The sequence below is a fragment of the Candidatus Moraniibacteriota bacterium genome (genome assembly GCA_026396275.1).
Taxonomy (GTDB): Bacteria; Patescibacteriota; Minisyncoccia; order Moranbacterales; family JAPLXC01; genus JAPLXC01.
The window spans coordinates 1-57,671 of record JAPLXC010000004.1; the positions used below are offsets into that span (position 1 = coordinate 1).

54 protein-coding genes, 2 tRNA genes and 1 pseudogene are annotated in these 57,671 nt (G+C 40.5%); 45 read left to right on the plus strand and 12 right to left on the minus strand.

The genetic code is table 11. The features are described 5' to 3' along the window. Window positions 1-234: DUF5915 domain-containing protein (locus NT136_01005; protein MCX6765524.1), on the plus strand; the 234-nt coding region annotated here is incomplete at its 5' end. 192 nt (window positions 235-426) lie between these two features. Here the strand turns inward: NT136_01005 and NT136_01010 are convergent. Continuing rightward, complete coding sequence (locus tag NT136_01010; GenBank protein MCX6765525.1) at window positions 427-657, minus strand: hypothetical protein; 231 nt, start codon at window positions 655-657, stop codon at window positions 427-429. A gap of 19 nt (window positions 658-676) precedes the next feature. On the opposite strand from NT136_01010, the gene recO reads away from it, so the two are divergent. From recO to glmS, 9 genes are all read left to right on the plus strand, one after another. Then, complete coding sequence (gene recO / locus NT136_01015) at window positions 677-1,417, plus strand: DNA repair protein RecO (protein ID MCX6765526.1); 741 nt, start codon at window positions 677-679, stop codon at window positions 1,415-1,417. A gap of 61 nt (window positions 1,418-1,478) precedes the next feature. Further along, window positions 1,479-3,401 (plus strand): hypothetical protein, encoded by a 1,923-nt coding sequence (locus NT136_01020; protein MCX6765527.1) that lies wholly within the window; start codon window positions 1,479-1,481, stop codon window positions 3,399-3,401. Window positions 3,402-3,419: 18 nt separating this feature from the next. Next, window positions 3,420-4,547, plus strand: coding sequence for a tRNA guanosine(34) transglycosylase Tgt (gene tgt / locus NT136_01025; GenBank protein MCX6765528.1), 1,128 nt, complete (start codon window positions 3,420-3,422; stop codon window positions 4,545-4,547). Window positions 4,548-4,625: 78 nt separating this feature from the next. Beyond that, the gene (locus NT136_01030) at window positions 4,626-5,936 is read left to right on the plus strand and encodes an ABC transporter ATP-binding protein (protein ID MCX6765529.1); all 1,311 of its coding nucleotides are present in this window, start codon (window positions 4,626-4,628) and stop codon (window positions 5,934-5,936) included. 3 nt (window positions 5,937-5,939) lie between these two features. After that, entirely contained in the window at window positions 5,940-7,154 is a 1,215-nt protein-coding gene (locus tag NT136_01035) for an ABC transporter permease (protein MCX6765530.1), read from the plus strand. Between the two features lie 4 nt (window positions 7,155-7,158). Beyond that, entirely contained in the window at window positions 7,159-7,998 is an 840-nt protein-coding gene (locus NT136_01040; GenBank protein MCX6765531.1) for a bifunctional 5,10-methylenetetrahydrofolate dehydrogenase/5,10-methenyltetrahydrofolate cyclohydrolase, read from the plus strand. A gap of 131 nt (window positions 7,999-8,129) precedes the next feature. Then, the gene (locus NT136_01045) at window positions 8,130-11,081 is read left to right on the plus strand and encodes a class I tRNA ligase family protein (GenBank protein ID MCX6765532.1); all 2,952 of its coding nucleotides are present in this window, start codon (window positions 8,130-8,132) and stop codon (window positions 11,079-11,081) included. 1 nt (window position 11,082) lies between these two features. Next, the gene (locus tag NT136_01050) at window positions 11,083-11,739 is read left to right on the plus strand and encodes an L-threonylcarbamoyladenylate synthase (protein ID MCX6765533.1); all 657 of its coding nucleotides are present in this window, start codon (window positions 11,083-11,085) and stop codon (window positions 11,737-11,739) included. Between the two features lie 30 nt (window positions 11,740-11,769). After that, window positions 11,770-13,599, plus strand: coding sequence for a glutamine--fructose-6-phosphate transaminase (isomerizing) (gene glmS, locus NT136_01055; protein ID MCX6765534.1), 1,830 nt, complete (start codon window positions 11,770-11,772; stop codon window positions 13,597-13,599). A 160-nt stretch (window positions 13,600-13,759) separates the two neighbouring features. Here the strand turns inward: glmS and NT136_01060 are convergent, their stop codons facing one another. Beyond that, entirely contained in the window at window positions 13,760-14,203 is a 444-nt protein-coding gene (locus NT136_01060; protein ID MCX6765535.1) for a secondary thiamine-phosphate synthase enzyme YjbQ, read from the minus strand. 117 nt (window positions 14,204-14,320) lie between these two features. On the opposite strand from NT136_01060, the gene NT136_01065 reads away from it, so the two are divergent. Next, window positions 14,321-15,157, plus strand: a complete 837-nt coding sequence (locus NT136_01065; GenBank protein MCX6765536.1) for an undecaprenyl-diphosphate phosphatase — start codon at window positions 14,321-14,323, stop codon at window positions 15,155-15,157. A gap of 91 nt (window positions 15,158-15,248) precedes the next feature. Here the strand turns inward: NT136_01065 and NT136_01070 are convergent. Both NT136_01070 and NT136_01075 read right to left on the minus strand, forming a co-directional pair. Beyond that, a tRNA-Ile gene (locus NT136_01070) sits at window positions 15,249-15,322 on the minus strand. Between the two features lie 86 nt (window positions 15,323-15,408). Then, window positions 15,409-15,481 (minus strand) — tRNA-Ala (locus NT136_01075). Window positions 15,482-15,710: 229 nt separating this feature from the next. Between NT136_01075 and secE the strand changes: the two genes are divergently transcribed. The 16 genes and pseudogenes from secE (at window position 15,711) to NT136_01155 (ending at window position 26,034) form a co-directional block, all read left to right on the plus strand. Further along, the gene (gene secE, locus NT136_01080) at window positions 15,711-15,896 is read left to right on the plus strand and encodes a preprotein translocase subunit SecE (GenBank protein ID MCX6765537.1); all 186 of its coding nucleotides are present in this window, start codon (window positions 15,711-15,713) and stop codon (window positions 15,894-15,896) included. Window positions 15,897-15,991: 95 nt separating this feature from the next. After that, window positions 15,992-16,537, plus strand: coding sequence for a transcription termination/antitermination protein NusG (gene nusG, locus NT136_01085; protein ID MCX6765538.1), 546 nt, complete (start codon window positions 15,992-15,994; stop codon window positions 16,535-16,537). A gap of 162 nt (window positions 16,538-16,699) precedes the next feature. After that, window positions 16,700-17,122: a 50S ribosomal protein L11 gene (gene rplK / locus NT136_01090; protein ID MCX6765539.1), complete on the plus strand. Its 423-nt coding sequence runs from the start codon at window positions 16,700-16,702 to the stop codon at window positions 17,120-17,122. Between the two features lie 90 nt (window positions 17,123-17,212). Continuing rightward, the gene (rplA, locus tag NT136_01095) at window positions 17,213-17,887 is read left to right on the plus strand and encodes a 50S ribosomal protein L1 (protein MCX6765540.1); all 675 of its coding nucleotides are present in this window, start codon (window positions 17,213-17,215) and stop codon (window positions 17,885-17,887) included. Window positions 17,888-18,006: 119 nt separating this feature from the next. After that, a pseudogene (dut, locus tag NT136_01100) lies at window positions 18,007-18,471 on the plus strand (dUTP diphosphatase). 63 nt (window positions 18,472-18,534) lie between these two features. Beyond that, window positions 18,535-19,023, plus strand: coding sequence for a deaminase (locus NT136_01105; GenBank protein ID MCX6765541.1), 489 nt, complete (start codon window positions 18,535-18,537; stop codon window positions 19,021-19,023). Window positions 19,024-19,136: 113 nt separating this feature from the next. Next, the gene (locus tag NT136_01110; protein MCX6765542.1) at window positions 19,137-19,661 is read left to right on the plus strand and encodes a cytidine/deoxycytidylate deaminase family protein; all 525 of its coding nucleotides are present in this window, start codon (window positions 19,137-19,139) and stop codon (window positions 19,659-19,661) included. Window positions 19,662-19,723: 62 nt separating this feature from the next. Beyond that, complete coding sequence (locus NT136_01115; GenBank protein MCX6765543.1) at window positions 19,724-20,275, plus strand: AAA family ATPase; 552 nt, start codon at window positions 19,724-19,726, stop codon at window positions 20,273-20,275. Beyond that, entirely contained in the window at window positions 20,272-21,066 is a 795-nt protein-coding gene (locus NT136_01120; GenBank protein MCX6765544.1) for a thymidylate synthase, read from the plus strand. The genes NT136_01115 and NT136_01120 overlap by 4 nt, the downstream gene beginning before the upstream one ends. Before the next feature lie 73 nt (window positions 21,067-21,139). Then, on the plus strand, window positions 21,140-21,628 hold the full coding sequence (locus tag NT136_01125; protein ID MCX6765545.1) for a dihydrofolate reductase: 489 nt from the start codon (window positions 21,140-21,142) through the stop codon (window positions 21,626-21,628). A 4-nt stretch (window positions 21,629-21,632) separates the two neighbouring features. After that, window positions 21,633-22,247: a dTMP kinase gene (gene tmk, locus NT136_01130; protein MCX6765546.1), complete on the plus strand. Its 615-nt coding sequence runs from the start codon at window positions 21,633-21,635 to the stop codon at window positions 22,245-22,247. Between the two features lie 74 nt (window positions 22,248-22,321). Further along, window positions 22,322-23,044: a thymidylate synthase gene (locus NT136_01135; protein MCX6765547.1), complete on the plus strand. Its 723-nt coding sequence runs from the start codon at window positions 22,322-22,324 to the stop codon at window positions 23,042-23,044. 82 nt (window positions 23,045-23,126) lie between these two features. Then, window positions 23,127-23,666 carry a CYTH domain-containing protein gene (locus NT136_01140; GenBank protein ID MCX6765548.1) on the plus strand — a complete coding sequence of 180 codons (540 nt, stop codon included), beginning with the start codon at window positions 23,127-23,129 and terminating at the stop codon, window positions 23,664-23,666. Further along, window positions 23,663-24,088 carry a dUTP diphosphatase gene (gene dut / locus NT136_01145; protein ID MCX6765549.1) on the plus strand — a complete coding sequence of 142 codons (426 nt, stop codon included), beginning with the start codon at window positions 23,663-23,665 and terminating at the stop codon, window positions 24,086-24,088. Before NT136_01140 ends, dut (NT136_01145) begins: the two co-directional genes overlap by 4 nt. An 88-nt stretch (window positions 24,089-24,176) precedes the next feature. Beyond that, window positions 24,177-25,682, plus strand: a complete 1,506-nt coding sequence (gene gatB, locus NT136_01150; protein MCX6765550.1) for an Asp-tRNA(Asn)/Glu-tRNA(Gln) amidotransferase subunit GatB — start codon at window positions 24,177-24,179, stop codon at window positions 25,680-25,682. A 4-nt stretch (window positions 25,683-25,686) separates the two neighbouring features. Then, window positions 25,687-26,034, plus strand: coding sequence for a hypothetical protein (locus tag NT136_01155; protein ID MCX6765551.1), 348 nt, complete (start codon window positions 25,687-25,689; stop codon window positions 26,032-26,034). Between the two features lie 233 nt (window positions 26,035-26,267). On the opposite strand, the gene miaA is transcribed toward NT136_01155, so the two are convergent. Continuing rightward, window positions 26,268-27,194 (minus strand): tRNA (adenosine(37)-N6)-dimethylallyltransferase MiaA, encoded by a 927-nt coding sequence (gene miaA / locus NT136_01160; protein ID MCX6765552.1) that lies wholly within the window; start codon window positions 27,192-27,194, stop codon window positions 26,268-26,270. Between the two features lie 64 nt (window positions 27,195-27,258). Further along, window positions 27,259-28,632 (minus strand): tRNA (N6-isopentenyl adenosine(37)-C2)-methylthiotransferase MiaB, encoded by a 1,374-nt coding sequence (gene miaB, locus NT136_01165; GenBank protein ID MCX6765553.1) that lies wholly within the window; start codon window positions 28,630-28,632, stop codon window positions 27,259-27,261. A gap of 190 nt (window positions 28,633-28,822) precedes the next feature. Between miaB and NT136_01170 the strand changes: the two genes are divergently transcribed. Together NT136_01170 and NT136_01175 are read left to right on the plus strand one after the other, a co-directional pair. Continuing rightward, a complete protein-coding gene (locus NT136_01170; GenBank protein MCX6765554.1) occupies window positions 28,823-29,089 on the plus strand; it encodes a hypothetical protein in 267 nt (88 codons plus the stop codon). Window positions 29,090-29,120: 31 nt separating this feature from the next. Continuing rightward, the gene (locus tag NT136_01175; GenBank protein MCX6765555.1) at window positions 29,121-29,402 is read left to right on the plus strand and encodes a hypothetical protein; all 282 of its coding nucleotides are present in this window, start codon (window positions 29,121-29,123) and stop codon (window positions 29,400-29,402) included. A 167-nt stretch (window positions 29,403-29,569) separates the two neighbouring features. Here the strand turns inward: NT136_01175 and thrS are convergent, their stop codons facing one another. Further along, the gene (gene thrS, locus NT136_01180) at window positions 29,570-31,351 is read right to left on the minus strand and encodes a threonine--tRNA ligase (GenBank protein ID MCX6765556.1); all 1,782 of its coding nucleotides are present in this window, start codon (window positions 31,349-31,351) and stop codon (window positions 29,570-29,572) included. Window positions 31,352-31,567: 216 nt separating this feature from the next. Here thrS and NT136_01185 point away from each other — a divergent pair, with 216 nt between their 5' ends. The 3 genes from NT136_01185 (at window position 31,568) to NT136_01195 (ending at window position 34,555) form a co-directional block, all read left to right on the plus strand. Continuing rightward, complete coding sequence (locus NT136_01185; GenBank protein MCX6765557.1) at window positions 31,568-32,353, plus strand: ATP-binding cassette domain-containing protein; 786 nt, start codon at window positions 31,568-31,570, stop codon at window positions 32,351-32,353. 146 nt (window positions 32,354-32,499) lie between these two features. Further along, the gene (locus tag NT136_01190) at window positions 32,500-33,249 is read left to right on the plus strand and encodes an ABC transporter permease (protein MCX6765558.1); all 750 of its coding nucleotides are present in this window, start codon (window positions 32,500-32,502) and stop codon (window positions 33,247-33,249) included. Between the two features lie 109 nt (window positions 33,250-33,358). Next, window positions 33,359-34,555, plus strand: a complete 1,197-nt coding sequence (locus NT136_01195; protein MCX6765559.1) for a hypothetical protein — start codon at window positions 33,359-33,361, stop codon at window positions 34,553-34,555. Here NT136_01195 and NT136_01200 read toward each other — a convergent pair. Both NT136_01200 and NT136_01205 read right to left on the minus strand, forming a co-directional pair. Then, on the minus strand, window positions 34,552-38,040 hold the full coding sequence (locus tag NT136_01200; GenBank protein MCX6765560.1) for a DNA polymerase III subunit alpha: 3,489 nt from the start codon (window positions 38,038-38,040) through the stop codon (window positions 34,552-34,554). The genes NT136_01195 and NT136_01200 overlap by 4 nt on opposite strands. A 311-nt stretch (window positions 38,041-38,351) precedes the next feature. Then, window positions 38,352-38,573, minus strand: coding sequence for a hypothetical protein (locus NT136_01205; GenBank protein MCX6765561.1), 222 nt, complete (start codon window positions 38,571-38,573; stop codon window positions 38,352-38,354). 47 nt (window positions 38,574-38,620) lie between these two features. Between NT136_01205 and NT136_01210 the strand changes: the two genes are divergently transcribed. The 10 genes from NT136_01210 (at window position 38,621) to NT136_01255 (ending at window position 50,378) form a co-directional block, all read left to right on the plus strand. Further along, a complete protein-coding gene (locus NT136_01210) occupies window positions 38,621-39,334 on the plus strand; it encodes a ribonuclease HII (GenBank protein ID MCX6765562.1) in 714 nt (237 codons plus the stop codon). Between the two features lie 376 nt (window positions 39,335-39,710). After that, a complete protein-coding gene (gene nusB / locus NT136_01215) occupies window positions 39,711-40,202 on the plus strand; it encodes a transcription antitermination factor NusB (protein ID MCX6765563.1) in 492 nt (163 codons plus the stop codon). A 131-nt stretch (window positions 40,203-40,333) separates the two neighbouring features. Next, entirely contained in the window at window positions 40,334-41,017 is a 684-nt protein-coding gene (rnc, locus tag NT136_01220; protein ID MCX6765564.1) for a ribonuclease III, read from the plus strand. Window positions 41,018-41,864: 847 nt separating this feature from the next. Beyond that, complete coding sequence (locus NT136_01225) at window positions 41,865-43,454, plus strand: D-aminoacylase (GenBank protein MCX6765565.1); 1,590 nt, start codon at window positions 41,865-41,867, stop codon at window positions 43,452-43,454. A gap of 121 nt (window positions 43,455-43,575) precedes the next feature. Further along, window positions 43,576-44,982, plus strand: coding sequence for a UDP-N-acetylmuramoyl-L-alanine--D-glutamate ligase (murD, locus tag NT136_01230; protein MCX6765566.1), 1,407 nt, complete (start codon window positions 43,576-43,578; stop codon window positions 44,980-44,982). Window positions 44,983-45,444: 462 nt separating this feature from the next. Then, a complete protein-coding gene (locus NT136_01235) occupies window positions 45,445-45,819 on the plus strand; it encodes a hypothetical protein (protein ID MCX6765567.1) in 375 nt (124 codons plus the stop codon). A gap of 376 nt (window positions 45,820-46,195) precedes the next feature. Beyond that, on the plus strand, window positions 46,196-47,509 hold the full coding sequence (locus NT136_01240; GenBank protein ID MCX6765568.1) for a UDP-N-acetylglucosamine 1-carboxyvinyltransferase: 1,314 nt from the start codon (window positions 46,196-46,198) through the stop codon (window positions 47,507-47,509). Then, window positions 47,499-47,954 (plus strand): NUDIX domain-containing protein, encoded by a 456-nt coding sequence (locus tag NT136_01245; protein ID MCX6765569.1) that lies wholly within the window; start codon window positions 47,499-47,501, stop codon window positions 47,952-47,954. The genes NT136_01240 and NT136_01245 overlap by 11 nt, the downstream gene beginning before the upstream one ends. 120 nt (window positions 47,955-48,074) lie before the next feature. Next, complete coding sequence (locus NT136_01250) at window positions 48,075-49,088, plus strand: rod shape-determining protein (GenBank protein ID MCX6765570.1); 1,014 nt, start codon at window positions 48,075-48,077, stop codon at window positions 49,086-49,088. Between the two features lie 45 nt (window positions 49,089-49,133). Then, a complete protein-coding gene (locus NT136_01255; GenBank protein MCX6765571.1) occupies window positions 49,134-50,378 on the plus strand; it encodes a glycosyltransferase family 1 protein in 1,245 nt (414 codons plus the stop codon). Between the two features lie 57 nt (window positions 50,379-50,435). Here the strand turns inward: NT136_01255 and NT136_01260 are convergent, their stop codons facing one another. Then, window positions 50,436-50,762 carry a hypothetical protein gene (locus tag NT136_01260; protein ID MCX6765572.1) on the minus strand — a complete coding sequence of 109 codons (327 nt, stop codon included), beginning with the start codon at window positions 50,760-50,762 and terminating at the stop codon, window positions 50,436-50,438. 72 nt (window positions 50,763-50,834) lie between these two features. Between NT136_01260 and NT136_01265 the strand changes: the two genes are divergently transcribed. The 3 genes from NT136_01265 to NT136_01275 are packed head-to-tail and all read left to right on the plus strand — an operon-like array spanning window position 50,835 to window position 53,934. After that, window positions 50,835-52,049 carry a glycosyltransferase gene (locus NT136_01265; GenBank protein ID MCX6765573.1) on the plus strand — a complete coding sequence of 405 codons (1,215 nt, stop codon included), beginning with the start codon at window positions 50,835-50,837 and terminating at the stop codon, window positions 52,047-52,049. Between the two features lie 33 nt (window positions 52,050-52,082). After that, entirely contained in the window at window positions 52,083-53,003 is a 921-nt protein-coding gene (locus NT136_01270) for an AAA family ATPase (protein ID MCX6765574.1), read from the plus strand. A gap of 1 nt (window position 53,004) precedes the next feature. Beyond that, window positions 53,005-53,934 carry an FtsQ-type POTRA domain-containing protein gene (locus NT136_01275; protein MCX6765575.1) on the plus strand — a complete coding sequence of 310 codons (930 nt, stop codon included), beginning with the start codon at window positions 53,005-53,007 and terminating at the stop codon, window positions 53,932-53,934. Between the two features lie 38 nt (window positions 53,935-53,972). On the opposite strand, the gene NT136_01280 is transcribed toward NT136_01275, so the two are convergent. Then, window positions 53,973-55,790 carry a glycosyltransferase family 39 protein gene (locus tag NT136_01280; protein ID MCX6765576.1) on the minus strand — a complete coding sequence of 606 codons (1,818 nt, stop codon included), beginning with the start codon at window positions 55,788-55,790 and terminating at the stop codon, window positions 53,973-53,975. Between the two features lie 15 nt (window positions 55,791-55,805). Continuing rightward, window positions 55,806-57,404 (minus strand): glycosyltransferase family 39 protein, encoded by a 1,599-nt coding sequence (locus NT136_01285; protein ID MCX6765577.1) that lies wholly within the window; start codon window positions 57,402-57,404, stop codon window positions 55,806-55,808. Window positions 57,405-57,671 lie beyond the last annotated feature (267 nt).

Genomic DNA, 57,671 nt, shown 5'->3' on the forward strand with positions numbered 1-57,671 from the left:
GCCCGCGAAATTATCCGCCATATTCAAGAGATGAGAAAAGAAGCCAGCTATGAAGTTGACAATCGGATAAAAGTGAGCTATAGTGGAGCATCTGAAGTTTTTGAGAAATTTGGTTCAATGATTGTTAAAGAAGTGCTGGCGGATGAATTAAAATCGGAAGAATTAGAAAGTTTTGACTTAGAAAAAGAATTTAATATTGAAGGCGTAAAGATTAAGATTCAAATAAAAAAATAAAGGAGGAAAGTACCTTGGAAGAACTTAAAGAAACACTAACTAAACTGCGAGGCATAATCGCTATTTCTCTTGCAGCAGGTTTCCTAATTACCTTGATAATGATTTTGATATCGGTACACTGGATTACTTATGGTGTTCTTTTTATAACATCAACCATCACAGCTCTGGCAATAGCAATAGTTGCAAAAGCTCTTATTGATGGACGAGAAAGAAAGGAGAGTAAAAAATGAAATTAAAGATAGTTATTTCCTCGATTCTGTTTCCCGTTGTATTCACAATGTGGGTGGTAACAGTGATTTTTACCGATTTTAAAAACACTTCTCTTGGATCACTGGATACTAAGTGAGTATCAATGATAAAAAGAAAGGCCTTGTGAAACAGCACAAGGCCTTTTAATATTGCAAACTTTAATAATCTAACCATTTGCCATATAATTGATTACATGGAGTACAGATATACTGCTATTGTCATAGGGAAAAGAAACATCGGCGAAGCTGATCGAATTTACACGATTTATACCAGAGAAGCCGGGAAAATCCAGGCGAAAGCGGTGGGAATAAGGAAACAAAACGCGAAACTGGCGGGAGCGCTGGAAAATTTTACTTTGGCTAGCATTGCTGTGGTCAAAAAGCAAGGAATGGGGAAAATAACCACTTCGATAGTAGAAAATAACTTTCCTCATTTAAGAAATGATTTAGAGGCATTGGCGGCTGCCTGGAAAAGCGCAAAAATTATTGATCGCCTTGTCGGACTGGAAGCAAAAGATCCGGTTTTATTCTCCTTACTGCGTGAGTATCTGGAAGCACTTGATGAAATAGTCCGAACCAGCAAAGAAAAGGAATCTTTGGAAAATCAGGAAAAAATCGAACTAGTAACACTGGGATTTACTTTTAAACTGCTGGAAGCACTGGGCTACAAGGCAGAAGTGAATAATTGTGTGGAGTGCGGCAGGGTGGTCTCACTCGGCGGCAATTATTTGGATGTTGAAAAAGGAGGAATTATTTGCAAGCACTGCCGTGGCGGAAGGCAGAACGCTATAGGTACCGGGGACAATACTGTGAAGCTCATCCGGATTTTTTCCCGCAATAAAATTTCCTCTCTTCAAAAACTACGAGTTCAAAGAAAAGAAATTGATGAACTAAATGCGATTTCCCAGAAGTTTCTTGAGTGGGTCGTAAAGTAGCTTTTTACGATGCTCTTTTTGTGTTATAATTTACATACTAAAACTAAAGCGAATATGAATTATGTCCTTGGGAGATCTAAATAAGGAACTCTATAATCCCAATTCAGATGCGGGAGAAAAAACTCATAAAAAGAGCCGATTTGACCCGGAACTTTCACCCCAGAACGATAGCCAGGAATTTCAGAAAAAGGAGATGTGGATAAAAGGAAAAAAAGGACTAACTCCCGATCAGAAAAAAATAATTAAGCGAGGATTATGGGCAGTCGGCAGTATAGTTCTTTTGGGTCTTCTCACCCTGGCTGTTTACGAAATCAGGAGGTCGGCTTTCAATGAGGAGAAAACGACCATAGGCCTAGAGGGGCCGACAGTTATTGACAGCACTCAGCCTGCTCAGTACATCATCCGTTATAAAAATGGTAATCGCGTTGATCTTAAAGATGCAGTGATCCGTTTGAACTACCAGGAAAATTTCCAGCCGGAGGAAGCGGCAAACCTGAAAACCATAAACGCCAGCAATAGCCAGATCTACATTGGCACTATTAAGGCCCATTTCGAAGGTACAATTGAACTAAAAGGGAAGTTTTACGCTCCCCAGGACTATATTGTTTATCTCCGGGCTACTCTTAGCTATACTCCTTCAAATTTCAACAGCACTTTCGAAGCCCAAAACCAGCTGGGTGTCAGTGTGCAGACATCTCCTATTTTTTTGGAAATCGCCGCTCCCTTGGAAGCAGCTAGCGGAAATAGGGTGGAATATGTCATTGATTACAAAAATCTCGGCACTCGGAATTTTTCCGATGTGCGGATTAAAGCCGAATACCCGGAAGGATTTCTGTTTTCTTCCGCGGAGCCGCAGCTGTCGGAGGGAAATAACTTCTGGTACATTGGAAAACTTGACCCCCAACAGGGGGGGAAAATAAAAATCCAGGGAACGTTACAAGGCGCGCGAAGCGAAGAGAAAAAAATAAATGTTTTCGCGGGTTCATTGAGCAGCAGCGGGCAGTTTCTTATTTACACTCAAAGTGACAAAACCACTAAAATAATCGTTTCACCTTTAAGTATAACGCAGTCAGTTAACAATCAGCGAAGTCCTTCAGTGAACGTGGGCGAAGAGCTTTACTACGTGCTAAAGTACCAAAATGAAGGCGAGATTGGACTACGGGACGTGATTATAACCCTGGAAATCAAAAGTTTAGCGCTTAATTTTTCCAAACTTAAATTAGGAAATGGATTTTACGACCGGACTCACCAGACAATTACCTGGAAGGCCCCGGATTTTCCTCAACTGACTAATCTGGGTCCGGGAGAAGGAGGGGAAATCAGGTTTTCCGTTCCGGTAACGAGTCAGATTCCCGTGGACAACGAAAACGACAAAAATTTTACCGTCACATCAACCGCTAAAATCGACAGCCCTGACATTCCGACTCCTCTTGGATCGAATAAGATTATCGATAGCGATACGCTTGAATTTAAATTAAACTCCAAAGTTATCCTGGAAACCCTTGGATATTACGCTGATCCCAACATTCCTAACTCCGGACCGGTTCCCCCGCAAGTGGGGAAAGAGACAACTTATACTATTCACTGGAAGATTACTAACGTCAATAACGATATTGCTGATACAAGGGTCGTATCTTCGCTTTCCACCGGCGTGAAGTGGACCGGAAAGATATATCCAGAAAGTGAAAATATCGCCTTTAATGAGCGCACTAATCAAATAATTTGGGAAGTAGGAAAACTTAAAAACGGTATTGGAATTTTAAACCCCAAACGGGAAATAAGTTTTCAGGTAAGCATTATCCCCCAAATAAACCAGGCAGGACAGGAAGCGCTTCTACTTACTCCCTCGATTCTAACAGCCAAAGACCTCTTTACTGGGGAAGAATTACGAGCTGAAACGCCAAAGAAGAACACGCTGTTACCAGAGGACGTTAGCATTGGCGGGAATTATAAGGTGGAAAATCCCGGTAATGAACCCGGCTGAAAAATGGATAAAGCATAAATGCTCAAAATAATTTCCCATAAAAACGGGAGAAGAATAGGAAAACTGGAGACGAAAAGCGGAGCAATAAATACTCCGTTTTTTATGCCGGATGCGACGAGAGGATTTGCGAAGTCTCTTGGTAAAGAGGATTTGGAAAAAATCGGCGTTGGGCCGATGGTGGTAAACACTTATCATCTTTATCTTCAACCGGGAATTGACCTAATTAAAAAAGCCGGCGGGATAAATAAATTTATGAACTGGGAGGCACCGCTTCTCTCTGACAGTGGAGGCTATCAGATCTTTTCACTCATTCACAAAAATCCGGAAATGGGAAAAATCACGGACGACAAAGTGATTTTCAAATCGCCGCTTGACGGAAAAGAACATGAATTCACTCCGGAGGAGGCGATTCAAATCCAATTTGACTTAGGTGTTGATATGATGGTGGTGCTGGATGACTGCCCGCCGAATAGTTATCCCAAAGAGAAAATAGAAGAAGCCGTGAAGCGGACAATAGGGTGGGCGAAAAGATGCAAAGAAGAATATAACAGACAATTAAGAGTGAGAAATGAGAAGTTGAAAAGAAGGCCGTTAATATTTGGGGTAATTCAAGGCGGGACATATAAGGATTTGCGGAAATATTGCGCTGAAGAGTTAATTGAAATTGGATTTGATGGACTGGGTTTCGGCGCGCGGCACCATGATGAAAAAGGAAATTTAATGGAAGAATTACTTAAATTTACCGCCAATTTAATACCAGAAAATTATTTGCGTTTTGCTTTGGGAGTTGGAACGCCGGAAGATATTGTACAATGTGCGGTAATGGGATGGGACATATTTGATTGTGTGATTCCCACCCGTGAAGGCCGTCATGGCAAATTGTTTATTTGGAAAAGTGACCCAAATGACGCGAATTTTCATCCGAATGGCCCGAATGGATTTTATGAAACCGTAAACATTAATAATGAAAAGTTTAAAACAGATCTTTCGCCAGTAGATGAACATTGCGATTGTGAACTTTGCCAAAATTACAGCCGGGCATATCTAAGTCATTTGTTCAAAGCGGGCGACCCATTAGCAATGCGCCTGGCGACAATTCACAATTTGCGGTTTTATCTGCGGCTTATGAAACAGTTACAGTCTTGATTTTAGAAACCGTTAAACAGCGGTATTTTGCAAAAATGCTTCCAGTTGTTAAAATTGATGTAATAAGCAAAAAGAGAAATGGTAAACCCAGTCATCACAATAGAAAATCTTCGCGTTATCTACAACCAGGGAAAATCCAACGAAACCCGTTCTCTGGACGGAGTCAATCTTAAAATATTTCCCCGGGAGTACATTATCGTTCACGGTCCTTCTGGTTGTGGCAAATCAACCCTTCTTTATTCTATCGCCGGATTGCAAGCACCGACCTATGGAGAAGTGACAATTGAAGACAAAAAACTTTCTCAAATGAAAGAGCGGGAAAAAGTGGAACTTCATCAGGTGGGAGTGGGAATGATTTTTCAGGCCTTCTATTTAATTTCCTCATTGAGTGTGATTGATAATGTTTGCCTCCCCCGGGTTTTTCGCGGTGAAGATCCGGAAAAAAGAAAAAGTGATGCCTTGGTGCTTCTGCGCCGGTTTGGAATTGCGGAGCAAGCCAATAAATTCCCCGGCCAGCTTTCCGGAGGGCAAAAACAGCGAGTAGCAATCGCTCGCGCTCTAATAAATAACCCCCAGATTATTTTGGCCGATGAGCCCGTGGGAAATTTAGATAGTGAGTCAGCGGAAAGTGTGCTCCAGATCCTAAAGGAACTAAATGAAGTCGACAAAAGAACGATAATTATGGTTACTCATAACTCTGAATATTTGCATTATGCTGATCGAGTGATTCACATGAAAGATGGGATCATTGTCAGCTTGGAAGTAATTGAAGAAAAAAGACCTATCTCAGTGGTGAAAGAAGAAGTAGCCATTCAACCTGAAGAAATTTCCACTGATTTAAAACTATTAATGCGAATGTTTAAAAATCTTTCTCCTCAACAAGCCGGGGTCTTGATTGTTCCTTTTAAGGCCAAACAGCTTCTTTCTCACGTGGTGTCAGAATTTACTGAAGAACAGCTGACTTCAGCGGAAAATTATTTGAAAGAGTTTCTCTTTCGCAATATCGATATCAAGGAACTGGAAAAAAGCTTGGATCTTGATTATGACGAAGGCGGAGCCGGATGGAATAAAAGAAGAGCCATTGCCTTTGCCCAGCGAGTAAGACAAATAATGAATCAGGTAGAGGCGCTCACAGCTAATCCGGAAACCGCTGCCAACACTTTTTCTGACTATCTTCTTGAACACTTTAATATTAAACTCAGCGATGATATCAAATTGCGGTTTCGCTCCTTTATTAAGTTAAGAATTGACAATAAAATAGACCGTTTCAGCTTGCAGCAGCGTTTGGATACCCCCAAGATATTAGGAGGAATAGGACTGTATAAAACAACAGCTGAGAAAGTAGTGCGGGAGATAGAAGTGGTAATGTTGCTTAAATATTCAGCTTAAACTATGAAATTTTCCGATATTTTCAAACTTTCAACCAGAATGTTCAAAGCGAGAACTTCGCGCACGCTTCTTACGATTTTAGGCATGAGTATTGGAATCGGTGCTATTTTATTCCTGGTATCGCTTGGATACGGCTTGCAGAAAACCTTACTTAATAAGATCACTACTTCCGACGCGCTGCTTACTCTGGATGTGACTGAAGCCAAATCAGCAACCGTTTTTCTTAATCGCGAGACCCTCAAAGTGATGGCAGAAATGGAAGGGGTAGGGGAAGTAAGTCCCGCTTATCAGTTGAACGCCCAGGGACGCCTTGGCGATCTTTCAGCTGATTTTTCTGCCGTAGTGGTAAAGCCGTCATTTCTAAAATTGGGGGGATATCGGGTAAGTCAGGGGCGCTTACTGAATGACGAAAGTCCTCAGGAAATTGTGGTTACTTCAACGGTCTCCCGCGTATTTGGGAAAAATGCGGATGAGATAATTGGAAAAGAAATAAAGTTTAGTTTTTTGGTGCCCGAGCAGGACAAAACAGGAGAAGTATCAAAAAATTCGCAAGTCAAGACAAAACGGGTGGAATCCGACAAAGCATACGTAGTAGCCGGCGTCATTGAAGGGGAGGATAGCATTATATATATCAATTCCAAGTCCCTTGATAATTTTTCCATTGATCATTTTAGCCAGGTTAAAGTGAAATGCAGAACGAATCAGGCGTTGGGGTTAGTTCGGGATCAGCTCATTAGCCAGGGATTTTTAGTATCGGCACTTTCCGATACGGTTGAGGAAGCAAACAAAGTGTTCAGGGCCATTCAGATTGTGCTAATGCTCTTTGGAGTTGTTGCTCTTGTAGTAAGCGCTATCGGGATGTTTAACACAATGACTATTGCTCTTTTGGAGCGGACGGAGGAAATCGGGATAATGAAGTCCATTGGCGCTTCCAATGCGGGAATATCTTTAATATTCGTTATGGAATCGGCTATTATGGGATTTTTGGGAGGAGTATGCGGTGTTTTTATCGGCTTTGTCAGCGGGGAGGTTTTTAATGGACTGATAAATTTTATTGCCCGGCGTTTTGGAGGAGAATCAGTGGACTTGTTCTACATTCCTTTGTGGTTCGTGCTACTTATCATTCTTTTTGCCGGTTTTGTTGGCTTTTCCACCGGGTTTATTCCGGCCAGACGGGCAAGCCACATTGATCCTCTGGAAGCTTTGAGGTATAAGTAAAGCTATGAAAATTCTTAGCGGAAAAAGAGCAGCTCTAAAAATATTAAATAATCTTGAAGTCAACATCAGGAAATTACCCGCCGCTCCCGGACTGGCAGTGCTTTTAATTGGAGACGATAAACCCTCACATTTATATGCCCGCTTAAAACAGGAAGCAGCAAAAAAAATAGGAGTTCGTTTTTATCTTGTTAAATTTAAAGAGAATGCTGCCGAGAGAAAAATTATTGAGAAAATATCAGTGCTTAACAAAAACGGAAAAATAAACGGAATTATAGTTCAGCTTCCACTGCCCTCAAAATTCAACGCACGGAGAATTATCAAAGCCATTGATCCGGAAAAAGACGTAGACGGATTTCATCCGGAAAATATGAAGCTGTTTTTGAAAAGCAAAGAAAGATTCTGGCCGGTTTTTCCGCGGGCAATTGTTAAACTGATTGAAGAAAGTCGTCTTAAACTTTTAGGAAAAAAAGCAGTGGTTTTAGCAAATTCGCAAAGTTTCGGGAAGATAATGGTGGCAGCTTTAGGGAAGAAAAAAATAAGAGCCAAATATATCTTGTTTAAAAAAGTTAAGGAGAATGTTAAGTTAATCAAAAAAGCAGACATCATTGTGGTTGCAATGGGAATTCCAAATCTCGTAAAAGGGAAAATGATTAAAGAGGGTGCAGTAGTAGTTGACGGAGGAATTACGAAAAGAGGAAAGAAGGTACTAGGAGATGTTGATCGAGAGTCCGTAAAATACGTGGCTTCCTATCTTTCCCCGGTTCCCGGAGGAGTTGGGCCAGTAACGGTAGCCTGCCTTTTTTGGAATGTTTACTTAGCCACTAAAGAACAACTCAAGGATTAAGAGATTAAGTAAAAAACTGATTGTTCCAGATAACTACGATCGCTGCCAAGTAGAATAATTGTTTTTGGCAAAGTCGGCTTTATAAAATCTTCCTTTTGACGGAGGGTTTTTTTGTTGATAAACTTAATAGTATGGAAAAATACAACTCGCGGAAAATAGAGAAAAAGTGGCAGAAGAAATGGGAAGAAAGCGGAATTTACAAGAATTACAAAAAAGACAAGAAATTCTACGCTCTTGATATGTTTCCTTATACCTCCGGCGAGGGTTTGCACGTGGGCCATCCGAGAGGATACATCGCCACTGATGTCGTTTCCCGTTTCAAGATGCTTCAGGGAGCAAGCGTTCTTCATCCGATGGGATGGGACGCTTTTGGCTTGCCAACAGAAAATTACGCCATCGAGCATAAAATTCACCCGCGGATCGTGACCGAAAAAAATATTTCTGTTTTTAAAAAACAGCTTCAAATGTTTGGTTTTACCTATGATTGGGATCGGGAGATTAATACAACGGATCCGGGATATTACAAATGGACGCAGTGGATTTTTTTGAAAATGTTTGAAAAAGGACTGGCTTATGAGTCGAACGAGCCGATTAACTGGTGCCCCTCCTGCAAGACAGGGCTGGCGCTGGAGGATTTGGAAAAAGGATTATGCGAACGTTGCGGAACGCAGGTAGTGCAGAAAAAAATGAGACAGTGGGTTTTAAGGATGACAAATTATGCTGATCGTCTGCTTTACGATCTGGACAGCGAAGATCTAGATTGGGAGGAGCAGATTTTAGAACAACAAAGAAACTGGATCGGGAGAAGCGAGGGAACAGAGTTCAAGATGCCAGTTGTCATTGCGAGCGAAGCAAAGCAATCTCGTACAGAAGAATCAAATTCAGAGATTGCCGCGTCGCCTTCGGCTCCTCGCAATGACATCTATATTGAAGTTTATACCACCCGTCTGGATACGGCCTTTGGGATGACATATGCAGTAGTAGCACCGGAACATCCAATCGTCGCTTCGCTTCTCAAAATCAAAAATCAAAAATCAAAAATCAAAAATATTGAAGAAATTAGAAATTATATAATCCGGTCACAGAATAAAACAGAGCTGGAAAGAATGGAGGCAAAGGAAAAAACAGGAATGGAAATTAAAGGAATAAAAGTTATAAATCCTTTCACTAATGAGGAAATTCCGTTATTTGTTGCCGATTATGTTTTAGGCCACTACGGCACCGGCGCAGTGATGGCTGTGCCAGCACACGATGAAAGGGACTGGGAATTTGCGAGGAAATATAATTTACCCATAAAACAATCAATCGTTCCAAATTACAGAGAATATGAAACTACAATAAAGACCCTAAATGCACTTAGAGAAATCTATAGAGCAGCTGAAAAAAAAGACTTAAGATTTTGGCTACTTGGCGGACTAGCTTGCGCTTTTTATGCGGGAATAATTTATAGGGAACACAATGATTTAGATTTAATTACCGAAAATGAAAATGACCGTATTAAAATGTTTCAATTATTGGAAAATTTGGGATTTAAAAAAATAAAGGAGAAAAAAATATCAGAAAATCTCATCAACTTTGTTTATCAACGAGGAGAAATTGAAGTTGATATTGGACCCAATCAAGGCGAATTTGGTTTGGCTGGTGATTTTGAGGAAGATATTAAATATCTAGGAGAATACCAGTCAAGAGTATTAAGCAAACGATTTGTCAAAAGTTTTAAAGAATATCAGTTGAAGACTAGAGATGAAAAAAAAGACCAAATAGACGTGGAATATTTAAGTGGTAAAGTTTTGATTGATGATGAAGTATTGGTTAATTCTGAAAAATATTCAGGACTAACTTCCCAAAAAGCCCGAGAGGAAATGGCAAAGTGGCTGGAGAAACAAAGAATCGGCAAGAAAAAAATAAATTACAAAATGCGTGACTGGGTGTTTTCCAGACAGCGTTACTGGGGAGAACCCATTCCCATAATTCACTGCGAGAAATGCGGTGCAGTAGGGGTGCCGGAGAAGGAATTGCCTGTTACTTTGCCGGATGTTGAAAGTTACGAGCCGACCGGGACGGGCGAATCGCCACTGGCGAATATCAAAGATTGGGTGAACACCACTTGTCCCAAATGCGGCGGACCGGGAAAAAGAGAAACCAATACTATGCCTCAATGGGCGGGCTCCTCCTGGTATTATCTTCGCTACATTGATTCAAAAAATGAAAAGGAACTTGTTGGAAAAAAAGAAGAAAAAAAGTGGATGCCGGTGGATCTCTATGTGGGCGGGATAGAACACGCTACTCGTCATCTTCTCTACGCACGATTCTGGCACAAGTTTTTATACGATATTGGTGTTGTTTCCACAAAAGAGCCGTTTAAAAAATTAGTTCACGTCGGGCTCATTGGCGGAGAGGACGGCAGAAAAATGTCCAAGCGCTGGGGCAATGTCGTCAGTCCTAACGACGTGATAGAACAATTCGGAGCGGACTCAATCAGATTGTATGAAATGTTTATGGGGCCTTTCACCCAGGGTATTTCATGGAGTACGGCAGGGGTAAGTGGGATGAGGAGATTTTTGGAGAAAGTATGGAAATCGCAAAATCGAATTATGAATTACGAATCAGGAATTAAGAATAACGTTGAAAATTTATTGCATAAGACAATCAAAAAAATAACAGAAGATATAGAAAATTTCCGATTTAATACCGCACTAAGCTCGATGATGATATATATTAATCAACTTGAGAAACAAAAGAAAATATCCATGATTCATTATTCACAATTCCTAATTCTATTGAGTCCCTTCGCCCCCCATATCGCCGAAGAGCTATGGGAGAAACTAGGACACAAAGAAAGCATATTCCGGCAGTCCTGGCCGAAGCATAATCCGCAATTGATAAAAGACGAGGAAATAGATCTGGTAATCCAAGTCAATGGAAAAGTCCGCGACACTGTTAAAGTATCAGCCGATATTTCCGAAGATGAAGCGAAAAAACTAGCCTTTGAAAATCAAAAAGCAAAAACCTTTACAAAGGAAAAAGTAATTAAAAAGGTCATTTTTGTAAAAGGCAAGTTAATTAATATCGTAGTTTCTTAGCATGAGAGTAATTTATCTTGATCTTAATGACGAACATAAATTTAATTTGGCAATTTCTGAAGCAGTTCAATATTTAAAAGAGGGTAAAATTATTATTTATCCAACAGACACAATTTACGGAATGGGGTGCGACGCGTTTTGCGAAAGAGCGATAGATAAAATTTTTTCCATCAAGGGGCGGGAAAATATGAAGCCGCTCTCTATTCTCGTGAAAGACATTGAAGAAATAAGAAAATATTCATTTGTTGACAGCAAAAGAGAAAAAATTATTTCTGCTCTGCTCCCCGGCCCTTTCACTCTCATTCTTCCGGAGGCAAAAAATATTCCCAAACTGGTAACTGGCGGAAAAAACGCCATCGGAGTAAGAATTCCAGACAATCCTATTACCAAGAAGCTTTTGAAAAGCTTTGAGCGTCCCATAGTCAGCACTTCAGTGAATATCTCCGGCAGAGAGCCCCTAAGCGACCCGTTTAAAATCGTTGAGGAATTCAAGATTAAAAAAATTCGGCCGGATTTAATTCTGGACTGCGGAAAAATTCCTAACGCGCGCCCCTCGGTCATCGTGGACATAACCAGAGAAAACCCGCAGATAAAAAGGAGTGAAATATTGAGCGTTCAAGAAGTTAGAAAACTGTTGCAAAAATTAAGCGCGCTTTAACGCTAAATACAAAGTACCGGAACTAAAATTATGTGCGGAATTATTGGCTACACCGGAAAACAAAACGCAGCCCCTATTCTAATTGAAGGACTAAAACGTCTTGAGTACCGCGGCTATGACAGCGCCGGCTTAGCAGTGGTTAATAATGGAAAAATTTTTGAGTCCAAAGCAGTCGGTAAAGTGGCAGAACTCGAAAATAAAATAAACGGGAAAAATATTTCCGGAACTGCCGGCATTGCTCATACCCGCTGGGCGACTCACGGGAAACCCAGCGATCAAAACTCGCATCCTCATAGTGATTGCCGGGGTGAAATTTATCTGGTTCACAATGGAATTATCGAAAACTACAAGGAGTTAAAAGACAAGCTTGCTAAAAAAGGTCACAAATTTTCTTCAGAAACGGACAGTGAAATTATTGCCCACCTTATTGAAGAACTGACCAAAAAAATGGATTTTGAAGAAGCAGTTATTGAAGCGCTTAAAAATCTAAAAGGTACTTATGGCTTGGCAATCATAAATAAAAAATTTCCAAGAAGAATTATCGCCGCCAGAATGGGAAGTCCCTTAGTAATCGGTCTGGGCCACAATGAAAATATTATCGCTTCGGATGTTTCGGCCATAGTGCGGCATACGGATAAAGTAATTTATCTTGAAGATGGAGAGGTGGCAACAATCGAGCCGGATAATTACGAAGTAACAAACATCAAAAAGCAAAAAGTTGACAAGAAAATAACAAAACTTGATTGGACGATTGAAAAGGCCCAGAAGGGGGGATTTGCCCATTTTATGCTCAAAGAAATTTTTGAGCAGCCGGAAGTGGTAGGAAACGCCACTCGTGGGCGATTGGTTGTTCCTGAAGGAATGGCGAAACTTGGGGGCCTGCGTGATGTTTCTGAAAGATTGCGGGAGTTGGAGAGAATAATCATAGTCAGTTGTGGAACATCATATTATGCCGGACTGGTCGGAGAATATATGCTGGAAGAATATGCCGGGATTCCCGTTGAAGTAGAATACGCCAGCGAATTCCGTTATCGCAAGCCAATTCTTGATAAAAACACGGCAGTACTGGCCATTTCCCAATCGGGAGAAACAGCTGATACTTTAGCTGCCATTCGGGAGGCAAAAAACAAAGGAGCGCTGACTCTCGGAATTGTAAATGTCGTTGGGTCAACTATTGCCCGTGAAACAGACGCTGGGGTCTACAATCATGCCGGTCCGGAAATTGGAGTAGCTTCAACGAAGTCGCTTACCTCGCAGTTAAGCGTTTTAGTACTGATAACCTTGCTTATGGGGCGCCAAAGAGCAATGTCATATGTTATGGGAAAAAGAATTGCCAGTGAAATGGCAAAAATCCCCAAACTTATTTCGACGATTCTCAAAAAATCAAACGAGGTTAAAAAAATTGCCAAGAAATACGCAAAATACGAAAACTTTTTGTATATGGGAAGAAAATATAATTATCCGATTGCCTGCGAAGGAGCACTCAAGATTAAAGAAATTTCCTATATCCACGCCGAGGGCTACCCGTCAGGTGAGATGAAACACGGACCAATCGCCCTAATTTCCGAAAATTTCCCTTCAGTGTTTATAGTTCCCCGTGACAGCGTTTACGAAAAAAACCTAAGCGGAATGCAGGAAATTAAAGCCAGAGAAGGTTCCATTATCACCGTAGCTACGCAAGGTGACAAAAAAATCAGAAAAATCGCCGATGACGTTATTTATATTCCTAAGACACTGGAGATGCTTACTCCACTTTTATCAATTGTTCCATTACAACTGCTGGCTTACTATGTAGGAACTCTCAAGGGCTACGATGTTGATAAGCCGAGAAATTTGGCAAAAAGTGTGACGGTTGAGTAGATTATAGTGTTATCCCTTAAGGAACAGCGACTTTACGGTGTGAATAAAACGAATCTTACAAAAAAGATCAGGCGAGAACCCTGTTCTTTAATTTTCTTAATATTTAGATTATTCCACTTGGCAACGATCGCGGCTATCTGGAATAATCAGTTTTTTTACTTTATTCTCCGATAATCTGCAAAGCGATTTTTCGCGGGCGGGAACGGTCAAGTTCTACGGCAAAAATTCTTTGCCAAGTTCCCAGTTGAAGCTGATTCTTAACGATGTTGAGAAAAGTCGAAGTGGGGAGATGAATGGATTTCACGTGAGCGTGGCCGTTGGAGCATTCATTGTCGCACATGTTAACAGTACGGATTTCAAAATTGTCGTGAAGATATTTATAGGTTCGGGGCGCCAATCTTTCCAAAAGCACTTTCATGTCCTTGATGAGCAATGGTTCAGCTTCGTTGACGATAATGGCCATGGTAGTATGGAGCGACTGGATATTTATCACTCCGTTTTTGATACCGGCTTCTTTTATTTTCTTCTGGATTTTTTCGGTGACGTCGATGAAATCCAGAGTAGCGTTAGTCTTAAGGTTAATAATGTGATTAATGATTTTCATAGCTGTGCTTAATTATTATAATATCCGTTATTATAATCCTTTTTGGATAGAATTTAAAGATTTTGTCAAGATGGCAATGATTTTGATTTTTCCTTGAATTAACAATATAATGGCCTTATGCTAAGCGAAGTTTTGCAATCAGTAGTGCTGGGAGTTGTACAGGGATTAGGAGAGTTTTTGCCAATTTCTTCAACGGCCCATTTAATACTTGTACCCTATTTTTTCTGCTGGAAAGATCTGGGATTGGCTTTTGACGTGGCGCTGCATATCGGGACGCTCATTGCCGTATTAGCATATTTTTATTCTGATTGGATTAAAATTTTTGATCTGGCGATTGATAATTTAAAATTAAAAAAAGCAATTTGCAATAATTCACTATCCCGCGGCCGCGGGATAATGTACAATCGGAATTTATTGTGGTTTTTGGTTATTGCCACCATCCCTGGGATACTAGCTGGATATTTTTTGGAAGAAAAAGCGGAAACAATTTTTCGCAGTCCCTTGCTTATCGCGTTCACGCTGGCTTTTTTTGGACTCATACTCTATCTGGTTGACCGCCGCGTTCAGCATAAAAAAACACTGGGAGAAATCACTTCTTTAGATTCAATTATTATCGGCCTCTCTCAAGCCATAGCTATTATTCCGGGAATTTCTCGATCCGGTGCCACTATTACGGCGGGGCTTTTCCAAAAATTGGACCGGGTAAATGCTGCTCGGTTTTCATTTCTTCTTTCCACTCCGATAATTTTCGGGGCGGCAGTGTTTAAGCTTCCTCACCTTTTTCGCGAAGGAATAAATATTGCCATGGCAGTCGGCGTGCTAACCTCCGCCATTAGCGGATACCTAGCGATAAAATATCTTTTGAAATTCGTACAGAAATCAAGCTATGCAATTTTCTTTTGGTATCGCTTGGTATTGTCACTGGCAATAGTTCTTGTTTATTTTTTGAAGTAGTTTCGCAGTGGGCACACCAAGATTCGAACTTGGGACCTCGTCATTATCAGCTTGCCCCGCACTAAAATTCAATCTTTGTTTATACTTTTAGTGGGCGATGGAAGACTCGAACTTCCGACCTCGTCATTATCAGTGACGCGCTCTAACCAACTGAGCTAATCGCCCAAATACTTCTTGAATTTTTAGTGCGGGGTGAACGCTCTATGCCTGCCGGCAGGCAGGTAACCAACTGAGCTATGTGCCCTTATCCGTGGACCGTGCCGGAATCGAACCGGCTGCCTCCGCAGTGCAAATGCGGCGCTCTACCAGGTGAGCTAACGGCCCTGCGAGAGGCTTATACTTAATAAAATAACACTAAAAGCTATTATAACCAATTTTTTCAATTTGTCCAGATCCCAATTTGACAAAAAATCTGCTTATTATACAATAATGTAAAAGCCCTCGGGGCTTTTTAAAAAAGGGCATAATCTCGAAACCCGCAACCTGAAACCTAAAAATCAACATATCAATATGTTTGAATCCAAATGGTTACAGGTTACAGGCTACAGGAATGATTAATAAAGTTGTCACATTTATAAAAGAAGCACGGATTGAACTGAAAAAAGTTAACTGGCCGTCAAAAAAGCAAACTATTAACTACACACTGATAGTTATTGGAATAAGCTTGGCAGTAGCGGCTTTTTTGGGAGGGCTGGATTATGTGTTTGGATATTTATTGAAGGTATTTATTATCAAATAGATAACTCGAATATCCCGAAAAATTAAACCGAATGACCCGAAAATTTTTTCGAATCATTCGGGTAATAATTCGCAGATTCGGGTTATATTACAAAAATGGCGAAGCAAACGCAACATCACGGAAGAGCTTGGTATGTAATCCATACTTATTCCGGATATGAAGATAACGTCTCGCGCAATTTGCGCCAGCGTATTGAATCAATGGATATGCAGGATTTGATTTTTGACGTGATTGTGCCTAAGGAAAAGAAGATTAAGATTAAAAACGGAAAAAGGGCAGTAATTGAAGAAAGAATTTATCCCGGCTATGTTCTGGTAGAAATGATCGTGACTGATGCTTCCTGGTACGTGGTGCGCAATACTCCTAATGTAACCGGCTTTATTGGATTGGGAACAACTCCGACGCCGGTTGATCCAAAAGAAATAGAACTGCTCAAAAAGCGGATGGGCGTGGCCGAGCCGAAATACAAGATTGACGTGAAGCCGGGAGACGCCGTGAAAATAAATGATGGACCGTTTAAAGATTTTGACGGTAAAATTCAGGAAGTTGACGAGGAAAAAGGAAAAATCAAAGTGCTAGTATCGATATTTGGAAGAGAAACACCGGTAGAATTGGACTTTTTACAGGTGAAGAAGATTTAGTAGGTATGGCTATCCCGCACCAATTCCGAACATAGTTTTACGTAAAGTAAAGTTATATCCACGGAATCGCCTGCGGCTTAGTTCTGGTAATTATTAAATTTTTACAATGAATTAGTGCGGGATGCTCATTTTTTTAGCTACTCACTACGCTCATAGACAAAAATGGCAAAGAAAATCAAAACAGTGGTAAAATTGCAAATTCCAGCCGGAAAAGCTACTCCAGCTCCTCCTATTGGGCCGGCCTTAGGCCAGCATGGACTGAATATCCAGGATTTTTGCGTGAAATTTAACGAAAAGACAAAAGACAAAGGAGAAGATGTTATTCCAGTGGAAATCACCATTTACGAGGACCGGACTTTTGAATTTATTATGAAAACTCCTCCGGCGGCGGAACTTCTCAAAAAAGCGGCTGGCATTGAAAAAGGAGCGGCTAATCCCTTGAAAGACAAGGCGGGAAAAGTGACCAAAGAGCAAATTCGCCAAATTGCCCAAACCAAAATGGCCGATCTTAATGCCAATGATATTGAAGGAGCGGAAAAAATTGTAGAAGGGACGGCAAGGAGCATGGGGATAAAAATAGAGTAATTCTCTACGAAGTACGAACGCCTACGAAACTACGAAAATATAAATTAAAGTTCGTAATTTCGTAAATTTCGTAATTTGTAGACACATCGTATGAAACGCGGAAAGAAGTATAAAACTGTCGCGGAAAAAATTGATAAGAATAAATCTTATCCTATTGATGAGGCGGTTAAGCTTGTCAGGGAAAAAAAAATCGCCAAATTCGATGAATCAGTCGAAATTCATATTAAGCTTTCCATTGATACCAAAAAGGGCGAAGAGCAAGTGCGGGGAACTGTAGTTCTTCCTCACGGAACGGGAAAAAGCAAAAAGGTGGCGGTCATTACTTCAACCAAGGTAAGGGAAGCCAAAGATGCAAAAGCGGATATTGTCGGTGGCGAAGAAATGATAACCAAACTAAAAAGCGGAAAATTCAACTTTGATGTTTTAGTAGCCACTCCCGAAATGATGCCGCGCCTGGCTTCAATCGCCAAGATTCTGGGACCCAAGGGACTGATGCCCAGCCCCAAAACGGAAACCGTTACGGAAAAAGTGAAAGAAACAGTAGAAATGCTTAAAAAAGGAAAAGTCAATTTCAAAAACGATGACACTGGAAACATCCATCAAATAATCGGCAAAGTTTCTTTTACTGAGGAGCAGCTCAAAGGAAATTTTGAAGCATTTCTGGAAGCAGTTAAAAAAGCAAAACCAGCTACAGTGAAAGGAAAATTTATTAAGTCAATTTCAGTTTGTTCCACAATGGGCCCGGGAATTAAAATTGGGATATAGAATTAAGAATTATAGATATGCAAAAAGATGCTTGAAAGCATCTTTTTAAATTTGTTGACATTTATGATTTAATATTTTAGGATGTTATGAAGCTCTTTAAAATAAAAGGGAGGTAAAAAATGAATATAAAGGTAAGGAAGATAAGGGAAGATGCTAAAGTTCCAATTAGGGCATCTGATGGTGCAGTAGGATATGATGTTTTTGCTTCAAGGGTACTGGATAAATTTACCAAGGAAGTAATTCAGGATTTGCCGGTAGAAATACTTGGTGGCGCTAGTGTATTAATCGGTATTGGAGTAAAAATGGCTGTGCCCTGGCCGTATGAGTGCCAAGTTAGACCCAGGAGTGGTCTTGCGAGTAAATTTGACATCGAACTTTCTAATTCTCCAGGAACAATAGATCCCGACTTCAGGGGCGAAGCAGGTGTTCTTTTGAGAAATAGAGGAAAAGAAACTTTTGTTGTGGAAAAGAATATGAGAATTGCTCAATTAATTTTCTCTAAAGTCGAAATCCCGATTTTAGAAGAAACGAAAGAGCTCCCTGCAACTAGGAGGGGAACTGGCGGTTTTGGATCAACAGGACTTCATGGAGATGGATTAGGGACTGATGAATATAATGAATACATAAAAGAAATGGATAGGTATTATATGAGAGTGGTTCTTGCAGTAGCGGATCGCTCCACATGTGTCAGGGGGGTAAAAAAAGTAAATGGTAAATATGAAAGAGATAAAAAGGGAAAATTGGTTGGCCAGAATCGCAGATTCGGTTGTGTGATTGTGAAGAATGATAATATCCTTGCTCAAGGTTTTAATGACCAATATTACGGTTCTCCAAAATGTGCTGACGCAGGATGTTTGAGGGAGGAGTTGAATATTCCCTCTGGTACGCAAATTGAAAAATGCAGAGCAATGCATGCCGAGTGGTGGGCATTCACTAATGCAGGTAAAATGGATAGCTCGCCGACACTTAAAGGTGCTACTGTCTATGTCAATGCGGAACCATGCGAAATATGCGCAAAGATGATTGTTGGTTTTGAGATTGATACAGTTGTTTTACTAAAAGGTATTTATCCAACTAATGGCATCAGGATTTTAAAAGAAGGAGGAGTGAATATAAGGTATATTGAAATTAATTAAGACCTAGAAAGGCTCTTAGTTTGAATAAACTAAGAGCTTTTTCCTTTATTAAGCCGTTTTTTGACAAGTTTGGCTAAAGGCGGTACAATGAAATAACTGATTACTAACTTCCTATGGCTAAAAAAGCTTTAAAAAAGAAAAATAAAAAGAGCGAGGAAAAGTATATTCGTCCGTCTTGGGATGAGTATTTTTTAGATCTAGTAGAAGCTGTTGGAAAAAGAGCTACCTGTGATAGAGGGAGAACAAGCTGTATAATTGTTCGCGAAAAAAGAATTCTTTCCACCGGTTATGTCGGTTCACCAATCGGAGCCAAGCACTGCGACGATGCGGGGCATGAGATACACACGGTTATCCAAGAGGATGGCACTCAATCTCGGCATTGCATCAGAACCAGCCACGCGGAGCAGAATGCTATTGCCAATGCTGCCAGATTCGGTATGCCTCTGGAAGGCGGAACACTTTATGCCCATATGGCTCCCTGCTACACTTGCGCCAAAATGATTATAAACTCCGGGATAAAAAGAGTGGTCTGCCGGGTTGATTATCATGGCGCCAAACGCGCTAAAGAAATTTTCAAGGAATGCGGGATTGAATTTGAACAGATTGAAGATAAAATGCAAACTTATAAAGATATGTAATTCAAACGTACTACTTTTTCTGGTGTATGCTAAAAAAGCAGCACGCTTACAAAAAGTCAAAAATGAGAAAAATAATCGCCATACTTGGATTACCCGGAGCTGGTAAAACCGAAGTTATAAATTATCTTATAAAAAAATACAACTGGCCGAAAGTTTATTTTGGCGATGTTACTTTTGATGAAGTTAAAAGGCGCGGATTGGAAATAAATGAGAAAAATGAAAGAACGGTGCGAGAAGATTTGCGCGCAAAATATGGAAGGTTGCATTATGCGTCGCAGGTAATAAAAAAGATTGAAGCGTTGCCGTCCGACACAAATGTCCTTGTGGAGAGTTTATACGACTGGAGGGAATATCTTTTTTTCAAAGAAAAATTTGGAAAGGAATTTATGACAATTGCGACTTATGCTTCGCCTGAAACTAGGTATGAGAGGCTGTCAAAAAGGCCAGAAAGGCCATTGACTCCGGAAGTAGCCCAAAGCCGGGATTATGCTCAAATTGAGAATCTTTTTCAAGCCGGACCAATTGCGATGGCGAATTATACCATAAATAATGAAGGTACATTTGAAGAACTTTATAGTCAGGTTGATGAGATAATAGAAAATATAAATAAATGAAACAATATCTAGATTTATTGCAAAAAATAATGGAAGAAGGGGTTAACAAAGAAAATAGAACCGGTATTGATACAAGAAGTATTTTTGGTTATCAATTGCGTTTTAATCTGGAAGAAGGATTTCCGCTTCTTACGACCAAAAAAATGCATCTGAAGTCCATTATTCACGAACTAATTTGGTTTTTGAAAGGCGAAACGAATATAAAATATCTTCACGACAATGGAGTAACGATCTGGGACGAGTGGGCGAATGAAAAAGGGGAACTCGGTCCGGTTTATGGCTATCAATGGCGGCACTGGAAAAAATATGAGGGAGGGGAAGTTGACCAGATCAGCGAGGCGATTGAAAAAATAAAAAACAAGCCAAATGACCGAAGAATAATAGTGAGCGCCTGGAATGTTGGGGAAATTGAAAAAATGGCGCTCCCTCCCTGCCATTTATTATTTCATTTTTATGTAGCCGATGGAAAATTATCCTGTCTAATGTATCAGCGAAGCTGTGATACTTTTCTGGGAGTGCCGTTCAATATTGCATCTTATGCACTTCTTACTATGATGTTTGCGCAGGTTTGCAGTTTGAAACCGGGAGAATTCGTACATATTTTGGGTGATACCCATATCTATCATAATCATTTTGATCAAGTGAAACTGCAATTAAGCCGGGAACCAAAAAAACTGCCGACTATGAAAATCAATCCGAAAGTGAAAAATATTTTTGATTTTAAATACGAAGATTTTACACTGGAAGGATATGATCCCCATCCGGCGATTAAAGCGCCAATCGCGGTTTAGAAATGTCACTCCGGGCTTGATCCGGAATCTAATTAGATTCTGAAACAAGTTCAGAATGACATATTAAAATGTAATGAAATCGACTATCTCTATCATCGCAGCTATTGCCGAAAAAAATCGGGCTATCGGCAAAGATAATAAATTGCTTTGGCATATTCCGGAAGACCTAAGACGTTTTAAAAATCTCACCACTGGACACGCAATAATAATGGGGCAAAAAACTTTTGAGTCGCTTGGAAAACCTCTGCCAAACCGCACCAATATTGTTATTTCGAACAATCCCGATTTTAATCCCCAAAATGTTATTGTGACAAGATCAATTGAAGAATCTCTGAAAAAAGCTAGGGAAATAGAGAAAGAAGAAATATTTATTTGTGGCGGAGGATTAATTTACCGACAATTTCTACTACTGGCTGACAAATTGTATTTAACTATTATTGAAGGAAACTTTGAAGCTGATACTTTTTTTCCAGATTATTCGGAGTTTAGTAAAATTGTTAAAGAAGAAAAAAGTTCAGATGAGAAATATAATTATAAATTTGTGGAGTTAGTCAGAGAATAAAAATATGAAAAAAAACAAGAAACGGAGATTGTTCATTGTCTTTGAAGGACTTGATGGTTCCGGCCAGACAACGCAAATAAACTTATTAGAAAAATATCTAAAATTAAAAGGAAAAAAAGTGCATATGACAGCTGAACCATCAAGCAGTTTAATTGGCGGATTAATTCGGGCAGTTTTGACGCATCATTGGAAATTGAGCAACACCGGATTACAGCTTCTCTATTGCGCTGACAGGGCGCATCATCTTGAAACAGAAGTGTACCCGGCGCTTGCGAAAGGAAATATCGTGTTATCAAGCCGCTACTTTTTTTCAACCATCGCCTTTGGCTCTTTGAATAATGACACTAGATGGCTGGAAAAAATCAATGAAAAATTTCCAAAACCTGATGTCACTTTTTTCATCAATGTTTCTCCAAAAGAGTGCATTAAAAGATTAGATCTTTCAAGATTCAGAAAAGAAATTTTTGAAAAGGAGGAAAAAATGGGAAAGGTCTTAAGAACCTATATTAAAATAGGTAAAAACAAAAAATATAAAAATTTCTTTACTATCAACGGGGAACAGCCCGTCGAAAAAATTTCACAGGATGTAATTAAAATTATTGACAAATTTATTAGATAATATTACACTAAAAAGCCGATAATTTTGTAAGGAAGAAATAAAAGCTTTTTGAAAATTTAAGGAGGTGGGAGAAGATGATTTTTGAAGATAGTAATACTGTTATGGTTAATGGCCGGATTGATGATGGTTACAGAGAAGCAATGCTTCTTTGCGTGAGAAATGGCTGGGATTTTGTAGTAAAAGGCGGGAGTTATGTCGGGCAAATTAGAAAACAGTTGGAAAATGTCCAGATAATAATAGGGGATCCGAGTAAAAGACCGCTGGCTCCAGTTTTGCCGCCTGGAATTCCCGCCAGTACCAGTGATGAAAAAATAGATAAATATTTTGCCGAATATCTGATGAGCACCGAGGTCAAAGAAAATGAGGAATATACCTATGGCACCTACATTGTTCCACAAGTTCCGAAAATAATCGAAATATTGAATAAGGCAAAAGGAAACACTAATCAGGCCTGCATAAGCATCGGGGATATTAATTCAATTAATCTTCCTGATCCACCCTGTTTAAAGCTTATAAGCTTTAAGGTTGTAAAAGGAAAATTGATTATGACAGTTTTTTTTAGATCTTGGGACTTATATGCAGGTCTGCCAGAAAATCTGGGAGGGCTGCAACTACTCAAAGAATTTGTTTTTGCTCATCTCGATTTTGAGTGCTCTGACGGGAAAATGATTGCTTATAGCGACGGGCTTCACCTCTATGAACAGTACTTTGATTTAGTAAATGTTCTGAATGTGGATAAAGTTGTTATTAGCAAAATAGCGGCAAAAGATAAGGAGGAATTTTCAAAAACTCTTTAGTTGCAAAAAGGTCGACATCCGTCGGCCTTTATTTTTTTGACCAGTATGATAAGATAAAATTGATTTGAAGACAAGCCATTTTATGAAAAGGAGAAATATCGAAGTTGAAATTAGGAGTTTTATTTCCAAAGAGGAATATGATGAATTACTGAAATTTTTTGAAGAGAGAGGAAAGCTAATTAGCAAAGACAAGCAGGAAACTTATTATTTTAAAGGACTGTGGGATCTGCGGATCCAAAAGAATAATTTTTATTCAAAGATCTGGTTCAAGAAAGGAAAAATTCATGACGACTTCCGGGAAGAAATTGAAATAAAATTTGATAGCGGTGATTTTAATGAATTAAAAAAATTGTTTGATGCTCTTGGTTATAAGGTCGATATAAAATGGCTGCGAACTAGACATACTTTCAGATGGCAGGGAATTACAGTAACAGTTGATTTTACCAAAGGATACGGCTATATTATTGAGCTGGAAAAAATGACAAGGAGAATAGAAAAGGAAAAAGTAGTCAAGCTACTAAAAGGAAAGTTAAAAATGCTTAGCATTCGAGAAACGCCGCGGGAGGTGTTTGAGAAAAAATTTCAGTTTTATAAGAAGAATTGGGAAAAACTAGCCAAATGAAAATTTTTGTCAAAAAACTTGAGCCCGAGGCAAAGATTCCTTCCTACGCCCATCCCGGAGACGCCGGAATGGATTTGTATTCTCTGGAAAACGTGAATATAAAACCAGGAGAAAGAGTTTCTTGCCGAACCGGAATTGCGATACAAATCCCGGGTGGCTATGCCGGGCTCATTTGGGACAAAAGCGGAATTGCTTGGAATGGTGGAATTAAAACAGTAGCAGGAGTAATTGACAGTGGTTATCGGGGTGAAGTCGGAATTGTTCTTGTTAATTTAGGTCATAAAGATTATAAAATAAACAAAGGCGACAAGATTGCCCAAATGCTTATACAGAAAGTTGAGGATCCGGAAATTATTGAAGCAGAGAACCTAGAAGAAAGTGCCAGGGGCAACGGAAGATTTGGAAGCACAGGAGTAAGCTGAAATAATATGAAATACATATCAGTAATAGGAATGGAAGTCCACCCTGTAAAGTCACGAGGCATGACCACGGGGCAAGTATTGAACTTATATGAGTAAATACAAAGCCACAATTGGCATGGAGGTTCATGTCGAGCTCAAAACAAAGAGCAAGATGTTTTGTGATTCTAAAAACGCGATGGGAGAGGAAAAAAAGCCCAACGTTCATATCTGCCCGGTTTGCACGGGCCAGCCCGGCACTCTTCCGGTTCCCAATCGCCAGGCAATAGAATTTGTGCAGCTGGCCGGGTTAGCATTGAATTGCGAAATTGCAAAAGAATCCAAATTTGACCGCAAAAATTATTTTTATCCCGATCTTCCCAAGGGCTACCAAATTTCACAGTACGATCAGCCGTTATGTAGAAGTGGAAAATTAGAAATGGGGAGCGGGAAGATTATCGGAATTACGAGGATTCACTTAGAAGAAGATACGGGAAAATTAATACACCCCGTAAAATCGCTTCGCGATAACGGGGCAAGCCCCGCCGGGGCAGGTTATACTTTAGTAGATTTTAACCGGGCTGGAGTGCCACTTATGGAACTAGTGACGGAACCGGATATTGAATCCGGAGCCGAGGCGCGATTATTTTGTCAAAAACTCCAGCAAATTTGCCGCTATCTTGAAATTTCCGAAGCCGATATGGAAAAAGGGCACATGCGCTGCGAAGCTAACATCTCGCTATACAAAGAAGGCGAAAATAAGCTAAGTGGAGTTAAAGTGGAAGTAAAAAATATCAACTCTTTCAAGTTTGTTGAGAAAGCTATTGATTATGAAATTAAAAGACAAACTGAAATTTTAGAGAAAGGTGAAAAAGTAATTCAGGAAACTAGAGGCTATGACAGCAACAAAAATATTACTGTATCCCAGCGAACCAAAGAATCAGCTCATGATTACCGCTACTTTCCCGAACCAGATATTCCGCCACTGAAGTTTACTGAAGATTATATTAATAACTTGCGCGCTAAACTCCCGGAACTTCCCGATGCCAAAAAGAAAAGATTAATCGCGGAATATAATTTATCTTCGGAAAATGTTGAGGTAATAGTCAGCGATAAGGGTTTGGCGGATTACTTTGAACAGGTAGTTTCAGAAATTAAAGAAAAAAGGGAAAGCAGTGAAGTATGTGCGGATGAAAATAAATGCGTTAAACTTTCGGCCAACTATATCGTCAGCGAACTGCAAAAGCATCTGATTCGCGACGGGGTGACGGTTAGGGACATAAAAATCACTCCGGAAAACTACGCGGAACTTGTAGGTTTTATCGCGGATGGGAAGATAAGTTCCAGTGCTGCCCAGACAGTCCTTGAAGAAATGTACAAAACCGGCGGAGATCCATCACAGATAATCAAGGCCAAAAACTTGGCCCAAGTCAGCGATGAAAGTGAGTTAGACAAAACTATCCAACAGGTGCTTGACAAAAATACTCAATCAATGGAGGATTATAAAAAGGGGAAAGCCAATGCGTTGCAGTTTTTGATAGGCCAAGTAATGGCAAAAACCGGCGGCCGGGCTAATCCCAAAATGGTGGCAAAAATACTAAAAATTAAATTGAACTAAAAATATGCCAAATCGAGAAATTATAACGCCAGAGGCGTCAGAGATAGACAAGAAAAAACCTCGTGTTGAAAGCGAGAACATTGGTCGATTGGCCAAGGCGATTTATTGCATGATAGAAGATTCTGTGGCAATTTTAAGAGAAAAGGGCAATGAGGAAACGCTACTTAAAGAAATAAAAGAGAAAATAGATAATTCAGACATAGTAGTTACTTTTTTGACTTTCCAGGAAATAAGAGATTATATAGAGGATATGAAAAACAAAGACTTAAGGAACAAAGACAAAGAAATCAAATATGAATATTTTTCCGGCATCTTGGATAAAGTGGAAAAGATGTATAATCCTAGCAACTAAGTTTGGCATTAGATTACGTAATAAAAGGAGGTGAAAATGGCAGGGCCATTATTGACAGAAAAGCAATTAAGGCAAAACAAAAAATGTGTCTGTAGGAGATGCAGTCATTGCCACTCAAAGATATGCAAAGGTTGTGAAAATCCTGAAGTAAGTAAGAAAAATTGCAACGATAATTGCAATGTATACTTAAAGTAAAAAAATAGGTCTCGATATTAATCGAGACCTTAAAAATTTTATTTTAAGAATTTTTCACTTGCTTCCTTAATTTTCTTATAACTTTCTAGCCATTCAACTCTTTTGTCTTTCCTGAACCATGTCATTTGCCGTCTGGCGTAGTTTTTAATTTCTTGATAAAGTTTTTCTTTCATTTCCTGAAGTCCTATTTTCTTTTGCAGATACAGCGCAATCCAGTGATATTCAAGGCCGAAACTTTCCAGCCGTTTCCATCTTACGCCATATTTAAAATGCAAATCTTTTACTTCCTTTATCATTCCCTGATAGAATCTTTTTTCTAACCGAACTTTGATATTTTTGTGCAATTTTTCTTTTGGCAGTTTTATTCCAATCTGAAGAAATTGGAAATTGGAAATTGGAAATTGGAAATTTGGTTTTGGGACATATCCCAAAACTTTGGCTATCTCAATTGCCCTAATCAACCTCACTTTATTATTTTTGTCAATATTTTTCGCTCTTTCGAAATCTAATTTTTGAAGCATTTTAAATAATGTTTCCGCGGACCTGTTGCGTAACTTGTTACGTAACTCTTTATTGGGCGCAACGGCGGGGAACTGGACATTATCCATAATGGCTTTGATCCAAAATCCTGTCCCGCCGCAAATAATAGGCAATTTACCGCGTTTTAAAAGAGCAGGGATAATTTTGTCAACTGCTTTTTTAAATTTTGCTACATTATATTCAGTTTTTGGGCTAACAATATCTATCATGTAGTGGGTAATTCCTTCGGATATAAATGTTTTATGCTTCATGTTGCATGTTCCATGAATCTTGCCTGTTCCTATGTCCATATGACGATATACTTGCCGGCTGTCAGCTGAAATCACCTCGCCGCCGAATTTTTTGGCAAGTTTAATCGCAACGTCAGACTTGCCGCTGGAAGTTGGCCCCAATATTACAATAATTTTACCACTCGAATTTTTCATACTAAATGAAATATGCAAATCCTTGCATATGCAAGGATTTGCATATGGACGCTAAGGGGGCGTATTATGATAAAATTCCCTCTAAATTCCAAATGTTAGCTTTAATAATTTTAATTTTGACAAATTTGCCAACGAGATTTTTTTGAGCGCTTTTAAATTTTACATTCTTCATTGTTCTGGTTCTGCCGAAATAAAATCCATCTTTTTGGCTGTCTATTATGACTTTAAATATTTTTCCCAAATAATTTTTATTATTCTCAAATGCCGTAATTTTCAGAATTTCATTCAAAAATTTTTCCCGCCTTTCTTTTTCTTTTTTGGAAACATTATCTTTCATCTTCCAAGCGGCGGTTCCCGGGCGGGGAGAAAATTGGCCAAAGTAAACCATATCATATTTGACTTTTCTCATAATTTCAGCGGATTTGGCAAATTGTTTTCTGGTTTCCCCGGGAAAACCAACAATTATGTCAGAGGTTATCGCATATAAAACTCCCGGCTTGTATTTAGTAAACGCGGATTTAATTTTTTTAATCAGTCCCGGATAATGTCTGGCCGTATAGTTTCTGTTCATTCTTCTTAGTATTTCGTCGTCTCCGGCCTGGATGGGAAGATGCACATATTCACAAACTTTTTCGCATTTAGCAATTGTCTTAATCAATTCATCTGACATATCTTTCGGGTGGCTGGTTAGAAAATGAATCCAGAAATTGCCGGAGATAGCATTTATTTTTTTAAGAAGCTTGGAAAAGTTTATTTTTCTATAATTATAAGAATTCGCGTTTTGTCCAAGTAAAATAATTTCTTTATATCCCTTTTTCACTAAAACTCTGACTTCCTTAATAATTTCCTTTGCCGGACGGGAAATTTCCCTCCCTCGGGCATAGGGGACAACGCAATAAGAGCAAAAGTTGTTGCAGCCGGTCATGATCGGCACGAAGGCAGAATATTTTGTGTTGTATTTTGGCTCAATGTTTAGGTAATTGTCATTGCGAGGGAGCCCGTCAAAGGCGGATAAACTCCGCGACCGTGGTAATCCTGTAGATTTATCATCATTTAAATTATCTAGAGATTGCTTCCACCGCCAAGGTGAGGTCGCAATGACAGACAAAATTTTTTCCGGGAATTCTTTTATTCCACAAAACAAATCAACTTTATCTTTTAACCTTCTCTGCACATCTTTTCTATTTGCCAAGCACCCGGTTAAAACAATAATCTTTTTTGTTCTATGTTTTGTGTTCCATGTTGTAAGATTATGTATTTGTCCATAAACCCGATCCTCTGCGCTTTGGCGCACGCCGCAGGTGTTGAAAATCACCAGATTGGCCTCATTGATATTTTTCCCTGGCTTAAATTTATGCAATTCCAAAAATGCCGCAATTCGTTCAGAATCGCTATAATTCATCTGACAACCAAAGGTTTTAATAAAATATTTTTTCATTCAATTTATATGTCATTCCGGACTCCAATCCGGAATCTAGTTAATTTTACTGGATTCCCGCCTGCGCGAGAATGACAGTTAAAATTGCTTGACAGCTAAAGGTTTTGATGAAATACTTCATGGAAGTTTCTTTAACAAACAAGTATTCATTAGGATACTTAATAATAAAACTAAAATCAAGGGAGGATAAATGAAGCCGGGAGTTTTAGAACGTAAGATAAGAAAGATAGTAGAATATTCAAGAGACAAACAGCCGATGTTAAGAATCATCAAAAATAATGGTGAATCAAAATTCGGCGAATATATTCAATTAGGAATCATTGAAGGCGGCGGAAGAGCTCTCTTTACCAGAGATTCGGGGATCAGCGTTTATCCCTTGCGTGAGATTTCTGGCGTAGAATATATTTCAAAAAGTATAGCATGTTATGCATTAAACCGATCGCTGATTTTTAATTAAAAGTTTCAGTGAAAATCAAAGGAGGAGGAAAATGGAGAAAAAACAAATGCAAAAAGAAATAAAAGAAATTATTAAAAGAAATGGTGCTTTTCCTGCCCTAGTTGTTTTGACTAAGAAAGGTCTTTTGATTCTTGGTGAGCTTCAAGCATTATACTCAGACAGATTGGCGCTAAGAAAGTTTAATACGCCTCCAGAACAAGCAGAAGGTTGGACATTTATAACGCATTCAGCTGTTGAAAAAATAAAACATGTGCCGCAGATTGAATTGATTAATATGATCAACAATCTTGAATCTTGCTGTCTTGTTTGGTAAAATATGCGCCATTTAAATGTACGCAGAAAGTAAAAATAAGCCGACGGAAAATCCGCTCAGCTTTCTTTTTTGTCCAAATTTCTGATAAGTAACTATTCGCGCGAATAGTTACCAGTACTTTATTCGATGTTACACTTAACGTCGGCCGACAGTATGTGTAGTAAGAGTTATTTCTTTTCTGTGATTTCTTTGGTAATTTTTTCAATAAATTTCTCCAATTTCATAGTTTCCTGATTTCTATTATCTCTTTCTCTAACGTTCACACTATCACTTCCCATTTCTTTTTCTCCAACCACTAGCATATATGGGATTTTTTGCTTTTCGGCATCGCTGATGCGTTTGCCTAGTGTCTCGGATTGGTTGCTAATTTGAGAGCGAATATTATTAGCTAATAGAAGCGAATTAATTTTTTCAGCGTATCTAGAAAACTTTTCTGAAATTGGGATAATTACCGCCTGAACAGGAGAGAGCCAAACGGGAAAAGCGCCGGCAAAGTGTTCCGTAATAATTCCAATGAATCTTTCAAAAGCGCCAAAGATGGCAGCGTGAATCATCACCGGCGTTTTTTTCTTTCCGTCTTTATCTACATATTCTATCTCAAACCTTTGGGGAAGTTGAAAGTCAAGCTGAATGGTAGCTAGTTGCCAAGAGCGGCCCAAGGCGTCTTTAATGTCAATATCAATTTTCGGCCCGTAAAAGACACCCTCTTTATCTTTTATTTCGTATTTAACTCTTTCTTTCTTAAGCGCATCTTCTAAATCTTTTTCAGCTTCATTCCAAGTCCTAATATCTCCCATAAAATCATCTGGCCGGGTGGAAAGATAAAATTTCGGCTCAATTCCAAAACAACCATAGTATTCTCGCGTCATCTTGAGCAATATCCTGATTTCTTCTTTAACCTGATTTTTGGAGAGAAAAATGTGCGAGTCATCCTGGGTAATTTGGCGAACACGCAAAAGGCCGTTAAGCTCACCCGATTTTTCGTTGCGCATCACATGGCCGATCTCCGTATATCTTATTGGAAGTTCTTTGTACGACCTTTGTTTTTCCTGGTAAATTTTTATATTAAAAGGACAGTCCATTGGCTTGATAACATACTTATTACTGTCGACTTCGAAGTGAAACATGCTTTCTTTATAATGCTCCCAGTGGCCGGAGATTTCCCAAAGTTTTCTTTTAGCCAGGATCGGCGTCTGTATTTCTTCATAACCGTATTTCTTACGTATGTTTTTTCCTAATTGTTCTAGTTCGTTCCAGATAATCATTCCCTTGGGATGCCAGAAAGCCGAACCGGGAGATTCAGGGTGAAAGGAATATAAATCCAAATCTTTCCCCAGTTTTTTGTGGTCTCTTTTTTCAGCTTCTTCCATATTTTTCAAATAATCATTCAGCTCTTTTTTGGTTTGAAAAACCACGCCATAAATTCTTTGCAATTGCTTGTTTTTTTCATCGCCTTTCCAATAAGCGCCGGAGATTTTGGTAAGTTTAATCGCGTCGGGATTTATTTCGCCAGTAGAATCCAAATGTGGTCCTGTACAAAGATCGACGAAGCCCCCAGTTTTATAAATTGTTACCATCACCGATTTTTTTTCTTTTGACAGTATACTCCGATCGGAGCATACTGTTATATTAGCAGAAATGTCATTTAGAAGTTCGACTTTATATGGCTGGCCGGCTTTTTTGAAATGTTTAATGGCATTCTCGGCTGTGATTTCTTGCCTCTCAAATGGATAATTAGCTTTAATGATTTTTTTCATTTTTTCCTCCAGGATTTCCAGGTCTTCGGGAATGAGAGTCCGCGGCAAATCAAAATCGTAATAAAAACCATTTTCAATAGCCGGGCCTATCCCAAATTTGGCTTCGGGAAACATTTCCAAAACCGCCGCGGCAAGAACATGCGAAGCCGAGTGCCTTAAAATTTCTAGATCGCTATTTTTTTTGCTTAACATATTTTCATTATAGCTAAAAAATAAAAGACCTAAAAACATAGGTCCTGGGCCCCGATGTAACTTCGGGGGGTTCCACCCAAGTTGTCCGATGTAACCATCAAACCACTCTTTAAGCTGTTGCGCCAGCTTCTGCGGAAACTCGACGGTTGGTAGCCGTGTCATTGTTTCATTCAATTAATTGTAGTATATTAAAAATATTCAAAAAATGCAATATTTATGATCAATGTCAAAAATCTCACCAAAAAATTCGGCGATTTCGTCGCTGTGGATAATTTTTCTTTTTCAGTTAACAAAGGGGAAATTTTTGCGTTTTTAGGGCCGAATGGCGCCGGGAAAACTACCACCATAAAAATATTTACGACGCTCCTTCAGCCGACGAGCGGGAAAGTTTTGATAAACGGCTTTGATCCGGTGGAAAATCCGGATGACGTACGCTGTTCTTTTGGAATTACTTTTCAGGACCAGAGTTTGGATGATGAGCTTACGGCTTATGAAAATATGGAATTTCACGGAGTACTTTACGGCATTCCCAAAGTAACTCGCCGAACCAGGATTGAAGAATTGTTAAAGATTGTCGAGCTTTGGAAAAGAAAGGATGATTTGGTCAAAGAATTTTCCGGCGGAATGAAAAGACGGCTGGAAATTGCCCGCGGGCTTCTTCATCACCCGAAAATTTTATTTTTGGACGAACCAACATTAGGACTTGATCCGCAAACACGAACTCTCATTTGGAATTATATTAAAAACTTGAATGAGAAAGAAAAAATTACCGTTTTTTTTACGACGCACTATATGGAAGAAGCCGAAAAAGTAGCAGATCGAATCGCCATCATTGATCACGGAAAAATTATATCGGAAGGTACCGCGCAGGAATTAAAGTTAAAAACCAACACAATATCACTTGAGGACGCATTTCTTGCTCTCACCGGTGAAACTATCCGCGACGAAGGCGGGACGGCAATCGAAAGATTAAGAACGGCGAGAAAAGTGTGGAGAAGATAATATTGAAAATTTCTAATTACTAATTTCTAATGTCTAATCAAATCCCAATTTAGGAATGAACAAACTAATAAAATTTTAGACATTATCATTTCAAGTATTGGTTATTAATCAGAAATCAGGTCAATTATAAATTGGACATTATGAACATAGTGAATATTATATATATTCTCTGGCTTCGGCAGGTGAAAAGATATTGGCGTTCGAAGCCCAGAATGATCGGCTCTTTAGGCCAGCCAATATTGTTTCTGGTGGCTCTGGGTTTTGGCTTCGGTCCGATTTATCAGTGTGCGGGCGGAGGAAATTACATCGAATTTTTAGCGCCGGGCATTATTGCCATGAGTATCATCTTCACCGCCATGTTCACTGGTATTGAAGTCATTTACGACCGTCAGTTCGGGTTTTTGAAAGAAACGCTGGTGGCTCCGGTGCCGCGCTGGGCTATAATGTTTGGCCGGACTCTGGGCGGAGCAACAGTCGCAGCCTTGCAGGGAATTGTGGTTTTTATAATATCGCTTTTCATCGGATTCCGGCCGGAAATAGCGGCGCAGTCGCTTCTGGCTTTGGTTTTTATGGTATTAATTGCGATTTTTTTCACCGCCTTTGGAACAGCCATTGCTTCGCGCCTCGAAGATATGCAGGCCTTTCCTTTGATAATCAACTTTCTTATTATGCCTCTTTTCTTTCTTTCCGGAGCGCTTTTCCCGATAGAAAATGTTTCAGGGGCATTGCATACAATTACAAGCTTCAATCCACTCTCCTACGGCGTGGACGGTATTCGCGGGGCGCTGACAAATCAAATTCATTTCGGCTTCACAAGTGATTTTACTTTTTTAATCATCGTGACTTTTCTGGTACTGGCAATTGGAACATATCTTTTTTCAAAGGTTGAGGTTTGAGTTTACTGAATTTTAAGAAGTGGTAGAATAGGATTAACTAATAACTTACTACTAACTACTAGCTGCTTCCGCCAAAGGCGGATTCTCCCCTGGCGAAAACAACAACCATATGCCAGAAGAATTCAAAATCAAAAACGAGGATGTAATGCCTATGAAAAAAAGCAAGAAACCAGTGATAATTATTAGCACGGTTATTGTAGTGATTTTAGCGCTTGGCGCGCTGGGATATTTCGGCTGGAAATACTATTCAGGAAAGCAAACACAGCTTAATGAGCTGAAACAGCAATTGGAAAATCTTAAGAAAGAATCGGAAAACCTGGCCGGCCAGGCAACTACGCAGGAAAATCAAGCGGGAAATGAAGGACAGAGTGAAGAAACGGCGGACGAATATGCCGGCTGGAATATTTATACCAATTCAGAAGTAGGATATCAGCTGAAATATCCGGCTGACTGGACAGTAAAAGAAACAAGCGAACATAGTGAGATTCTGGATAAGTATGTGAAATATGTGACTTTGTATACTCCTGGCAAGAAATATTTTCTTCACTGGGGGCTGAAATACAAGGGTGATAATTTTGGAGCCACCGACCGTACGGGACTGGGCGCCGGGGATTTTATAAATACCGGAAAGAAAATTGCGATTCTCGGAACAGAAGTGGATGTGGTGAAGCAGGTGTATAAAGGTGAAACCCAGGAAATGTTTTTTCCTAATGCCGGGGAAACTAAAACTTCCGACGGAAAATACTCTTTTGTAAATTCATTTACATATAACACAACTCACAAATCAACCGATCCGGATCTGGCCGGAATTCCGGAGGAAAAACTAGCCGAAAAAATTCTTATATCGGTAAAAATTATTCCGCGCACGGCCGTTCAAACCGGCTGCGCTTCAACTTTGACTGCTTCTGATAAATTGGCGATAAAAACCTGGAAAACTTATAAAAACGACAAATACGACTATTCCTTTAAGTACCCGGCCGATTGGACTTACGACAAAGTAAGCGATAAGCTTATAAATTTTGAGGGAAATGATGACGTTGTTTTTTCTTGGCGAAGCGAAGAGATGACAGCACTGGGATACGAGGGCTGGGAACTGGACACAACAAAAAATTTGAAAGTAGCCTGCCAAAGCGCGAAATCGACTTATCTTGAACAAGGAGATGAGCGGATGATTTTCACCCAATTTAAAAAAGATAGTATCAACCATATGACCAACTTCGGTTACAAATACATCGGCGCCTCGCTTTCCAGCGACATGGTGGAGATGTATGACTTAATTTTGAAAAGTGTGGAATTTAGTGATTAGTAAATGTCAATCCTTCCTTCTGGAATAACACTTTTTAATTCTTCTTTCAGTTTACCATTGTCTTTGATGCAGTATGGGGTCTCCAGTTTAGACCCGTTGATATTAAGATAAATCTTCATTGCTCCCAGCTCGCATTGATCAAAGAAACGAGATAGCTTTTTAATGGTTTCCTGCTGGGAATGAGAAGGAAGAGTGATGACTAGCTTTTTCCTTTCTTTATTGTAACCGCTGCTGGTCTTTTGGATTGACTGGACTCTTTTGAAATTATCCAAATCCTGCTGGCTTATAATCTTCGCCTCATCCGCTATTAATTTAAACACACCCTCCTTATCGGAAAGTTTTCCTTCAACAATTACTATTCTATCTTCCTCCCATACTCCTGACGTTCTTTCCAGAACCTTGGGAAAAACAAGAATCTCAAGCCGCCCCTGCAAGTCCTCGATGGTCACGAAAAGCATGGTACTGTTTTGGTTTCTCACGTGAACCTTTTGAATTCTGCTTATCACTCCGCCGAGGCGGACTTTGCCGCCAACCATTTTTTTGTCGAGAGACCGGATAGGAATAACCGTTTTTTCCAGGTACTCGCGAAAATCAGAAACAGGGTGATCGCTGACGTAAAGCCCCAAAAGTTCTTTTTCCCACCCGAGCTTTTGTTTTTTAGTGGCCGGTTCAGTAGCAACCAGCGGAATAGTGGGGGGAGCAAGAATTGAATCACTAAACAAGCTTGATTGATTGGAACAACGTGACTTTTGAATATTGCGGGAAAAGATTAGGATGTTTTCTAAACTGGCAAGCAATTGATTGCGCTCGCCTAATTCGTCGAGAGCTCCAACTTTAATCAATGATTCCAGAGATTTTTTGTTCAGGTCCTTGTGCTGAATGCGCTCGGTGAAATCAGCAATACTCTTGTATTTTCCGCTGCGCTTCCTTTCCTCGACAACTTCATGGGCTATGGTATGACCGACATTTTTTATGGCATTAAGCCCAAAGCGAATCCGTTCCACCTTGTCTTCTCCGATAATCACCGCAAATTCCTCAAAACTTTCATTAACGTTGGGAGGAAGGACTTCTAGTCCCATTTCAGTGGTTTCGGCGACTTCAATGGCGATCCGGTCGATGTCATCCTGGTCGGAAGTGAGAAGCGCTGCCATAAATTCAGCCGGGAAGTGGGCTTTGAGATAAGCTGTTTGGTATCCGATAAGCGCGTAACAAGCGGCATGAGACCGGTTGAAACCATAGCCAGCAAAGGGCTCAATAAAATCAAAAACCTTTTCAGCGATTTTCTTTCCAATTCCGTTGCGGACGCAGCCCTCAACAAACTTGATCCTTTGCTGTCTGATTAGTTCGGGAATCTTTTTGCCCATCGCTTTCCGGAGAACATCGGCTTCTCCGAGAGTGAAACCGGCCAGGTCTCTGGCGATCTGCATAATTTGTTCTTGGTAAACCGCGACGCCGTAGGTGTTTTTGAGAATTGGTTCCAGTTTGGGATGAAGATAGTTGATTTTTTTCTTTCCGTGTTTTCCGGCTATGAAATCCGGAATCCACTCCATGGGTCCCGGACGGAAAAGCGCCACCATGGCGATAATATCTTCAAAGTTAGTCGGCTTGAGCTGCTTCAGATACCGCTTCATTCCCGAACTCTCCAACTGAAATACCCCGGTGGTCTTGGCTTCTTGGAGAAGCTGATAAGTTTTTTTGTCATCCAAGGGGATATCGTCAATGTTAATATCAATATTTTTTATTTTGCGCACGATTCGAAGCGCGTTTTGAATAATAGTGAGGTTTTTAAGCCCCAGAAAATCCATCTTCAAAAGTCCGATTTTTTCCACGTAGCTTGATTTAGTGGAAGAAGAATATTGGGTAACTGTCCCTTCCTTTTTCCCGGCGATTTTCTGAAGAGGGGAATATTCCGTTACCGGATTTTTCGTAATTACCACTCCGCAGGCGTGCATTGAAGCGTGACGGGCCACTCCCTCTAGGCGCCGGGCGCTGTCAATGAGTTTTTTAGCGGCGGGGTCGGACTGGTATAATTGCCTGAATTCACTGGCTTGATCCAGCGCGTCTTCAATAGAAGAAAAAATCGGGATCATTTTAGCCGCTTTGTCGCAAAAATCGTAAGGGTATCCTAGGGCTCGGCCGGCATCGCGGATAGCGGCGCGCGCCGCCATTGTTCCAAAAGTGATGATTTGGGCCACTTGATCATGCCCATATTTTTGGCGCACATAATCAATTACTTCGTCGCGCCGATCATCAGCAAAATCCATATCAATATCGGGCATTGAGATTCTTTCCGGGTTGAGAAAGCGTTCGAATAAGAGATTATATTTAATAGGATCAATATTGGTTATTCCAATAAGATAAGAAACCAAGCTTCCCGCAGCGCTTCCCCGGCCAGGTCCGACAACGATTTTGTTTTGTTTGGCCCAGTTGACAAAGTCCTGGACGATCAGAAAATACGAAGCAAAAGCGGTCTTTTCTATGACCGAGAGCTCATATTCCATTCGCTGGCGGTGTTCTTCAGTAAACCCTTTTCCGAATCTTTTTTCCAGTCCTTCTTCAGCAAGATGCCGAAGATAACTCTCTGGAGTAAAACCAGAAGGGACTTCTATTTCAGGCAGAATGGTTTTTCCCAAGTGAAGTTCAAAGTTAATTTGATCTACTATTTTTTGAGTGTTCGCGAGGGCTTCCGGAATATGCCGGAAGGTCTCTTTCAGTTCCGCCGGCGTTCTCATTGAAAGATCAAAAGCAGTGAGATTCATCCGGTCTTTTTCCTGAACCTTCCGGTTGGTTTGAATGCAAATCAGAATATCCTGAATCGGCGAGTCGTCCTTTTGCACGTAATGAACATCGCTAGTGGCAACAACCGGAATTCCGGTCTCGCGGGAAATTTTTATTATCCCCTCGCTGGCAATTTTTTGCGCCGGATAATTTGGATGATCTTGCAATTCCAAAAAGAAATTACCCCGGCCAAAAATTTTTTCGTATTCCAGGGCTGCCTGCTTCGCCCTTTCATATTTACCAGAAACAATATGGGAAGGAATTTCTCCCTCGATGCAGCCGCTAAGGCCTATCAAGCCCTCTGAATGGCGGCGCAGAATTTCTTTATCAATCCTGGGCTTGTAATAAAACCCTTCAAGATGGGATACGGAAATAAGTTTCATTAAGTTTTTGTATCCCTTCTCGTTTTTAACTAAAAGGATGAGATGATAACGAAGACGGTCTTCGGCAGTCGGATTTTTATTGGCCAGCCCATTGGGAGCCAGATACATCTCGCAGCCGATGATCGGTTTTATTCCCCGCTCTTTGGCTTTAATGAAAAATTCCACGGCGCCATAGAGCACTCCGTGGTCAGTGAGAGCCAGGGAGTCCATGCCCAGTTCCTTGGCGCGATCAAGAAGCTCGTCGATTTTGGCGAGACCGTCGAGAAGAGAATAATGAGAGTGGACATGTAAATGAGTGAATTTGGGTTTTGCGGTTTCGGACATAATTCGTGTTTAAAAAATCCCAATTTCAAAACCCAAATGTCAAATAAAATCCAAAAAATTAAAAATAAAAAACGGCCTTATGGAGCGTTTAAAAAATCTTGGAAATTTGAGCTTTGAAATTTGACATTTTTTTATTCTATCCTCATTCCCCGGGTTGCCCCTTTGGAGTTTGCAGGGTAGTTCTCTACGAATTACTAATCACATACGAATGTACGAATCCGTGATTTGATTATAGCAGGTTTGGGGAAAAAGAAAAGAAGCGACGGTTTATATGTCGCTTCTAGCGGTTTTTAAACAAGGAATGCTTCACATTACCAAGGCGTCCTTCTTCGGGTTTTACTCTCAATTTTGCCAATATCAGTTGGTAATTTGTTCAGTTCCACCATTTTTTCGTAGAAGCTTTTTAAGCTTCTTCCGGAGGCCTTTAATGCTTCGTGCAAATAAAGAATTATAACTGCCGGAAGAAGGATAATTAATCCTGCTAATACTTTTAAAACTTCTATCGGATGAAGGTACCACCTATAACTTTTCATTAGTTCCTCCTTTGCTGTGAACTTATTTAAGATGTTATAATAAATTTATGAAAAAGTCAACCTTTGAACTAGAAAATAAATTATTGAATGATGGCTATGATTTTATTATCGGCATTGATGAGGCGGGGAGAGGGCCATTGGCGGGCCCCGTCGTTGCTGCTGCAACGATAACCCGCAATTTCCAATTTCCAAATCTCAATTTCCAAAAAAATGTCAAATGTCAAATGTCAAATGTCAAGATGTTTGATCTTATCCGCGATTCAAAAACCTTATCTGCGAAGCAGCGGGAAAAATTATTTGATTTCATTCAAGAACACTTTTACGTAGGGATCGGAATTTGCGATCACCGGACAATTGACAAGGTAAATATTTTGCAAGCGAGTTTTTTGGCGATGAAAGCGGCCCTATCAGACCTGAAATCAAAAATCAAAAATCAAAAATCAAAATTACAATTTAAAAATCAAAAAGAAATATTAGACACCAGGTACAAAATACCAGATACAAAATACATAGTACTCGTTGATGGCAAGCACAAAATTCCCAATTTTTCCCATAAGCAAAAAAATATCGTCAGCGGTGACAAACTTGTGAAATCCATTTCCGCTGCTTCAATTGCGGCTAAAGTCACCCGTGACCGGATAATGTTGAAAATGCATAAAAAATATCCACACTATGGATTTAGATTAAAAAAGCATGGACCTTGCCGAATTCACCGGAAAAGTTTTAAGCCGGTAGAAAAACTTGTCAAAGCAAAGAAATGATGATAACTTAACAATGTAGCCATTAACAGTTTAGCAATTTACGATTATGTCTGTACCAAAGCAGCGTCATACTAAAGGCAGAAGAGATCGAAAAAGGAAAAGATTCACAGTTCGCGCCAAGAAAATGCAAACTTGCCCGAAATGCTCAAAACCGGTGCTCCCTCACCGCGTTTGTTTGGTATGCGGTTATTATAAAGGAAGGGAAATCATGGACACGCTTAAAAAGTCAAAAGGCAAAAAAGTAAAAAAATAGAGATGACTCCCCGCACCAAATTCCGTTAATTCTCTACGAACTACGAATTTTTACGAATGTACGAATCTTGGTTGTTTTATTTTTTCGTACTTTAGTACTTGTTCGTAATTCTTAGGCAACTTCATGGCAAATAGACATCTTCAGCGTTCCGTGGCGATGCAGTCCCTTTTTGAGTGGGATTTTCAAGGGCGCAAAAATGAAGAAGTGCCAGAGATTGTCGAACGCAATGTTCAAGAATTTGCTTCCGGACTGGAGGATTCCAGTTTTGTCAAATCACTGGTGGAGGGAGTCCTAAAAAACCGCGATAAAATAGACGCTTTAATAGAAAAATGCGCTCCCGAGTGGCCGCTGGACCAGGTGACGGCCGTGGATCGCAATATTCTGCGGCTGGGGATTTATGAGCTGATGTTTGGCAATTATGAGGAGGTTCCTCCCAAAGTGGCTATAAATGAGGCAATTGAGCTGGCTAAGACCTTTGGAGGGGAAAATTCCGCCCGGTTTGTCAATGGTGTGCTGGGAACAATTTATCGGGAAATGGGAGAGCCCCTTAAAGACGATGATGGCCAGAAGAGAAAACAAAAAGCGGAAGAAATAAAGAAAAATAGTGGAAAATAGTTAATTTTTTAAATCCGAAATCCCAAGCTCAAATTTCAAATAAAATCCAAAATCCCAAATCTAAAATTTATTAATTTGGAATTGGAATTTCATTTGGCATTTGGATTTTGAACTTTGGATTTATCATCTTTATGATTGAAAATCTTTCCAAAAAGCTCGGAGTAAAGTTTAAAAATCAGGATTTGCTTCAGTCGGCGGTGACTCATCGCTCTTACCTTAATGAAAATCGTAGTTACGGAATAGAGCATAATGAACGGCTCGAGTTTCTGGGTGACGCGGTTTTGGAATTGATTATCACTGAATACTTGTATAAAACTTACTCCAACCCTGAAGGAGAGCTAACTAGCTGGAGATCGGCTTTGGTCAATGGAGAAAATCTGGCAAAAATCGCCGGAGAGCTGGGAGTGGAAGAATTCCTACTTATGAGCAAAGGTGAAGCCAAGGATACGGGGAGAGCCCGTCAATATTTGCTGGCCAATGCTCTGGAAGCCATTATTGGAGCGATCTATCTTGACAGAGGATACCAGGAAGTCCAGCAATTTGTTTTGAAGTACATCGTGGCAAATTTAGACGAGGTATTGAAGAAAGGACTTTATCTTGACGCGAAAAGCGTTTTTCAGGAAAAGTCCCAGGAGGAAGAAAAGATCACCCCTTCCTACCGGGTGCTAGAGGAATGGGGGCCCGACCATGACAGGCATTTTGTGGTAGGCGTGTTTCTTGGTGAAGAGTTGATTGCCAAAGGGGAAGGAAAGTCAAAGCAGGAAGCCCAGCGGGAGGCGGCAAAAAAAGGATTGGAAGTTAAAAGATGGATGTAGTAGATACTAAGATACTGGGATATTAGGATATTCATTGAAGTTTGTAGAAATTAAAGGGGAGAAGTTATCCACAATTGATGAAAAATTATATTTTGCTATAATTAACCTAATAGAACAGGGAAGAACAAATTTTAAAAGGAGGACTTGAGGGGTGCATAGTCATGACGCATTTTTGTTTTTTAACAATAAAAAAGGAGAGAGAATATTATGCCCGAAAATTGGTGGTATCTTATTTTTGAAACTTTTCTAAACCCTGTCAAGTTGATAACTGGTGTAATAGTTGTGGCGCTAACCTACGTTGTCCTATATTTCATATTCGGCCGCGATAAAAAATCCTGTTTATTGAAAGGAGGTGATTACGGTAAAAAAGCCAGAGGGAAAATGTTGTAAGATTCATCATGTTGTTTACTGGATTTATGTGCTACGCTCTAATCTTGCAAGATTAGAGCGTAATAAATTTTTCATTAAAAGGAGGTCACCATGATTTTTACAAGGATTTTCAAAAAAATTGCAACTAAAAATTCTTTGTAAAAGGAGGTGATCGGGCAACGGCTATCAGAAGTAGACGACCCAATCTAGACGGATAACCGGTTTATAAAAAAGAGAGGTGAAATTTAATTTAGGCCGTTCGTGCCAAATTTGACTGGTTATTTCGCAACCAGGGGGCAGAGCGCTTCCTTGGAGATTTCAAAAGATAGAGGGCTGGATTTATCCAGCCCTTTTTAAATTGTTCGACAGCTTGAAAAATGGTACAATAGTTCCATACGAATAATAATTCAGATGATATCCAAATTAAGAACGAATTCGGATAGTAATTCGGATATAATTCGGGTAGGAATTCGTATCTATGTACGACATAATAATCAAAAACGGGAAGATTATTGACGGTACCGGCCAGCCGATGTTTGCGGCTGACATTGGAATTAAAGAGAGCAAAATAAAAGAAATAGGAGATCTCCATAATGAAAACGCGGAGGTTGTTATCAATGCTGAAAATCACTATGTGGCGCCGGGATTTATTGACGTCAATAACCACTCTGATACCTACTGGAGGATTTTTCTGGATCCGGAACTCCCGAGTTTGATTTATCAGGGAATCACCACCGTTGTTGGTGGAAACTGCGGATCGTCACTGGCTCCCTTAGTCAATCAGGAAATTATTCAAGCAATTCAAAAATGGGCGGATATCCGAAAGGTCAATCTTAACTGGCTGACCATGAAGGATTTCCTGGCGGAGATAGAGTGCCGAAAGCCCTCTGTTAATTTCGCCACTTTGGTGGGCCACAGCACGCTGCGCAGGGGACTGCTTGGCAATGAAGTCAGGAGTTTGAACACGGAGGAGTTGAAAATAATGAAAAGGATGCTGAAAAACGCTCTGAAAGAAGGAGCCCTTGGTCTTTCCACGGGCTTGGTTTATACTCATGCCAAATTGGCCTCCGAAAAAGAAATTGCTGAAATTGCCGAAGTCGTCAGCAGCTACGGGGGCGTGTATACGACTCACGTTCGGGGAGAATCCCAGGAGCTTTTGGAAGCAGTCGAAGAAGCAATCAAGACCGCTTCAGCCACGGGAGTGAAATTGCAGATCTCCCACCTCAAGGCGATTGGCGAAAAGAATTGGCACTTGATGGATGAAGCGCTAAATCTTATTGAAACCGCCCGCACCAGCGGAATTGACGTGAACTTTGATGTTTATCCTTACACCGTAACGGGTTCGGTTCTTTATATCCTTCTTCCTGACTGGGTAGCGGAAGGAGGAAAAAGGGCGATGATCCACCGGCTCAAAGACCCTAATATTCGCGTGCGGGTATTGCGGGAAATGGAAGAGGATAATTTTGATTATTCCAAAGTCGTCATTTCCATTTCTCCTTTGGATAAAACCCTCACGAGAAAAAGAGTTGTTGATATTGCCCGGGCGCAGGAAAAAACGGTTGAGGAAATAATTGTTGATCTTTTAATAGCCAGCGAGGGAAGAGTCATAACGATGATGGACGTGTTGAGTGAGAAAAATGTGGCCAAAGCCATTCAGCATCCTTTTTCCATAATTTCCTCCAACGGCGCGGGGTACAGCATAGAGCATAGCGAATCAGGAGAAGTGGTTCACCCCCGCAATTTCGGATCGTTCCCCCGGGTGCTGGCCCGCTATGTCCGGGAAAAAGGGATTTTAAGTTGGGAGGAAGCCATTCACAAGATGAGCAGCAAACCGGCGGAGAAATTCGGGATTAAAAAGCGTGGCGTACTTGAAAAAGGAAATGTCGCTGATGTTATTGTCTTTCATCCGGAGGATATTCAGGATCTGGCTACTCCGGAAAATCCCTATCAATATTCACAAGGGATGCAGTGGGTCATTATAAATGGAGAAGTGGTAATGGAAAAAGGGAATTATTTGGGCAAAAGGGCGGGAGAAGTGATCAGAAGATCTTCGTCAAGGTGGTTTTGAAATAAATCAAAAATTAAAATGCAAAAATCAAAATGACAATGCAAAGTCCAAAAAGAATAATTTTCTTTTTATATTTTAATTTGTCATTCCTGCCCGCCGGCGGGCAGGTTGAATTATTATTATGGATTTAACTTTCTTCAAAAACAAAAGGGTTACCGTTTTTGGTTTGGGATTGCAGGGAGGAGGAGTAGGAACGGTAAAATTCTTGGTAAAGCAGGGAGCACGGGTAATAGTTACCGATATCAAAGCCAAGGAACAGCTGGTCCCTTCGCTCGAAGCTCTCAAGGGGCTGAAAGGCGTTGAATTTGTTTTAGGCCAGCATCACCGGGAAGATTTCATCAAAGTGGATATGGTAGTGAAAACCCCTCCTGTTCCCTGGAACAATGAATATGTAAAACTGGCGCTAGCTCATAACATTCCGGTGGAGATGGACTCCAGTTTGTTTTTTAAGTTCTGCAAAAATCCTATTATCGGAGTGACTGGTACGAAAGGAAAGACAACAACAGCCACACTAATTTATGAGATTTTGAAACTGGCCGGGAAAAATCCCGTGAAGGTCGGAATCGGCCAGGCATCCGTGCTGGATAGATTAGAACTCTTAAAAAAGGATTCGGTGGTGGTGTTTGAACTGTCCAGTTGGCGGCTGTCGGCTTTGGGAAAAGCGCAAATGAGTCCTCACATCGCGGTGATTAAGAATATTCTTCCTGACCATCTTAACTATTATAGAACCATTGACGACTATCTGACTGACAAAGAAAATATTTTCCTTTATCAGAAACCCAAGGACTTTCTGATTATCAATGAAGACGATGAAAGGTTGAGAGAATCATCTAAAAAGGCCAAGTCGCAGATAATCAGATTTTCCGGACGTCCGATCAAGGAGGGGAAAGCGGTATTTCGCGAAGACAATTTTATTTATCTTAACGACGGCGTGGATACCAAGAAACTTGTAGATATTAAAGATATTAAGATTCCCGGCGAGCATAATATTTATAACATTATGGCTGCCGCTGCCGCCGCCTATGTTTACGGAATACCAATTGAGCAAATAAAAAAGGCAGTAGTCGATTTTTTCGGCGTTCCGCACCGGCTGGAATTCGTGAGAGAACTTCGCGGCGTTCGCTATTTCAACGACACGGCGGCGACCATTCCTGATGCGATGATGAGTGCCCTTGAGTCATTTGTGGAGCCGATTGTTCTAATCGCCGGCGGAACTGACAAGAAACTGGATTTTTCCCGGGCCGGAGAAGAGATTTTAAAGAAAGTTAAATATCTGGTACTCCTTAAAGGCGATGCAACAGAAAAACTTCTGGAGTGTATTGGAAAAAATTTACCCGAGAAAGAAAAAGGACAGAGCATAGAATTTGAAGTGGTTGATTCCATGCAAAGGGCGGTAGAGCTGGCTTCTCAAAAAGCAGAAGAAGGGGATGTCGTGCTTCTTTCGCCGGGAGCGGCGAGCTTTGGATTATTTTTAAACGAGTTTGACCGCGGAGATAAGTTCCGGGAGGCGGTTAACACTATTGAGTAGCTTAAATACAACCAGAGCGAAGTGAATTCCAAAGGTTGACAAAAGGTGAAAATTGGCCTATAATAGATATAAGAACAAGTAAAAGGGTGTTTCTAGGGTGAAACGCCTTTTTTGATTTTTTGCTATGAAAAGCCATTTTCAGAGCATTTTTAGGATAAGAAGTCCAAAGCTGCTAGTTGCAACAGCCGTTCTTTTCGGCATGCTTGTGTTCTTTCAAGCCCAACCGGTTTGGGCTAGCGAAGTAACGGTTCAAAATATTATTCAACTGGTAAATAAAGAGAGAATCTCACAAGGACTGGATGCGCTAACAGAAAACTCGCTGCTTTCGCAAGCAGCCCGGGAGAAAGTCAGTGATATGGTCAAAAATAATTATTTTTCCCATACTTCGCCAAGTGGAATATCTCCCTGGCACTGGGTAGAAAAAAGCGGCTACGATTACAAGTATGCAGGAGAGCTCCGGCTGTGGGAGTTGTCCGCTCACTGGAAAATGAACCAGCCAAGCAACCGGTGGAAGAAAAAACGGCCAGTCAGGAGAAAAGCCAATCACTTATTCCTTTGTCAAAAAGCTTGTATTTTGAGCAGGTTGGAGAGGTTAAAAAAACGGAAACAGGATGCGCCAATGGACTGTGTTATTTTAACCAGGCCAATAGCTTGTTTTATCCGGAAAGAAAAATTTCAGAAGAAGCAGCTTGGCTTGTGGCCGTGGTCGTTCTTCTGCTTTCCATTATTTTCAATGCGATAACGCTTTCCCGCCAGAATAGCCACAATCCTTTCATTGCCGCTAATACCGTAATCTTGCTTATGGTTTTAACATCGGTGATTTTCTGGAAGATGTAGCTACATGTTAGAGCAAGGAGAGAGTAATAATGCTGAATAATGACTTTTTAATATAGCGGAAACCGGTTCCTTAACATAAAAACATAAACAAAAAAGGGGAATATAAAAAAACTTTAAAGGCAAGAATCCTTGCCTTTCCCTTTAAGTAGGGAAATAATATTAAAAAGAAACGATCCAGAATCGTTTCTTTTTTGTTCTCCTCCGCTCAAATACCCAGCGGCTTGCCGCGGGGATAAAGGCGAAAGATATTAAAGAAGTTCCAGTGATAATAAAAGGGCTTTGGCGAATTTCGCTAGACACCTCGCAGCTTAACTGCGAGGAGCTTCATTTTGCGGTTTCTTGAAAAAAATAGAAAGGTAGAATATACTAAAGAAGTATGGAACAATTCGAGATTATCGGTGGGAAAAAGCTAAAAGGGGCGGTAACAGTTAACAGCTCTAAGAATGCAGCTGTTGCTTTATTAATGGCATCTCTTATTAATAAGGGGAAAACTACACTTAAAAATGTGCCCCAAATTGAAGAAGTTAACCGGCTAGTCGAGGTGCTTAAAAGCATTGGAGTAAAAATTTCGGCAAAAGGCAGGAATCTTGAGATAACTTCACCGGAAAAAATTGAAATTGGAAAAATTAACAGAACATCGGCGAAAAAGACAAGATCAATCGTTCTTATGATCGGAGCATTAGCGGGAAAATTGAAAAATTATACTATTCCCCAATGTGGGGGATGCCGCCTGGGCAGCAGAACTGTTGTTCCTCACTTTATGGCTCTTAAAAATCTCGGATTGATAATTAGTACAAACAGTAAGGGTTTTAGGGTCAATTCAAAAAAACTTAAACCGGCGGAAAAAATTGTCCTTTATGAAACGGGTGACACAGCTACCGAAAACGCGCTTTTGGCAGCCGCTCAAGCAAAAGGAAAAACAACAATAAAATTAGCATCAGCTAATTATATGGTCCAAGACCTTTGCTTCCTGCTTGAAAAAATGGGAGTGAAGATAAAAGGAATAGGAACAGGAACACTTGAGGTTTATGGTATGAGAAATATAAAAAAGGATGTGGTTTATAAAATTAGTGAGGATCCAATAGAAGCCATGTTTTTTCTTTCCATCGCGGCTACTTGTCAGGCAAATCTGAAAGTAAAAAGATGCCCGATTGATTTTTTGGACCTTGAACTCTTAAAACTTTCCAAAATGGGATTACGCTATAAAATAGTAAGACGCTATGCATCCGGAAATGGGAAAACGAAATTGGCCGATATCGTAACATGGCCTTCAAAGCTAGTGGCGCTTGAGGACAAAATTCATCCTCTTCCTTCAGCGGGGATAAATATAGACAACCTCCCGTTCTTTGTCCCTATTGCCTGCGTGGCTAGAGGAAAAACACTTATTCATGACTGGGTTTATGAAAATAGAGCGATTTATTTTACGGAACTTAATAAGCTGGGAGCGCGGGTAACCCTTCTTGATACTCATAGAGTAAATATTGAAGGACCTGCGAAATTAAAAGGTTCGAAAATTTTATGCCCGCCGGCGCTTCGCCCAGCGGCGATAATTCTAGTCGCCATGCTCGCGGCCAAAGGTAAGTCAATTTTAAAAGGCGTTTATCCGATAAATAGGGGATATGAAAATTTGGAAGAACGGCTCAAAAAAATCGGAGCAGATATAAAATTTTTTTCAAACAATGAAAAATAAAACGCAAAACTTAATACCAGGAAAAGATTGTATTGGGGTCGAAGGAGGCGTCTTGATTTTTAATAAAAAAGGCGAGGTACTTTTGATGAAACGGAGTAAAAATTCCAAGAATGAAGCTGATTGGTGGTCGAAACCCGGCGGAGCAGTGGATTTTAATGAAAAAGCAATAGATGCGATGAAAAGGGAAATAAAAGAAGAATTGAATGTTGATATAAATATCTGGGGCTATTTGCCGCATACTGATCATATTATAAGAAGAGAAAAGCAGCACTGGGTAGCTATAAATTATTTAACAAACATAAAAAAGGGGAAACTGAAAATAATGGAACCACATAAGTGTGAAGAAATCAGATGGTTTAGCATGAAAAAATTGCCAAAAAGAATTACTCAAACTGCTAGAGAACCAATTAAGAATTATTTGGCGGGGAAATTTATCAAGTTATAGTAGTGTCATTCCCGCGGAAGCGGGAATCCAGTATTTATCTTTCTGGATTCCGGCTCGGAGGCCGGAATGACATAATTATATGATTCGTATATTCGTAAGTGATTAGTAATTAGTAGCCGTATGAGTTTATTTGTCCGAAAAATTGGAATTGATCTGGGGACAGCCAATACTCTGGTTTTTGTTCCTGGGCGCGGAGTGGTCATCAACGAGCCATCAGTGGTGGCCATTTCTATTTTAGAAAATGAAGTGCTAGCAGTAGGAAACCAGGCAAAAGAAATGCTCGGGCGCACTCCGGACTCAATCGTCGCTAGCCGTCCTCTCAAAGACGGAGTAATCGCCGATTACCGGATAACCGAGGCAATGCTCAAATATTTCATCAACAAAGTGACTGGCAAAGTTCGTATTTTCCGTCCAGAGGTGATGATTTCCATTCCGGCGGGAATTACTTCAACTGAACGCCGGGCAGTCGTTGATGCCGCTATCAAAGCCGGAGCGAAAGCCGCCTACATCGTGAAAGAGCCATTGCTTGCGGCTATTGGTGCGGGAGTTCCCATTCACAGCGCCCAGGGAAATATGATAATTAACACCGGCGGCGGCACCACGGAAATTGCCATTATCTCACTGGGAGGAGTAGTGGCGGCTCACAGCGCTCGGGTAGGCGGCAACAAACTCGACCAGGCCATTTCCGACTACGTTAAGCGCAAATACGGTTTGGCAATCGGAGAAAGAACCGCCGAAGAAATAAAAATAAGCATCGGATCAGCTATTGCTCAAGTTAAAGAAGAATATATCGAGGTCCGCGGCCGCGACTTGATGGGAGGGCTTCCCAAAATGATCCGGGTATCTTCCAATGAAGTGACAGAAGCCATTCAGGATGAATTGCGTGAAATTATTAATGCCATCAAAAAGGTCTTTCAGGAAACACCACCGGAACTGGCGGCAGATGTTATTGATAAGGGAATGGTGCTTTCGGGAGGAAGCGCTCTGCTTCGCAATTTCGACCAGCTGATCACTAAAACAATAGGAGTTCCCTGTTACGTGGCCGACGATCCTCTGTTTTGCGTGATAAAAGGGATTGGAATAGCTCTGGATAATTTGGAGGTGTACAAAAGGACAATAATGCTGACGAAATAATTCATATAACATATAACATGAAACATGTAACAGAATAATTGTTTTATGTTTTATGCTTTATGCTTCATGTTGATTGGCATTGATGCTTCCCGGGCTTTTATTAAAAACCGCACGGGAATTGAGGAATATTCTTATCAAGTAATCAGAAACCTGGTCCCGCTACTTAAAGATGATCAGGTTGTTTTATATGTGAGAAAAAATCAAAAATCAAAAATCAAAAATCAAAATGTCAATGTAAAAATTAAAATTATTAAATTTCCCTTTTTATGGACTCAATTAGGTTTGTCGCTGGAAATGCTGTTTCACCCCGTTGACGTATTGTTTATCCCGGCGCATACGGTACCGATAATCCATTCCAAAAATACAATCGTGACAATCCACGGACTGGAATATGAATTTTTCCCGCGGGCTTATTCTTTTTGGGAAAGATTATATATGCGCTGGTCGATAAGAAATTCGTGCCGGTGGGCAAAAAAAATAATCGCGGTTTCAAATAATACTAAAAAAGATTTAATGAGATTGTATAAGGTGCCGGAAGAGAAGATTGAAGTTATTTATGAAGGCTATGAGGATTGTCATTCCGGGCTTGACCCGGAATCTAGTCTAAAAAACTTAGATGCTACACTGGATTCCCGTTTTCACGGGAATGACAAATATTTATTATTCATCGGCCGATTAGAAGAACGCAAAAATATAGTTGGTATTATTAGGGCCTTTGAGATATTAAAAAAGCAACATAAAATTCCGCACAAATTAATACTCGCCGGAAAATTCGGTTATGGTGAAGATAAAATAAAAAATTATATTTCCAAATCGTCTTATAAGTCCGAGATAATTACGCCTGGATATATTAGCGAAGAAGAAAAATGGGAACTTTTAAAAAATTCCGACGTATTTTTATTCCCGACTTTTTATGAAGGTTTTGGCCTGCCGATTCTTGAAGCCCAAAGCGCGGGAGTGCCGGTGGTGGCGGGTAATAATTCGTCAATACTGGAGATCACTACAGTATCTGCCTCCCCTCAGATGAGGGGAGGAAATGAAGGAGGGGAGTTGAAAAAAACATATGATCAGCCCCTCACTCTTAATCCCTCTCCCCATTTGGGGCGAGGGGGAGTAGAGTCCACACTTTTAGTGAATCCTCATAACCCCGAAAAAATTGCCGAAGCAGCCTATAAGCTTATTTCTAACAAGGCCTTGAGAGATGATATAATACAAAGAGGCTATGAGAATGTGAAGAGGTTTGGGTGGGGAAAGTGCGCTGATCAAATTGCTAAATTATTAACAAAATAAAAAAGGAGCAAGTTCGATTACATAAACTTGCCCCTTACTCCGGTTGTTTCTATTGATCTAACATCGAAATCCGTTGAACCAGAAATTTAACATACGCCATGCCATTTGTATAATGATACCAATTACGAAAAGTATAGCAAAAAAAGCATATGCAAGTGGATAAACTAAGAAGAAAACCCATTTTGATGATTTAAAATCTGATTCTGAAAATTCCTTTTTTTGGCTTTCTCGTAAGCGATCCACATATCTTTCTGGTTTTCCTGATTCTTTCCAAGAAGCAAATACATGTGCTACTGGGAATGCCCATCTTGCATAAAAACCTACAGAAATAAGTCCGAGCAATAAATATGCAGGGATGATATATACAAACGGAATTCCTAACATATTGTCCTCCTAAAGAACTAGAATTTTGAAATCTAACCTAGCAAGATTTCAATAGACAATAATAGCATACCCATGCAAAAAAGTCAAGCCCGTAAAGATGCTTCGCATCCATGGGCCAAGGAATTAAAAGTAGCTCTTATTCACGATTTTCTCCTTTACCCTGGCGGGGCGGAGAGGGTTTTGGAAGTGCTCGCGGAGATGTTTCCGGAAGCGCCTATTTATACGTTACTTTATGATCCGGAAAAAATGAGGGGGAAGTTTTCCGGTAAGGACATTCGCGTTTCATATCTCCAGAAATTTCCTAAGTTTTTACGCAAACGCTACCAGTGGCTTCTGCCGCTTTTCCTGGTTGTTCCGGAAACGTTCGATCTTCGCGATTTTGATCTGGTAATATCGTCTTCCGGCGCCTGGTCAAAAGGAATTGTTACCAAGCTCAATACCATTCATATCGCCTACATTCACTCGCCGATGCGCTTTGTGTGGGACTATAACGAGCGGTACCTAAAAGAACAAGGACAAAAGAAAATCTGCTTATTAAAAAGGTTTATTTTAAGCTACGCCCGCCTCTGGGATCGCCTGGCAGCCGACCGGCCGGATTATTTGATCGCTAATTCGAAGTACACACAGGAAAGGATAAAAAAATATTACCGGCGTGAAAGCACGGTTATTTACCCGCCGGCATATATTGATGTCGTTGCGAGAAGCGAAGCGGCGCGGCAATCTCGTTCAAATAAGGATAGTGTTATTACTCCGGGGTCCCTCGATTTTGCTCGGGACGAAGAGAAATTCTTTCTCGTCGTTTCCCGTCTCTCTCCCTACAAAAAAGTTGACGTTGCGGTCGAGGCCTTCAATAAACTAGAACTGCCTTTAGTTGTTATTGGAGAAGGGAAGCAGGAAAAGTACCTGAAGCTAATCGCTCGAGGAAATATTCAGATACTGGGCTGGCAGAATGATGAAACAGTAGAGCGTTATTATTCAGGTGCCCGGGCTTTTATATTTCCCGCCGAAGACGACTTTGGCATTACGATGGTTGAAGCAATGAGTCATGGTATTCCAGTAATTGCCTATGGCAAGGGCGGGGCAATAGAGATAGTTCAAGAGGCAGTTACCGGAGAGTTTTTTCATGCCCAAACGCCGGAAGTTCTGGCTGACGGAGTGAGAAGATTTATGGAGAAGGAAAAAAAATATGATAAGGAAAAGATAAGAAAAAAAGCGGAGGAATTCAGTAAGGAGAAATTTAAGAAAGAGTTCAGGGAGTTTGTAAATCATATAACATATAACGTATAACCTTTTTGTTTTATGTTATATGTTTCATGCTTTATGAATATAATTGGCCATCAAAAAATACTAAATTTACTGGATCGAAGCTTAAAGCGGGACAGTATTTCCCAGGCCTATCTTTTTGCCGGCCCAGAGTCAGTAGGGAAATTTACCATTGCCCAGGAATTTGCCAAAAGCGCAATTAACGGAACTGATTTTATCTCATCAGTCAGCCGTAAAAGAGATGAAAAAAGCCGACCCCTTTTAGATTTAATAATCGTGGAACCCGAGAAAGAAGAAAAAAGGGGAATTACAAAGGAAAAGGAAATAAAAATAGAGCAAATACGGAAAGCCCGGAAAAACCTTCTGCTTTTTCCTTTTCAGAGAAAATATAAAGTGTTAATCGTAGACAATGCGCACCGAATGAATGAAGCATCCCAAAACGCGTTGCTGAAAATTTTGGAAGAACCCAACTCCACCTCCGTTATTATTTTAGTCACCCATGATGAATCAAGAATTCTGCCCACGCTTAAATCGAGATGTCAAAAAATATTATTTTCCCTCGTCAGTGAAGAAAAAATAAAAAAAGGTCTTGAGAAAAAAGGAATGCTGGTTAGCAACGAGCTTATTTCCTTGTCTCTCGGTCGTCCCGGAATAGCTCTGACTATCAGCGATAAAAGGGAAGAGTTTCTTTTGAGGCAGGAAGCATTGGAACAGCTCCAGGGCCTTCCGGCGCAAAGCTTAAACCAGCGGCTGGAAATGGCGGAAGAATTGTCAAAAAACATAGTTAAGACGGCAAAAAAATTAGAGCTGTGGATCTGGATAACGCGTTTGCAGGGACTGAAAGAATTTCAGCGGAAGGAGCAATCCGGCCAGAAGAATTTCAGCCGGGCTGAACTAATTGAAAAAAGCCTTTCTGTTCTTCAGCAGACCAATGCCAATAGCCGTCTGGTGCTGGAGAATTTATTAATAAATCTTTGAAATGGTCTTTTGGAGAAATAGAAAAAAAGATTCAAAAAAAATCCTTCTGCGCAAAAGCACTCGAGAGTTTCCGCGCCGCTCTTTCGATGACCCACCCCGATTTTTAAAAGTGCTTTATTATATTTTGCTGATGCTGTTTTTGGGGGTAACAGTATATGTTTTCTTTTTTTCTTCCTTTCTTCAAGTAAAGTCGTTCGCAATAAAGGGAATAAAAAGTTTGCCTTCCGAGGAAGTCCTGAGAAAAATAACTTCTCCGCTGGAGGGGAATTATCTGGGGTTTGTTCCCAGGAATAATTTGGTCTTGATTTCTGAAGAAAAACTGAAAAGTGATCTCTCGCGCCAGTTTCGAAGGATTAAATCAGTGGAAATCAAAAAGTCCTTTCCCGATCTTTTAGCAATAAACATTGAAGAGAGGGTATCACTAGTTCTCTGGTGCTCGGGAGGCCCCTGCTATCTAGTTGACGAACAGGGATACGCCTATAATAATGCTGACCTCGATTCTCCGGAAGTAACCCAGAATAATTTAATCCGGCTGGTTGATATAAGTGCCCAGCCAGTAAACATCGGCGAACGCTTGCTCAGTAGCGAGTATCTGAATTTTGTGATTGCCGCCAGAGAAGCCCTTAAGAAAGAGTTAGGTATAGAGCTATCCGATGAGTTTCAAACAAGATCGCGTTTTGCGGAAGAAATTCAGATTGAGACATCCGAGGGCTGGAAGGCATATCTTTCCAGTCAGCTGCCTCTTAATCAGTCGGTAAGGACGCTCAAAACCTTTCTGGAGGAAGAAGTTGATTCATCAAAACGCGGCCGCTTGGAATACGTGGATTTGCGGGTGAATAATAAAGTTTATTATAAAATGAAAGAAGAAGATAAAAGTCAAAATGTTTCGGAGGATAAATCAGAGGATAAGAAAGGAAAATCCGAGGAGTGAGTAATAAAGTTTCCTAAAGTTGAACTTTAGAATTTACTTTACTTTGCCGGAATGTAATAGATGAAAATTGAGTCGCCGGCCCGGGCGTAAGGCGAATATGACTTCAGCCACTCGTAGCTTTTTTCTCCCGGCTGTTTTGCCTTGCTGATGTTTTCCATCAAGAAACCGGCGGAGATGGCGTACCATCCTGCTTCGGGATTATTACCGGAATGCCAGGGGATAAAAGCGTTGCCAAAATAATAGCCGGGATTCGATCCGCCGAAGTAATCAATGCGGATTTTGCTGATGGGGTCTTGCGGATGTGATTGATTGTAATCGCTGACCCAATTCCGCAGCCGCTTCAGATCCTGCCCCCAGTCAGCGTTTGAATCCGTGACGTACTTATATCCATTCTTCGGTCCTCCCACCAGTTGGTTAAAATAAGAAAGATAGCTGGGAAAGAATATTAACGGTTCCAATACAATCCAGATTACCAATCCCGCCAGGATTATTTTGAAGGTCTTTTTGGTTGTTTCGGAGTTGGCGCTTTTGATCCAATCAAATACTTTTTTGGAGACCAGAACATAGGCAAAGGGAAGAATGGGAAATAAATGGCGAAAACCAATATTAAGATTGCCGGTAATGCTAAGGTAGACATAGAGAGCGATAAAAGCCAGCATTGTGTAATAGGCGACTCCGGTTTGCAGATAAAATTTAATTGTTCCTCCGATTTTTGCCAATATATTACCCGGGTAGGAAAATATGTTTTTTACGGTCTGAAAAATAGCTAAACCCGCCGCAGCCAGGAGAAGCAGAAGGAAAGGAATTGTTTCTTTAATAAGAAATACTACGGGGAAGTAAGCCGGGGAAGCATGATTGGAAACATTTCCCAGGAAGTAATAAGTATTGCCTCCTTCCACGCGCACAAAGACCATAAAGACGCCCAGAAAATATTCACTCAAGGGCTTGAGAAAAGAAATAGCGCTCATTTTAATAACAATGGATTTAGAAATAATTCCCATTCCGGAATCGGAAAAAACTGCTTTGGAAATATCCTGGACTTTTTCAGCCGGCATATTAAAGGTGTTGTAAAAGTACACAATCCAAATTATTGCGAAGCAGATGATAATAATAAGCATATACTTCCCAACGTACTCCCAAATTTTTGCCCAGCGGAATCGAGAGTCGCTTCTCTGGTCGAAACCCGGCTTCTTTTTCGCCAGCGCGTAGGTGATTGCAATGATTCCAAAAACAGGAAAGAGGAGAACGCCGGAAAACTTGGCCAGTTCCGCCAGAGCCAGGAATACGCCGGCCAGCACGGTGTTTTTCCAGTTCGGGTTTTTGACGAATTTTACGAAGAAGTAAAAAGCGATAAAAATAAAAGCAGCGATTCCAATATCCGTGGTAACGTAATGATTGTGGCCCAGAATGTTGGGGTCAAAAGCGTAAAGAACAAGGGCAAAAAGTCCGGCGGCGGTTCCGGCCAGTTCTTTCGTCCAGCGGAAGATGAAAAATCCCAAAAGCAATGCAACCAGCAAAATCGGAACCCGCGACCAAAAAGTAATCGCGTCAGCGTTATTTTGATGGATGAATTTATTTCCTAGATTCCATTGCTCGTTGACACCGCTCATCCAAGCCGGATCATCAGTCGGGAACTTGACGTTGAGAAAAAGCAAAGGAATGCCGGCCAGATCCTTGAGAAGGGGCGGATGTTCGGGGTTAAGCCGCATGTCGTTGTATTTCACGTAGGTGTAAGCTGAGGGAATATGCGCCTGTTCATCCATTGTTGTTGACTCCTGGGAAAAAACTATCAGGGAAACGGCAAAAAACCAGCCGAGAATTGCCAAAACAATGAAGGTGGAATATTTTTTAAGCATAGTGGTTTGGTAATTTTAATTTATAATTACGGCTATAAAATCCGAAGGATAGCCGGGTCTTGAGTCAATTTTTTCCACTTTGGCGTTAGGATAAAATGTTTTCAGCCGGTCAATAACACCTTGATTGTAGCCCATAAGGATAATAACCATAGGTTTTTCAAGCACAATATCAGAACCGCGTTTTAAAAATATCACTTCTCCTGCCTTCCGGTAGGTCAGGTATTTAATCACATGAGCGCTGATAGGAAGACCGTCTTCCATAATCTTGCCGCTTCCGTTGACGAAAACATATTTGTGAATGGAAGCCGGGGTGCTATTGAGGTAAAGCGACATATTTTTCAGGTTTTCATTAAACTGTCCGTGCTGTTCCGGCCGGTGATTCCAAAATACGAAATATTTAATTGTCTCGGTGGCGCCTATAGAGATAAAAGCGATGGCAAGGAGAGAAATGACAGAGAGTTTGAAAAAGTATCCTGCCCGTCCTGCTCTTCCCAAAACCCACAGGATGGAGATGGTGGCAATGATAAAAACCACCGGCATTGTTCCAATTGAACGCAAAGCATGAGGAAGCCCTTCAGCAGTGAGAAACTCCGGCATAAGCATCACCACAAACCAGGCCAAAAGAAAAAGATAAATCTCAAATTTTTTGTCCCGGACACCGTGACGGAAACGCAAAATGAGAAGGTGCGCGGTCTTTATCACCAGATATATCAGCCCGGTTAGGAAGAAAAATCCCGCAATCGGATTAAGAATGGGATAAGGCGGGTAATTATGCCGCCAGTTCTGGTCGCCCCAGAAATTGTATTTTATCAAACTTAATCCCAAACTTTTTCCCAGTGTTTCGAAAAGATGCCCTTTGTTGACTTCGGAGGAAAACACCGAAATGCTGCCGGAGCGGGACTGAAAATGTTCCGGGTGTTTGACAAAATCGTAAAGCATGGGAGAAACCACAACCAAAATGGCAATAGCAAAAACAATAATTGGCTTCCAATTTTCCTTAAGAAAATTTTTCCGGTTGATAAGAAGAATTATAAAGAGTGATACCAAAATAAGAGGAGCAATCCGAAAGGCGATATAAGTGTGGAATCCCAGTCCGAAAATAAGACCGGCTAAAATAAAATTTAAATAATGTTTCGTCCGCAGGCCGCGGAAGAGGAAATAAAAAGAGAAAGTGAGTAAAAAAGGGACCATAATTGCCCGGAAAGAAATGCGGGAAAAATTAATGGCCCAAAAGGAGAAGGCCAGAAGATACGCGGCAATCAGCCCCGATCGGGTGCTGCGAAACAGCTCCTTTGTCAGAAGATAGATTCCTAAAACGGTTAGTGTTCCGAAAAGAATTGACCAAAACTTAATCCCCAGTATGGTATTCCCGAATATTTTAATGGAAAAGGAGATAAGGTTCATAAATAATCCCTCCCGGCCATAGTTGTTGGTGTAAAAAATTTTGTAATCGCCGGTTTCATTGGCTAAAATCGCATCGGTGCCGTTCACTGATTCGTCGGGATAAATGCCGGCCGGGATACTGTCGATTTTATAAATTCGCAAAAACAGGGCAGTCAAAACTATCGCTGAAATCAATATCGCGTTGGCAATTTTTTCATTTCTGTTTTTCATTGGTTTGTGTTTTTAGCCGTGTTTCTCCGCCTACGCAGAAGACCGCGGACATGAGACCGGGGATGAATGTTATATAACTCTTCTGCTTCGACGGATTTCACTCCGCCGAAGAAAAAGGCAATACCGGATGCGCAAGTTTGCGGAGATTCATTTTCCTACTCCATTATAGCATAAATTTCTGATTATTTGGTTATGCACACGCATTCATCGCGAAGCGCTTTTGTGGTATAATTGAATCAAACAAACGAAGTAAGATTTAAGCCAATA

Coding starts and splice junctions, on each gene's coding strand:
- NT136_01280 (MCX6765576.1), bottom strand. CDS start 55,790: ATGCTTAAAAAATATTCCACCTTCATTGTTTTGGCAATTCTCGGCTGG.
- NT136_01020 (MCX6765527.1), top strand. CDS start 1,479: ATGTCCTTGGGAGATCTAAATAAGGAACTCTATAATCCCAATTCAGAT.
- NT136_01185 (MCX6765557.1), top strand. CDS start 31,568: ATGATCAATGTCAAAAATCTCACCAAAAAATTCGGCGATTTCGTCGCT.
- NT136_01205 (MCX6765561.1), bottom strand. CDS start 38,573: ATGAAAAGTTATAGGTGGTACCTTCATCCGATAGAAGTTTTAAAAGTA.
- NT136_01245 (MCX6765569.1), top strand. CDS start 47,499: ATGAAAAATAAAACGCAAAACTTAATACCAGGAAAAGATTGTATTGGG.
- NT136_01065 (MCX6765536.1), top strand. CDS start 14,321: ATGCTAAGCGAAGTTTTGCAATCAGTAGTGCTGGGAGTTGTACAGGGA.
- NT136_01105 (MCX6765541.1), top strand. CDS start 18,535: ATGAGAGTGGTTCTTGCAGTAGCGGATCGCTCCACATGTGTCAGGGGG.
- NT136_01265 (MCX6765573.1), top strand. CDS start 50,835: ATGCAAAAAAGTCAAGCCCGTAAAGATGCTTCGCATCCATGGGCCAAG.
- NT136_01120 (MCX6765544.1), top strand. CDS start 20,272: ATGAAACAATATCTAGATTTATTGCAAAAAATAATGGAAGAAGGGGTT.
- NT136_01155 (MCX6765551.1), top strand. CDS start 25,687: ATGCCAAATCGAGAAATTATAACGCCAGAGGCGTCAGAGATAGACAAG.
- NT136_01060 (MCX6765535.1), bottom strand. CDS start 14,203: ATGAAAATCATTAATCACATTATTAACCTTAAGACTAACGCTACTCTG.
- NT136_01260 (MCX6765572.1), bottom strand. CDS start 50,762: ATGTTAGGAATTCCGTTTGTATATATCATCCCTGCATATTTATTGCTC.
- NT136_01035 (MCX6765530.1), top strand. CDS start 5,940: ATGAAATTTTCCGATATTTTCAAACTTTCAACCAGAATGTTCAAAGCG.
- tmk (MCX6765546.1), top strand. CDS start 21,633: ATGAAAAAAAACAAGAAACGGAGATTGTTCATTGTCTTTGAAGGACTT.
- NT136_01135 (MCX6765547.1), top strand. CDS start 22,322: ATGATTTTTGAAGATAGTAATACTGTTATGGTTAATGGCCGGATTGAT.
- rnc (MCX6765564.1), top strand. CDS start 40,334: ATGATTGAAAATCTTTCCAAAAAGCTCGGAGTAAAGTTTAAAAATCAG.
- tgt (MCX6765528.1), top strand. CDS start 3,420: ATGCTCAAAATAATTTCCCATAAAAACGGGAGAAGAATAGGAAAACTG.
- nusG (MCX6765538.1), top strand. CDS start 15,992: ATGGCGAAGCAAACGCAACATCACGGAAGAGCTTGGTATGTAATCCAT.
- NT136_01285 (MCX6765577.1), bottom strand. CDS start 57,404: ATGAAAAACAGAAATGAAAAAATTGCCAACGCGATATTGATTTCAGCG.
- NT136_01255 (MCX6765571.1), top strand. CDS start 49,134: ATGTTTTATGCTTTATGCTTCATGTTGATTGGCATTGATGCTTCCCGG.
- dut (MCX6765549.1), top strand. CDS start 23,663: ATGAAAATTTTTGTCAAAAAACTTGAGCCCGAGGCAAAGATTCCTTCC.
- gatB (MCX6765550.1), top strand. CDS start 24,177: ATGAGTAAATACAAAGCCACAATTGGCATGGAGGTTCATGTCGAGCTC.
- NT136_01210 (MCX6765562.1), top strand. CDS start 38,621: ATGAAAAAGTCAACCTTTGAACTAGAAAATAAATTATTGAATGATGGC.
- NT136_01140 (MCX6765548.1), top strand. CDS start 23,127: ATGAAAAGGAGAAATATCGAAGTTGAAATTAGGAGTTTTATTTCCAAA.
- NT136_01240 (MCX6765568.1), top strand. CDS start 46,196: ATGGAACAATTCGAGATTATCGGTGGGAAAAAGCTAAAAGGGGCGGTA.
- NT136_01030 (MCX6765529.1), top strand. CDS start 4,626: ATGGTAAACCCAGTCATCACAATAGAAAATCTTCGCGTTATCTACAAC.
- NT136_01200 (MCX6765560.1), bottom strand. CDS start 38,040: ATGTCCGAAACCGCAAAACCCAAATTCACTCATTTACATGTCCACTCT.
- NT136_01195 (MCX6765559.1), top strand. CDS start 33,359: ATGCCAGAAGAATTCAAAATCAAAAACGAGGATGTAATGCCTATGAAA.
- NT136_01175 (MCX6765555.1), top strand. CDS start 29,121: ATGGAGAAAAAACAAATGCAAAAAGAAATAAAAGAAATTATTAAAAGA.
- NT136_01050 (MCX6765533.1), top strand. CDS start 11,083: ATGAGAGTAATTTATCTTGATCTTAATGACGAACATAAATTTAATTTG.
- miaB (MCX6765553.1), bottom strand. CDS start 28,632: ATGAAAAAATATTTTATTAAAACCTTTGGTTGTCAGATGAATTATAGC.
- NT136_01270 (MCX6765574.1), top strand. CDS start 52,083: ATGAATATAATTGGCCATCAAAAAATACTAAATTTACTGGATCGAAGC.
- murD (MCX6765566.1), top strand. CDS start 43,576: ATGGATTTAACTTTCTTCAAAAACAAAAGGGTTACCGTTTTTGGTTTG.
- NT136_01110 (MCX6765542.1), top strand. CDS start 19,137: ATGGCTAAAAAAGCTTTAAAAAAGAAAAATAAAAAGAGCGAGGAAAAG.
- rplK (MCX6765539.1), top strand. CDS start 16,700: ATGGCAAAGAAAATCAAAACAGTGGTAAAATTGCAAATTCCAGCCGGA.
- NT136_01250 (MCX6765570.1), top strand. CDS start 48,075: ATGAGTTTATTTGTCCGAAAAATTGGAATTGATCTGGGGACAGCCAAT.
- NT136_01170 (MCX6765554.1), top strand. CDS start 28,823: ATGAAGCCGGGAGTTTTAGAACGTAAGATAAGAAAGATAGTAGAATAT.
- glmS (MCX6765534.1), top strand. CDS start 11,770: ATGTGCGGAATTATTGGCTACACCGGAAAACAAAACGCAGCCCCTATT.
- NT136_01225 (MCX6765565.1), top strand. CDS start 41,865: ATGTACGACATAATAATCAAAAACGGGAAGATTATTGACGGTACCGGC.
- miaA (MCX6765552.1), bottom strand. CDS start 27,194: ATGAAAAATTCGAGTGGTAAAATTATTGTAATATTGGGGCCAACTTCC.
- NT136_01125 (MCX6765545.1), top strand. CDS start 21,140: ATGAAATCGACTATCTCTATCATCGCAGCTATTGCCGAAAAAAATCGG.
- NT136_01045 (MCX6765532.1), top strand. CDS start 8,130: ATGGAAAAATACAACTCGCGGAAAATAGAGAAAAAGTGGCAGAAGAAA.
- rplA (MCX6765540.1), top strand. CDS start 17,213: ATGAAACGCGGAAAGAAGTATAAAACTGTCGCGGAAAAAATTGATAAG.
- NT136_01040 (MCX6765531.1), top strand. CDS start 7,159: ATGAAAATTCTTAGCGGAAAAAGAGCAGCTCTAAAAATATTAAATAAT.
- nusB (MCX6765563.1), top strand. CDS start 39,711: ATGGCAAATAGACATCTTCAGCGTTCCGTGGCGATGCAGTCCCTTTTT.
- NT136_01275 (MCX6765575.1), top strand. CDS start 53,005: ATGGTCTTTTGGAGAAATAGAAAAAAAGATTCAAAAAAAATCCTTCTG.
- NT136_01115 (MCX6765543.1), top strand. CDS start 19,724: ATGAGAAAAATAATCGCCATACTTGGATTACCCGGAGCTGGTAAAACC.
- NT136_01010 (MCX6765525.1), bottom strand. CDS start 657: ATGGTTAGATTATTAAAGTTTGCAATATTAAAAGGCCTTGTGCTGTTT.
- thrS (MCX6765556.1), bottom strand. CDS start 31,351: ATGTTAAGCAAAAAAAATAGCGATCTAGAAATTTTAAGGCACTCGGCT.
- recO (MCX6765526.1), top strand. CDS start 677: ATGGAGTACAGATATACTGCTATTGTCATAGGGAAAAGAAACATCGGC.